Consider the following 44,078-nt stretch of genomic DNA (forward strand, 5'->3'; position numbering starts at 1 on the left):
GGCGCGATCACGATCCCGGGCTACAGCATGGAGGGCTGGTTCGGCCGTATTTTCCGGGGCTCCGGCCTCTTCGACCCGGACAAGCCGATCAAGAAGTTCACCAAGAAGCAGCTGAACGACCTGCTCTACAAGGAACCGACCAAGATCAAGGTCGAGGGCATCAACCTGACGTACGAAGGGCTGATCCCGAAGATCCAGAAGTCGATGCTGTCCAAGGACGTCGATGCCATGCAGCCGCATGTCCGCGCGTTCGTGGAACGGGCGGTGACGTTCACGACCTGTCCCGACTGCGACGGCACCCGGCTGAGCGCCGAGGCCCGGTCCTCGAAGATCGCCGGCCAGAACATCGCCGACGTCTGTGCCCTGCAGATCAGCGACCTGGCCGACTGGGTCCGCGACCTCGCCGAGCCGTCGGTCGCCCCGCTGCTGGCGTCGCTGCGCGACACGCTGGAGTCGTTCGTGGAGATCGGGCTCGGCTACCTCTCGCTCGATCGCGCGTCCGGGACGCTCTCCGGTGGTGAGGCGCAGCGCACCAAGATGATCCGGCACCTCGGCTCCTCGCTGACCGACATCACCTACGTGTTCGACGAGCCGACGGTCGGGCTGCACCCGCACGACATCCAGCGCATGAACCGGCTGCTGCTGCAGTTGCGCGACAAGGGCAACACCGTGCTGGTGGTCGAGCACAAGCCCGAGGCGATCGCGATCGCCGACCACGTGGTCGACCTCGGCCCGCACGCGGGAGCCGCGGGCGGCGAGGTCATGTACCAGGGCACCGTTGCGGGGCTGCGCGCCAGCGGCACGCTCACCGGCCGGCACCTGGACGACCGGGCGCGGCTCAAGGAGACCGTGCGCTCGGCGACGGGCGTACTTCCGGTGCGCGGCGCGAACGAGCACAACCTGGTGGATGTGGATGTCGACGTCCCGCTCGGCGTGCTGTGCGTTGTCACCGGCGTCGCCGGCTCCGGGAAGAGCTCGCTCATCCACGGCTCCGTGGCGGGCCGCGACGGCGTCGTCTCGGTCGATCAGGGCGCGATCAAGGGCTCACGGCGCAGCAACCCGGCGACGTACACCGGGATGCTGGAGCCGATCCGGAAGGCGTTCGCGAAGGCGAACGGTGTGAAGCCCGCCCTGTTCAGCGCGAACTCCGAGGGCGCCTGCCCGACGTGCAACGGCGCGGGCGTGATCTACACCGACCTCGGCGTGATGGCCGGCGTCTCCACCGTGTGCGAGGTGTGCGAGGGCAAGCGCTTCGACGCCTCGGTGCTCGGCTACCACCTGGGCGGCAAGGACATCAGCGAGGTCCTGGCGCTGCCCGTCGACGAGGCGGCGGAGTTCTTCGCCGCCGGCGAGGCGCGCCTCCCGGCCGCGCACGCCATCCTGGAGCGGCTCTCCGACGTCGGCCTCGGCTACCTGACCATCGGCCAGCCGCTGACGACGCTCTCCGGCGGCGAGCGGCAGCGGCTCAAGCTCGCGACGCACATGGCGGAGAAGGGCGGCGTCTACGTGCTCGACGAGCCCACGACCGGGCTCCACCTCGCGGACGTGCAGCAGCTGCTCGGCCTGCTGGACCGGCTCGTCGACTCCGGCAAGTCGGTCATCGTCATCGAGCACCACCAGGCCGTGATGGCGCACGCCGACTGGATCATCGACCTCGGCCCCGGCGCCGGTCACGACGGCGGCCGGGTCGTGTTCGAGGGCACGCCCGCCCAGCTCGTCGCCGCCCGCTCCACCCTCACCGGCGAGCACCTCGCCGCGTACGTCGGGGCCTGACGCCCCGACATGTGCGCCACATCGTGGTTCTGGATGTGTCCGAGCCACGATGTGGCGCAAATCTCCGGTGGCGACCGCCGGAGCTCGGGCTCAGTCGCGGCTCTCGATGAGGAACGGGCCGGCGTCCGGACGCTTCGGCAGCACGTGATCGCCGGAGGACTGGTGCCGGATGCGGCGGAGCACCCAGGGAACCAGGTACTCGCGCGCCCAGGAGATGTCCTCCGCGCGGGCCTGCCGCCAGGTGCGGGGCGGCAGCGGCTCCGGCTTCAGCGGCTGCAGGTCGTTCTCCACGTTCAGGGCGGCGAGCACCATCCTGGCCACGGTGTGGTGGCCGAGCGGCGCGAGGTGCAGCCGGTCGGGAGCCCACATCCGCTGGTCCTGGATCTCGGTGAGCGCCCACTGGTCGGCCACGATGCAGTCGTGCCTGGCGGCGATCGCGCGGACGTTCTCGTTGTAGATCGCGACCTTGCCGCGGATGCCGCGGAAGACGGGGGAGAAGCCGACGTCGACGCCGGTGAACACCACGATCGTCGCTCCGTCCGCGCTCAGCCGCGTGACCGCCTCGTCGAACAGCGCCGCGATCTGGTCGGGGTCGGTGCCCGGCCGGATGACGTCGTTGCCGCCGGCGGAGATCGTGATCAGGTCGGGGCGCAGCGCGAGCGCGGGCTCCACCTGCTCGTCCAGGATCTGCTTGATCAGCTTGCCGCGCACGGCCAGGTTCGCGTACGCGAAGTCGTCGGTCTGCGCGCTCAGCACCTCGGCGACGCGGTCGGCCCAGCCGCGGTGGCCGCCGGGGCTCGCCGGCTCGGGATCGCCGATGCCCTCCGTGAACGAGTCGCCGATGGCGACGTAGCGGGACCACGGGTGCTGAGCTTCGACCATGCCTCCCATTCTGCAACGGCTGTCGGCGGCACCCGGTAAATTGGATGCAAGTGGATACGACAGCAACGCCCGGGACAGCCATGCCGGAACCCGCAGGGGCCGGAGAACGGCCCGCACCCGACGAGACCGCCGAGCACGGTCCCGGCGCGCACGCCGGAAGCTTCGCCGCCGAGCACCTGTCGCCGTCCTTCCCGGAGCGCGCCGCGTGGGGAACGGCCGGGAAGCTCCGGGCCTGGCAGGCGGAGGCGCTGGACGCGTACTTCGCCACCGAGCCGCGCGACTTCCTCGCGGCCGCGACGCCCGGCGCAGGCAAGACGACGTTCGCGCTGCGGCTCGCGACCGAGCTGCTGTCGCGGCGCGTCGTCGAACGCGTGACGGTCGTCGCGCCGACCGAGCACCTCAAGCGGCAGTGGGCGGAAGCGGCGGCCAGGGTGGGTCTGAGCCTCGACCCCGACTTCCGGAACGCCGAGGGACGGTACGCCCGGCACTACAAGGGCGTCGCCGTCACCTACGCGCAGGTGGCGATGCGGCCGAGCCTGCACAAGGACATCACCGAGTCGTACCGCACCCTCGTCATCCTGGACGAGGTGCACCACGGCGGTGACGCGCTCAGCTGGGGCGACGGCATCCGGGACGCGTTCGAGCGGGCCACCCGCCGGCTCTCGCTCACCGGGACGCCGTTCCGCTCCGACACCGCGCCGATCCCGTTCGTCACCTACCTGCCGGACCGCCAGGGCATCCGCACCTCCGTCACGGACTACAACTACGGCTACGGGCGCGCGCTGGAGGACGGCGTCGTCCGCCCCGTCATCTTCATGGTCTACGCCGGCCACATGCGCTGGCGCACCAAGACCGGCGACGAGATGGAGGCGCGGCTCGGCGAGGGCAACACCAAGGACATCACCTCGCAGGCGTGGCGCACCGCGCTCGACCCGCGCGGCGAGTGGATCCCGGCCGTGCTGAGCGCGGCCGACCGCCGGCTCACCGAGGTGCGCAACTCCATCCCGGACGCGGGCGGGCTGGTGATCGCGACGGACCACTACGCGGCGCGCGCCTACGCCGACCTGCTGCAGCAGATCAGCGGGGAGCCGGTCACCGTCGTGCTCTCCGACGAGAAGGAGGCGAGCGACCGGATCGAGGAGTTCGCCAAGGGCGACTCGCGCTGGATGGTCGCGGTGCGCATGGTGTCCGAGGGCGTCGACGTTCCACGGCTCGCGGTCGGCGTCTATGCGACCAGTGCATCCACCCCGCTGTTCTTCGCGCAGGCGATCGGCCGCTTCGTGCGGGCCAGGCGCCGGGGCGAGACGGCGTCGGTGTTCCTGCCGAACGTGCCGAACCTGATGGCGCTCGCGAACGCGCTGGAGCTGGAGCGCGACCACGCGCTCGACCGGCCTGCGCAGGAGGGCGCGGAGGGCGACCTCTGGAACCCCGAGGACGCGATGGTCGCCGACGCGAACCGCGAGGAGCGGGCGTCGGAGGCGCTGACCGAGCAGTTCGCGTTCGAGGCGCTCGGATCGGAGGCGAACTTCGACAAGGTGGTCTACGACGGCCGTGAGTTCGGCAGCTTCGCCGTCCCCGGCACGGACGAGGAGCACGACTTCATCGGCCTGCCGGGCATCCTGGAGCCGGAGCAGGTGCACGAGCTGCTCATGCAGCGGCAGCAGCGCCAGGCGCGGCGGCACTCGTCGCGTCCGGCCGCGGCAGAAGGGCACCCGCCCGCGCCACTGCACCGCACGCTCAAGGAGCAGCGCCAACTGCTGAACAGCCTGGTCGGGCTCTACTCGAAGAACTCGGGGGAGCCGCACGGACTCATCCACGCCGAGCTGCGCCGCGTGTGCGGTGGCCCGGCGGTCGCCCAGGCCAGCGTCACGCAGCTGCAGGCCCGCATCGAGTTCCTGCGCAAGCGACTCGGCCGCGCCTAGCGGCGCCGGCGACTGTGCGCGTCCGGTACGTCCGCCCCTGCGCGAGCAGGGGCACGACGTACCGGACGGGGACCGTCGCGGAAGCGGGGTGAAGGGGGAGCGTTAGATGACGCCGAGGGCGAGCATTGCGTCGGCGACGCGCACGAAGCCGGCGATGTTCGCGCCCAGGACGTAGTCGCCGGGGGCGCCGTACTCCTCGGCGGTCGCCGCGCAGCTGTCGTGGATGCTGTTCATGATCTCCGCGAGGCGCTGCTCGGCGTACTCGAACGTCCACGCGTCGCGCGAGGCGTTCTGCTGCATCTCCAGCGCCGAGGTCGCGACGCCGCCCGCGTTCGCCGCCTTGCCCGGCGCGAACAGCACGCCCGCCTGCGCGAGCACCGCGACCGCCTCCGGCGTGCACGGCATGTTCGCGCCCTCGACCACCGCGCCGACACCGCCCGCCGCGAGGGTGCGCGCCGCCGTCGCATCCAGCTCGTTCTGCGTCGCGCACGGGAGGGCGACGTCGATCCTGGTCTCGGCCGCCAGGGCCCAGATGTCGCCGCCCGCGCGGTAGTCGGCGGACGGCCGGCGCTCGGCGTACGCGCTCAGGCGGCCGCGCTCGACCTCCTTGATCTGCCGCAGCAGCTCCAGGTCGATGCCCTCCGGGTCGTAGACGACGCCGGAGGAGTCCGAGCACGCGACCACGGTGCCGCCGAACTGGTGCACCTTCTCGATCGCGTAGATGGCGACGTTGCCGGAACCGGAGACGAGCACGCGGCTGCCGTCGAGGTCGCGGCCGCGGGTGGCGAGCATCCGCTGCGCGAAGAACACCGCACCGTAGCCGGTGGCCTCCGTGCGCACGAGCGAGCCGCCCCAGCCGACGCCCTTCCCGGTGAGCACGCCCGACTCGTAGCGGTTGGTGATGCGCTTGTACTGGCCGAACAGGTAGCCGATCTCCCGGCCGCCGACGCCGATGTCGCCGGCGGGGACGTCGGTGTGCTCGCCCAGGTGCCGGTACAGCTCGGTCATGAACGACTGGCAGAACCGCATCACCTCGGCGTCCGACTTGCCCTTCGGGTCGAAGTCGCTTCCGCCCTTCCCTCCGCCGATCGGCAGGCCGGTGAGCGCGTTCTTGAAGATCTGCTCGAAGCCGAGGAACTTGACGGTGCCGAGCGTGACGCTCGGGTGGAAGCGCAGGCCGCCCTTGTACGGTCCGAGCGCCGAGTTGAACTCGACGCGGAAGCCGCGGTTGACGCGCACGCGTCCGTTGTCGTCCGTCCACGGCACGCGGAAGATCAGCTGCCGCTCCGGCTCGGTCAGACGTTCGAGCACGGCGGCCTCCGCGTAGCGCGGATGGGCGGCGATCACCGGCTCCAGCGACCCGAACACCTCGCGCGCGGCCTGGTGGAACTCGGGTTCGCCGGCGTTGCGGCGGAGGACGTCGTCGAGCAGGGTGGAGAGCACGGAGGTCAAGCGCGGCCTTTCTGACGGATGCAAGATTTCTGAGTTTACTCTCACGATGGCGGTGCTCCTGTCACTGGTCGTGCGGCCGCGGCAGGGTTTGCATGGGGGGATGGCCAGGGTCGGGTTCCTCGAGCGCACGTTCCGCGTGAGCGTGGTGCTGAAGGGCATCGACGGCGTGCTGGAGCTCGTGGGCGGCATCCTGCTGCTCTTCCTGACGCCAGAGCGGATCGGCGCGGTCGTCCGGTTCCTCACCCAGCACGAGCTCGGGCAGGACCCGGACGACCCGGTCGCGAACGCGCTGGTGCGGGCCAGCCACCAGCTGACCGGATCGGCGACGCTGTTCGGCGCGATCTACCTGCTCCTGCACGGCGTCGTGAAGGTCGTGCTGGTCTGGGCGGTGCTGCGCAGGCGGTTCTGGGCGTACCCATGGATGATCGGATTCCTGGTGGTGTTCATCCTCTGGCAGTGCTGGGAGCTGTCCCGGCACGCCAGCTGGGGACTGGTCGCGCTCACGCTGTTCGACATCCTCGTCGTCGCGCTGACGGTGCGCGAGTGGCGGGTGCAGCGACGGCTGCGGGCGGAGCCGGCGGCCCAGCCCTCCGAGTGAGGTTTGCCTGCGCTTGCTGGCCCCGCGCCGCGCGGCTTCCTAGGCTGAGCGCATGACCGAAGAAGCAGTGAACGGACGGCATCCCGGAGAACCGCACCGGGAGGGACTCGCCCAGCGGCTGAACTGGCTGCGCGCAGGAGTGCTCGGGGCGAACGACGGCATCGTGTCCGTCGCCGCCGTCGTCGTCGGTGTCGCCGGCGCGACGGAGTCCATCCCCGCCATCCTGACCGCCGGTCTGGCCGCGCTCGTCGGCGGCGCGATCTCGATGGCGCTCGGCGAGTACGTCTCGGTGAGCAGCCAGCGGGACAGCGAGCACGCCCTGATCGCCAAGGAGCGGCGCGAGCTCGCCGAGATGCCGGAGGAGGAGCTCGCCGAGCTGGCCGGGCTGTACGAGGCGCGCGGGCTGACGCCGGCGACCGCCAAGCAGGTGGCGATCGAGCTGACCGAGCACGATGCGCTCCGCGCGCACCTCTCCGCCGAGCTCGGCATCGACCCCGACGACGTGGTGAGCCCGTGGCACGCGGCGCTCGCCTCGGCCGTCGCGTTCACGATCGGCGGCATCCTGCCGCTGCTGGTGATCCTGACCCCGGCGGCCGTGCGCATCCCGCTGACCTTCGGCGTCGTGCTCGTCGCGCTGGCCGTCACCGGGTACGTCGCCGCGTGGATCGGCGGCAGCTCGCGCGGACGTGCGATGCTGCGCGTGGTGATCGGCGGCGCGCTCGCGCTCGCGGCGACGTTCGCGATCGGCGCGGCGCTCGGGACGACGGTGTCGTAGGGGAGAGGGCTGTGAAGGAGAAGCAGGAGATCGTCCGCGACTGGCTGCCGCGCTACACCGGGACGCCGCTCGAGGAGTTCGGCGAGCACATCCTGCTCACCAACTTCGGCGACTACGTCAACCGGTTCGCCGACTGGTACGGCGCCGAGGTGCGCGGCGCCGACCGAGCCATGCCGAACGCGACGGCGGACGGCATCACCATGATCGACTTCGGGATGGGCAGCCCCAACGCGGCGACGGTCATGGACCTGCTCGGCGCGGTGAGCCCGAAGGCGGCGCTGTTCCTCGGCAAGTGCGGCGGGGTCAAGCGGAAGAACCAGCTGGGCGACCTCGTGCTGCCGATCGCGGCCATCCGGGGCGAGGGCACGTCCAACGACTACCTGCCTCCCGAGGTCCCGGCACTCCCGGCGTTCCAGCTGCAGCGCGGCGTGTCGACGACCATCAGGGACTTCGGCCACGACTACTGGACGGGCACCGTCTACACGACCAACCGCCGGGTGTGGGAGCACGACGACGCGTTCAAGGACTTCCTGCGCCGCACGCGCTGCATGGCGGTCGACATGGAGTCGGCGACGGTGTTCGCCGCGGGCTTCGCGAACCGCATCCCGAGCGGCGCGCTGCTGCTCGTCTCCGATCAGCCCATGATTCCCGAGGGCGTCAAGACCGAGCTGAGCGACCGCGGGGTGACGGCGCAGTTCGTGGAGCGGCACATCCGGATCGGCGTGGAGTCCCTGCGCCTGGTGCGCCGCAACGGCCGCAGCGTCCGCCACCTCCGCTTCGAGGACGAGTAGCCGCGCGGGCTGCGTCAGTGGCCGGTGAGCGGGGCCAGGGCGCGGGCGACGAGCGAGGGGCGGCCGGTGACGCGCTCCTCCAGGTCGGCGCCCTCCATCGCCACGAGCCCGGCGTTCGCGCCGACGAAGCGCAGCGGCTCCGGCTCCCACGTCGGCGAGCGGTGGCCCACCCACGGCAGCTCGGTGAGCGCGGTGCGGCGCTCGGCGATCAGGTCGGCGAGCGTGCGGCCGGCGAGGTTCGTCGTGCTCAGCCCGTCGCCGACGTAGCCGCCGGCCCACGCCTCCTTGGCGACCGGGTCGAAGCCGACGCCAGCGTGCCAGTCGCGCGGGACGCCGAGCGGGCCGCCCCAGTGGTGCGTGATGCGCACCCCGGCGACCGCGGGGAACAGCTCGGTGAGCGCGCGGACGAGGTGCTCGCGCACGCGCGGCGAGCGGTCGTAGCCGGTGCGGATGGTGCTGCCGAGGTGGTACCGGGCGCCGCGGCCGCCGAATGCGATCCGGTTGTCCGCGGTGCGCTGGCCGTAGATGATGAGGTGCCGGAAGTCGGCGAAGGTCTGGCCGTGCTCGATGCCGATCCGCTCCCACGTCGACTCCGGCAGCGGCTCGGTGGCGATCATCAGCGAGTACAGCGGCAGGATGCGCCGGCCGACCTGCGGCAGCTGCGACCCGTAGCCCTCGGTCGCGTTCACCACGGTGCCGGCCTTCACGACCCGGTCGACGCCGTCCGCGGTCACGCGCACGACGCCGTTGCGCCAGCCGCGCACCTCGGTGCCCTCGGCGATCGTCGCACCGCGGCGCTCGACGGCGCGGGCGAGGCCGCGGACCAGCTTGGCCGGGTGGATACGTGCGCACGCGGGCGTGTGGGTCGCCGCCACCGCGTCCGGGACCCCGTAGCGCGCGCGGACCGTCTCGGTGCCGAGCAGCGACACCCGGTCCACGCCGAACTCCTCGGACTCCGCGAACTCGGCGCGCGCCGCCTCCAGCTGCACCCGGCCGCGCGCGAAGGTCACCGTCCCGCCGCGCGCGTAGTCGCAGTCGATGCCCTCCGCCTCCGCCGCGCGGCCGACCTCGTCCACCGTCGCGACCATCGCCGAGCGCAGCGCGACCGCCGCCTCCCTGCCGTACCGGGCGGCGAGGGCCGACGCGGACCACGGGAAGAGCGCAGACGCCCAGCCGCCGTTGCGGCCGGACGCGCCGAAGCCCGCGACCTCCTTCTCCAGCAGCAGGATGCGCAGGGCCGGGTCGAGCTCCTGCAGGTAGTACGCCGTCCACAGCCCGGTGAGGCCGGCGCCGACGATCGCGACGTCGGCCGTGGCGTCCTCGGCGAGGGCGGGGCGGGGACGGAAGCCGTCCTCCGCCTCCGCGATGGAGTCGAACCAGAAGCCGACGTCGCGGTAGTCCATGTCTCTCCGTGCCTCTCTCGCCCCCGGATGCACGAAACCGCAAGCCGCTCGGGTGGACGGCTTGCGGATTCGCTCTTTGGGGGTCTCGCGGGTTCTACAGGTGGTTGGTCGCCTCGGTCAGCACCGACTCCAGGATCTGCCGGATCTCGACGAACTCGTCCGGGCCGATCGTGAGCGGCGGCGCGAGCTGGACGACGGGGTCGCCACGGTCGTCGGCGCGGCAGTAGAGCCCGGCGTCGAACAGGGCCTTGGAGAGGAACCCGCGCAGCAGGCGCTCCGACTCGTCGTCGTCGAACGTCTCCTTGGTGGCCTTGTCCTTGACCAGCTCGATGCCGAAGAAGTAGCCGTCTCCGCGCACGTCGCCGACGATCGGGAGGCTGAGCAGCTTCTCGAGCTCGGCGCGGAACAGCGGCGAGTTCTCGCGGACGCGCTCGTTGAGGCCCTCTTCCTCGTAGATGTCGAGGTTCTCGAGCGCCACCGCGGCCGAGACAGGGTGACCGCCGAAGGTGTAGCCGTGGTAGAACGACGTGTTGCCGTGCTTGAAGGGCTCGTAGATCCTGTCGCTGATGATCGTCGCGCCGATGGGGGAGTAGCCGGAGGTCATCGCCTTCGCGCAGGTGATCATGTCGGGCACGTAGCCGTACTGGTCGCACGCGAACATGTGGCCGATACGGCCGAAGGCGCAGATGACCTCGTCGCTGACCAGCAGCACGTCGTACTTGTCGCAGATCTCGCGCACGCGCTGGAAGTAGCCGGGAGGCGGCGGGAAGCAGCCGCCCGAGTTCTGCACCGGCTCGAGGAAGATCGCGGCGACGGTCTCCGGACCCTCGAACTGGATCATCTCCTCGATGCGGTTGGCGGCCCAGACGCCGAAGGCCTCGATGTCGTCGCTCGGGGCGCCCATCTCGTCGGCGCGGTAGAAGTTGGTGTTCGGGACGCGGAACCCGCCGGGGGTCAGCGGCTCGAACATCTCCTTCATCGCGGGGATGCCGGTGATCGCCAGCGCGCCCTGCGGGGTGCCGTGGTAGGCGACCGAGCGCGAGAGCACCTTGTGCTTGGTCGGGCGGCCCTGCAGCTTCCAGTAGTACTTGGCGAGCTTGAACGCGGTCTCGACGGCCTCGCCGCCGCCGGTGGAGAAGAACACGCGGTTCAGGTCGCCGGGCGCGTAGTTCGCCAGCCGGTCGGCGAGCTCGATGGCGTTCGGGTGCGCGTACGACCAGATCGGGAAGAACGCGAGCTCCTCCGCCTGCTTCGCCGCAGCCTCCGCGAGCCGTTTGCGGCCGTGGCCGGCGTTCACAACGAACAGGCCGGAGAGGCCGTCGATGTAGCGCTTGCCGTGCGAGTCCCAGATGTGGTGTCCCTCGCCCTTGGTGATGATGGGGACGCCGTGGCCCTCCTCCATCACCGACTGGCGCGCGAAGTGCATCCAGAGGTGGTCGCGGGCCTTGGCCTGCAGCGCCGCCTCACCAGCGGCGATCGGCTCGCCGAACGTTTCTACGGTTGTCGTCATGGTTTATCGCGTTCCCCAGTTGTAGAACTGTTTGTGGAGTTTGAGATAGACGAACGTCTCGGTCGACAGCACGCCGTCGAGCGTCCGGATCTCCGAATTGAGCATCGTGATGAGGTCGAGGTCGTTCTCGCACACCACCTCGGCGAGGATGTCGTACGTCCCGGCCGTCAGGACCACGTAGTCGACGGCCGGCATCGCGGCCAGCTTGTCGGCGACGGCCCTGGTGTCACCGGTGACGCGCACGCCGATCATCGCCTGGCGGTAGAAGCCCAGCTGCATCGGGTCCGTCACGGCCACGATCTGCATCACACCCGACTCGGTCAGCTTCTGGACGCGCTGGCGGACGGCGGCCTCGCTGAGACCGACGGCCTTGCCGATCTCCGCGTACGACTTGCGTCCGTCCACCTGAAGCTGCTCGATGATCGCCTTGGAGACGTCGTCGATGACAGCAGCCTTCGCGCCATTCGTTGCCCGAGGGGTACTCATGGAGCGATTCTGTCAGTGGGTGGGCACTCTGGCAAGCGAATCCGCACATTCTCGCCCGATTCGATGACGAAATCAGTAGACTCCCGGCATGAGTTCATTGACGAGCACCGCTGATCTGAGGAACTTCGTGAACGGCCGGCGCGTGGATGCGCGGGGCAGCGAGAGCATCGACCTCGTCGACCCGGCGACCGAGGAGGTCTACGCGACCGCGCCCGTCTCCACCGAGGAGGACGTGGCGGAGGCCTATCGCGCCGCGCAGTCGGCGTTCGAGGAGTGGGGCCAGACGACGCCCGCCGAGCGCTCGCTCGCGCTGTTCCGGATCGCCGACGCGATGGAGGCGCGCGCCGAGGAGTTCGCCGACGCCGAGTCCCAGGACACCGGCAAGCCGCGCGCGACCCTCGTTGACGACGAGATCCTGCTCTCGGTGGACCAGATCCGGTTCTTCGCTGGCGCCGCACGCAACCTCGAGGGCCGCTCGGCCGGCGAGTACATGAAGGACCACACCTCGTTCATCCGCCGCGAGCCGATCGGCGTCGTCGGCCAGGTGACGCCCTGGAACTACCCGCTGAACATGGCCGTCTGGAAGTTCGCGCCCGCGATCGCGGCGGGCAACACCACGGTGCTGAAGCCGTCAGACACCACGCCGCTCTCCACCCTGCTGCTGGCGGAGGTCGCGGCCGAGTTCCTGCCGGCCGGCGTGCTCAACGTCGTCCTCGGCGACCGGACGACCGGCGCGGCGATGACGGCGGACCCGATCCCGCAGCTGATCTCGATCACCGGGTCCGTGCGCGCGGGCATGGAGGTGGCGCGGGCCGCCTCGTACGACCTCAAGCGCGTGCACCTCGAGCTCGGCGGCAAGGCGCCGGTCATCGTCTTCGACGACGCGGACATCCAGAAGGCCGTCGAGGGCATCGTCGCCGCGGGCTACTTCAACGCGGGCCAGGACTGCACGGCGGCGACGCGGCTGCTCGTCCAGGAGGGCATCCACGACGAGTTCGTGGCGGCGCTGACCGCCTACGCGCGCCAGAACGCCCGCACCGGCGGACCGCGTGAGGACGGCGTGCTGTACGGCCCGCTGAACAACGCCAACCAGCTGGCCCAGGTGAGCGGCTTCGTCGAGAGGCTGCCAGAGCACGCGACCGTCGAACTGGGCGGCCGGCGCCAGGGCGAGAAGGGCTACTTCTGGGAGGCGACGGTCGTCTCCGGTCTGCGCCAGGACGACGACGCGGTGCAGAACGAGATCTTCGGGCCGGTGCAGACCGTCCAGAAGTTCACGGACGAGGCAGAGGCGATGCAGTGGGCGAACGGCGTGAAGTACGGTCTGGCGTCGTCGGTCTGGACGAAGGACCACGGTCGCGCGATGCGGTTCGCCAAGGGCCTCGACTTCGGCTGCGTGTGGATCAACACCCACATCCCGATCGTCGCCGAGATGCCGCACGGCGGCTTCAAGCACTCGGGATACGGCAAGGACCTCTCGATGTACGGCTTCGACGACTACACGCGCATCAAGCACGTCATGTCGTACATCGGTGAGTGACGACGCGCCGGACAATCAATCATCCTGTCCTATAGGTATCCGGCCTTCGCCTCCGCTACGCTGCCTCCACACACATCGTCGTGTGCAGCTGACCCGGAAGGCATTCGATGTCTGCAGATTCCTCGTCCTCGCACCTGGAGGACGGCGAGCACCTCGCCGTCCTCGGGTACGAGGACTCGTTCAACCGGTCCATGACCCTGTGGGCGAACTTCGCCCTCGGCTTCACCTATCTCTCGCCGCTCGTCGGCGTCTACTCGCTGTTCGCGGTCGCGATGGCCACCGGAGGGCCGCCCTCCATCTGGTGGATCGTGATCGTCGGCGCCGGCCAGTTCCTGGTCTCGCTGGTGTTCGGCGAGGTGGTCTCGCAGTACCCCATCCACGGCGGTATCTACCCGTGGGCGCGGCGGCTGTGGGGCAGGCGCTACGCGTGGATGGCGGCCTGGGTCTACATCTGGGCGATGATCGTGACGATCACCGCTGTCGCCTCCTACGGCAGCGGGTTCCTCGCCAGCCTGTTCGGGATCGCCGCCACGAAGGAGGTCACCCTCGGCCTGACCGTCCTCCTGCTGGTGGTGGCGCTCGTGCTGAACTTCACCGGAACGAAGACGCTCGCGACCGTCGCCAGGATCGGACTCGCTGCCGAGCTGGTCGGCGTGATCGCCGTCGGCCTCTACCTGCTGATCTTCCAGCGCAAGCACCCGTTCTCGGTCTTCTTCGACTCGATGGGGGTGGAGGGCAACGGGTCGTACCTGGTGGCGTTCCTGGGCGCGGCGCTGGCCGGCCTGTTCCTCTTCTACGGGTTCGAGGCGTGCGGGGATGTCGCGGAGGAGGTCGCGAACCCGGCGCGGCGCATCCCGAAGGCGATGATGATGACGATCCTCGTCGGCGGCGTGTCGGCGCTGTTCGCGTTCGGCGGCTACGTGCTCGCCGCTCCCGATCTGCAGCGCATCGTCTCCGGCGACGACGTCGACCCGATCCCGGAGATCCTGCAGTCCTCGCTCGGCACCGTCGGCGCGAAGATCTTCCTGGTGGTCGCGGTGACCGCGTTCCTGTCCTGCGTGCTCAGCCTGCAGGCGGCGGCGAGCCGGCTGCTGTTCTCGTTCGCGCGGGACGGGATGATCCCGGCGCACCGCTGGCTGGCGAAGGTCTCGCCGCGCACCAAGGTGCCGGTGAACGCGCTGATCGTGGCGTGCAGCATCCCGGTGATCATCAGCCTGATCGTCTACGTCGGGCCGGACGGGCTGATCACGCAGGTGACCGCGTTCGCGGTGCTCGGGATCTACGTCGCGTTCCAGTCGGTCGTGCTCGCCTCGCTGCGGCAGCGGCTGAAGGGCTGGCGGCCCGCCGGCCCGTTCAGCCTGGGCCGCGCCGGGATCGTGGTGAACGTGCTCGCGCTGGTCTACGGCGTGCTCGCGATGATCCTGCTGGCCTGGCCGACCGCGACGGGGAGCGTGTTCAACGACTGGATCGTGCTGATCGGGCTCGGGATCGTGGCGGCGGCCGGTCTGCTGTACCTGTTCGTCGCCCGGCCGGACCGCGCGTCCGACGCGCCGGAGGGCGACGCCATCCGGGTCGCCGAGCTGCTGCGCGCGCGACGTGGCGCGCCGTCCGCCGCGCCCGTCCGCGAGCCCTAGCCGCCCAGCCATCGTCTCCGGAGTTCTTCACGCCCGGCACCGGTGTGTCGCGTGAAGAACTCCGGAACGGATGGCGAGGGGTGGCTCAGGACTCGCGGCGCGGGATGCCGAGCGGGTTGCCGTCGCGCAGCTCGGCCGGCAGCACGTGCTGCGGGGCGTCCTGGTAGGCGATCGGCGTGAGCCAGCGCCGGATGGCGGTCGCGCCCACCGAGGTGTGCACGCTCGCGGTCGTGGCGGGCCAGGCGCCGCCGTGGTGCTGCGCCCAGCCGATCGCGACGCCGGTCGGCCAGCCGTCGAAGAGCAGCCGGCCGGCGACGGCGGCCAGCGCGGTCGCGAGCTCCGTGACGTCCTCGTCCGCTCCCCGGTGGATCGTCGCGGTGAGCGACGGCTCCAGGGCGTCCAGGAGCCGCGGGAGGTCGTCGTCGCCGGAGCGCACGAGCACCGTGACCGGTCCGAAGCACTCGGCGAGGAACGCCGCAGGGTCGGCGAAGAACGCGGCGGCCGGGACCAGGACGACCGCGGGCGCCGAGGCGCCCTCCGGCGCCGCGGCCCGCAGGACCTCGACGTCGGGGCGCGCGGCGAACGCGCCGACCCCGTGCTCGTACGCCTCCGACATCCCGGGGGTGAGCTGGGTGCTCGCCGGCGCGGTTCCGAGCGCGGAGCGCACCGCGTCCTCGACGCCGCCGCCCTCCGGGACGAAGACCAGGCCCGGCTTGGTGCAGTACTGGCCGGCGTCCCGCGTGAACGAGCCGACGAGGCCGGCGCCGATCGTCTCGGCCCGTTCCTCCGCCGCCGCGCGCGTGACGACGACGGGGTTGATGCTGCCGAGCTCGCCGTAGAACGGGATCGGATCGGGCCGCCCTGCGGCGAGGTCGAACAGGGCGCGGCCGCCGCGTTCGGAGCCGGTGAAGCCGGCAGCGCGGACCAGCGGATGCGTCACCAGCGCGACGCCGGCGTCCATCCCCTCGACCAGCGAGAACCAGCCGGCGGGCAGGACCGACTGCGCGAGCGCGGCCGTCCGGCGGGAGAGCTCCGGATGCCCCGGATGCGCCTTCACGATCACCGGGCAGCCGGCGGCCAGGGCGGACGCGGTGTCGTTGCCGAGCACGGAGAACGCGAACGGGAAGTTCGACGCGGTGTAGACCGCGACCGACCCGAGCGGGCGCAGCATCCTGCGCAGGTCGGGCCGCGGTGGGACGAGCGACGGGTCAGGCGACTCGACGACCGCCTCCAGGTAGCCGCCCTCGCGCGCGACGCCGGCGAAGAAGCGCAGCTGCGCGGCGGTCCTGGTCACCTCGCCGTCGAGGCGGGCGGGGGAGAGGTGGGTCTCGTCGGCGGCGAGGCGGACCAGTCCGTCGCGGTCCGCCTCCAGCGCGGCGGCCAGCGCCTCGAGCCAGCCGGCCCGTTCCTCGCGGGTCGTCGCGGCGCGCGCGGCGGCCGCCGCGGCCGCGGCAGCGTCGTCGACGCCGGTCACGCGAACGCCGCCAGACCGGTCAGCGCGCGGCCGAGGACGAGCGTGTGGATCTCGTCGGTGCCCTCGTAGGTGCGCACCGACTCCAGGTTCGCCATGTGCCGCATGACGGGGAACGCGTTGGTGATGCCGTCGCCGCCGAGGATGGTGCGCGCCTCGCGCGCGATCGCGAGCGCCTCGCGCACGCTGTTCAGCTTGCCGACGCTGATCTGCGTCGGGGTGAGCAGACCGGCCTCCTTGAGCCGGCCGAGGTGCAGCGCGAGCAGCATCCCCTTCTCGTACTCGACCAGCATGTTCGCGAGCTTCTCCTGGATGAGCTGGGTCGCGCCGATCGGGCGGCCGAAGACCTCGCGGCTGGTCGCTCGCCCGATCGAGACCTCCAGGCAGTCGCGCGCGGCGCCCATCGCGCCCCACACGATGCCGTAGCGGGCCTCGTTCAGGCACGAGAACGGCCCGGAGAGCCCGCGCGCTCCCGGCAGCATGGCGTCGCCGGGGACGCGGACCTCGTCCAGCACGATGTCGCACTGCACGGACGCGCGCATCGAGAGCTTGCCGTCGATCGCGGTCGCGGCGAAGCCCGGTGTCCCGGTGGGGACCAGGAAGCCGCGGACGCCGTCCTCGGTGGCGGCCCAGACGACCGCCACGTCGGCGAGGGCGGCGAGCCCGATCCAGCGCTTGGCGCCGGAGATCACCCAGTCGTCGCCGTCGCGCCGGGCCCTGGTGCGCATGGCGGCGGGGTCGCTGCCGCCGTCCGGCTCGGTCAGCGCGAAGCAGCCGATAGCCTCGCCGCGCGCCATCCGCGGGAGCCAGTCGGCCTTCTGTTCGTCGGAGCCGAACTTCGAGATCGCGCTCATCGCGAGCGAGCCCTGCACGGAGACGAAGGTGCGCCAGCCGCTGTCCGCCGCCTCCAGCTCGTGGCAGACCAGGCCGTAGCTGACCGCGCCGGCGCCGGCGCAGCCGTCATCCTTCAGGTGCATGCCGAGGACGCCGAGCGCGCCGAGCTCGGCGACGAACTCGGAGCGGAAGTGCTTGTCCTCGAAGTCCTGCTCGATCACCGGGCGGATGCGGTCGTTCGCGAACGCGCGCGCCCTGTCGCGCCAGGAGCGCTCCTCCGCGGAGAGCAGGTGGTCGATGCTGAACGCCTCGTCGAGTGTCGTCGTCACGGTTCGGTCCTTTCGCCACCGGGGTGGTCGTCGTGCTCCGCCCAGCGCGCGTCGTGCGCGCCGAGGAGCGGGGGCGGGGTGCGGTGCACGGCGGGCGCCGTGTCGAGACGGATGGGGGTGGCCGGCTGCCGGGAGCTGCGCCCGGTCTCCGGGTCGGTCGTCACGACCACCGGGTCGAGACCGAGCGCGGTCGCGAACGCGAAGGCCTCGGCGACGGAGTTGACGAGCCCGGCGGGGACCCGCGCCGCCGAGAGCGCGGCCACCCAGTCCGCCGCGGTGCGCGCGGCGAGTGCCGGGGCGATCGCGGCGCGCAGGGCGTCGCGGTTGCGCACGCGCTCCTGGTTGGTGGCGAACCGCTGGTCGGTGCCGAGGGCCGGCAGCCCGATCGTCTCGGCGAACGCGGAGAACTGGCGGTCGTTGCCGACGGCGACAACCAGCTCGCGGTCGGCGGCGGTGAACAGCTCGTACGGCGCGATGCTGGGGTGCGCGTTGCCCAGCCGGCCGGGCGCGTCCCCGGTCGCGAGCGTGCTCGAGGCCTGGTTCGTGAGCGCGGCGAGCAGCGACCCGAGCAGGTCGACGTCGACGCGCGAGCCGACGCCCGTCGCATCCCGCTGCCGGAGGGCGAGCAGGATTCCGGAAAAGGCGTTGAGTCCGGTCAGAACATCGACCAGCGCGACGCCGACCTTGCTCGGCTCGCCGTCCGGGGCGCCGGTGATGCTCATCAGGCCGCCGACGGCCTGCACGAGCAGGTCGTACCCGGGCAGCGCGGCTCCGGCGTCGCGGCCGAAGCCGGTGATCGAGCAGTAGACCAGCCGCGGGTTGACCGCGCGCAGGCTCGCCTCGTCGAGCCCGAAGCGCTCCATCACGCCGGGCCGGAAGTTCTCGACCACGACGTCCGCCGTCTCCGCGAGCCGGCGCGCCGCGGCAAGCCCGTCCTCGGTGCCGAGGTCGCACACGACCGACCGCTTGTTGCGGTTCACCGCGCCGAAATAGGTGGACTCGCCGGCCGCGTCGACGGGCGGCCGCCAGGCGCGGGTGTCGTCGCCCGCCGGGCTCTCGATCTTCACGACGTCCGCGCCGAAGTCGGCGAGCATCATGGTCGCGTACGGCCCCGCGAGCACCCGGGAGAAGTCGGCGACGCGAATCCCCGCCAGGACACCGTCCGCCATACCCGCTCCTTCGCTCAGTGCGATTCATCCTATACCGGATGATTCGGCCGGGATATCGTGGAGCGGTGACCACTGTGACCACGCGGGCGACGCCGGGAGCGCGGGACGCCGTGTTCGCGCAGCTCGCGGACGCCGGCCGCGCCGAGCAGGTGTCGCGCCGGCTCGCCGACGCGATCGTGCTCGGCGTGCTGACGCCGGGGGAGCGCCTGCCGAGCGAGGCGGAGCTCGCGCGCCGGTTCGGGGTCGCACTCGTGACCGCGCGCGAGGGCCTCGGGATGCTGCGCGAGGCGGGACTCGTCGAGACCAGGCGCGGGCGCGAGGGCGGCAGCTTCGTCGTCCACCCGGGAGACGCGGACGACGCGATGCTGACCGCGCGGCTCCGGGGCCTCTCGCAGGTGGAGCTCAGCGACCTCGCCGTCTACGTCACCGCGATCGCCGCCGGCTGCGCCGACCGCGCCGCCGAGCGCGCGACGCCGCCCGACGCCGAACGGCTGCACGCCTGGCTCGCCGCCGCCGACTTCGGGGCGCCGCCGCAGGCCAGGCGGAACGCGGGCGGTTTCCTGCTGGAGCTGGCCGTGCTCAGCCAGTCGACCCGGCTGGTCAGGGAGCAGATCCGGCTCCAGGCCGAGTTCGGCCCGCTGCTCTGGCTCGGGATGCGCGACGCCGCGCTGCGCGACACCGCAGCGGCGGCCACCGCCGCGATCGCGGACGCGGTCGCCGTGCGCGACGCTGCCACCGCCCGGACGGAGGTCAGCGCGCTGCTGTCCGCCGTTGCGCAGTGGCTGCTCGCCGCGAAGGGCCGGATCGAGACCGGAGGGACCATCGATGGCTGAGACCACGCTCGGCACCGGCGTCGAGACGGCAGCGGAGCGCGTCTCCGCCCTGTTCGCGCGCATCCATGACACCCTCGCGGGCTGGCGCGGAAGCATCCTTGCCGCCACGGGCGGGACCAGCGCGCCCGCCGAGCTGGACGACCGGGTCGGGGCTCTCGTCCTGCCGGAGCTGAAGGAGGAGGACCCGCTGCTGGTCGGCGCCGGCTTCATCGCCGCCCCCGAGTTCGCCGGCGGCAGCGAGCTGCACTTCTCCTGGTGGCTGGGCCCGCTGGAGGACAACCCGCTGCTCGGTGCAACGACGGAGCCGTCCCGGCTCGACCTGGCGGCCCGGTCGTACTCCGACTACCTGCGCGACTTCGGCTCGCTGGAGTGGTACCGCGTCCCGCAGTCGACGCACCGCACGCACATCACCGGCCCGTACGTGGACCACCTGTGCGCGTGCGACTACGCCGTCACCGTCACCTCGCCCGTCGAGCGCGACGGCGCCATGATCGGCGTGGTGGGCGTCGACGTGTACGTGAAGCGCCTGGAGCGCGAGCTGCTGCCCGCCATGCTCGGCGCGGGACGCCCGGTCGCCCTCGTGAACGAGTCCGGCCGCGTGATGGTCTCCACCGACCCGGTCGTCGTCGTCGGCAGCGTCCTGCCCCCGTCCGCGAGCGCCGTGCAGTGCCCGGGGACGCCGTTCCGGCTGGTCGAGACGCGGGTGGGTTCCTGATCGGACCGAGGAGCGCTCGGGGCGCACTATGCTCGGTGGGCGGGGAGCGTCCCCGCCCGAGACCGACCAGGAGGAACCAGCGGTGGCTCCCGGCTTCACCCGCTACGCGCCCACCGCGGGCCCGTCGCGCTGGCTCCTGATCGCCGGGCGCCGGTTCGTCGCGTGCGTCGAGAGCACGGTCCCGGACTCGGTGGTGGACGCGGTGTGGTGGCTCGCGGACTCGGACCTTGCGACCATCGAGTCGGTCGTCGGCGCGTTCCCGCTCGCCGGTCCGGACAGCGTGCGCTCGTTCGCGGTCGCCGAGCTGGGGGAGCCGAACGCGGCAGGCGAGGTGCTGGTCACCGCTGTCGTCCGCGGTTCGGCGGCGATCGACGTGTTCTCCGTCGGAGGGTCGCGGCGATTCGGCGCGGGCGGCGTCCAGCCGTGGGTGCTCGCCGAGTTCCGCACCGTCACCGGCCTCGTGCTCGGCGGCGACGACCTGCCGACCGGTCCGGTCGCGCGGCTCAGCGTCGGCTCGCTCCCGCTCGGTCTCGGCGTCGTCGACGGCGAGCTGCTCACCTGGACGCTCTCGCCCATCGAGCGGGTCGAGCGCAGCGCGCCGCGTCCGCCGCAGGCCGTCGCGTCGCCCGCCGTCGAATCCTCCGCGGTCGCGGAGGAGACCATCATCCGCGGCCGGTCGCACTCGTCGAGCCTGTTCGGGCACGGCGCCCCGGACGCGCAGGGGGAGGAGGCGCCGGCCCAGCCGGTTCGTCCCGTCGCGCACGAGCTCCCCGGCGCGGTCGACATCGAGCCGCCGCTGGCCTCCGACACGCCGGAGCCGGTCCGCGGCCGGGTGACGGCCGAACCGTTCCCCGCGACAGAGCCGGTGATCCTGCCGCCGCCTCCCGCGACGTTCGGTGTGCGCACGCCGCAGGGGGACATCCTGCCGCTGGACGTCCCCGTGCTGATCGGCCGCCGGCCGGCGCCGCCGCGCGTTGATGCCGGCGTCCTGCCGCGGCTGCTGACGGTGCCGTCGCCGACGCAGGAGGTGTCGGGGACGCACGTCAGGATCGAGCAGTCGGGGGACGCGGTCGTCGTCACCGACCTGCGCTCGACGAACGGGACGCGGCTGCTGCGACCGGGGGCCGGACCCGTCGGCCTGCGGCCCGGCGAGTCCGCCGTCGCGCTCCGCGGGACCGCCGTGGAGATCGGCGACGGTAATATCATCGAGATCACGGCCGTGCCCTCGGGCTCTCCGAGCGGCGCGGCACCGTCTTCGGGCGGGGATGACCGTCGAGGAGAAGGACTCGAGTGACCCAGATCGGTCGCAGCAACAGACGCCACACCGTGGCCGTCCCCGGTGCCGAGGACGCGCGGATCAGTCTGGCGTGGGCGGCGCTGAGCGACAAGGGATACCGCAGGAGCGTCAACGAGGACAGCCTGCTGGCCCGGTCGCCGATCTTCGCGGTCGCCGACGGGATGGGCGGACACACCGCGGGCGACTTCGCCAGCACGGCCGTCGTCACCCGGCTCGCCGAGCAGGTGAGCACCGACTTCGTGACGGAGTCCTCGCTCACCTCCGCGCTGCGCAGCGCGGTTGACGACATGGGCCGCGGGGTCGGCCACACCGATCTCGGCACCGGCACCACCGTCACCGGGCTCGCGCTCACGCTCGTGGACGGGTCGCCCTACTGGCTCGTCTTCAACATCGGCGACTCGCGCGTCTACAGCTACCGCGACGGAACGCTCGAGCAGCTGACGGTCGACCACTCGATCGTGCAGGAGCTGCTGGATGCCGGCGCCATCACCCCGGCCGAGGCCGAGGTGCACCCGCACAGCAACGTGATCACGCGCGCGGTCGGGTTCAACGAGGACCCGGTCCCCGACTACTTCCTGTTCCCGATCGTCGCCGGCTCCCGGCTGCTGGTGTGCTCCGACGGGCTGACGAAGGAGCTCACCGAGCACGGCATCCGCTACTTCCTCGGCGAGGGGTCCTCGCCCCTGGACGCCGCGCAGCAGCTCATGGACGCGGCGCTCGGCAACGGCGGCCGCGACAACGTGACCGTCGTGGTCGTCGACGTGCTCGCCACCCCGGAGAGCGGCTCGCACCGGGGCGACGCCTCCCCGCGCAGGGCGGCCCGTCGCCACTGAGCGGAGCGGCCCCGGGAAGCCGCCATCCGTTCCGGAGTTGTTGCACACCTCGTCCGGCGTGTCGCGTGAAGAACTCCGGAAGCGATGGCGAAGGCCGGTGTGCGCGATGATCATGGCCCCCGAGTTGGGGGTGAATGCGTTGTCCCCAGTGCGGGTCGAGGCCATCGGAGCGGTCCCGCCTCCTGCCTACAATTGGTGAACGCCGTCGCACCCGCGATGCGCTGACCGGACGAACGGGAGGAGCCATTTGGCCAGGCGTCTGCCTTCCCAGCCGCCGAACCTCCCTGGCTTCTCGTATGTGCGGGTGCTGGGCAGCGGAGGCTTCGCCGACGTGTTCCTGTACGAGCAGAACATGCCGCGGCGGCAGGTCGCGGTCAAGGTGATGCTGGCCGAGGTGGTCACCAGCCAGGTCAAGCAGATGTTCCAGGCCGAGGCCAACCTGATGGCCCAGCTGAGCACGCACCCGTCGATCCTCACGGTCTACCAGGCGAGCGTCTCCGCGGACGGCCGGCCCTACCTCGTGATGGAGCTCTGCTCCTCGGCGATCGGCCAGCGCTACCGCAGCGACCCGCTTCCCGTCGCCGAGGTGCTCGCCATCGGCGTCCGCATCGCGAGCGCGGTCGAGACCGCGCACCGGGCCGGCGTCCTGCACCGCGACATCAAGCCGTCCAACATCCTCACCACCGCATACGGGCACCCGGTGCTCAGCGACTTCGGCATCGCGGCGACGCTCAGCGAGGCGGACGTGACGGAGGCGATCGGCCTGTCGATCCCGTGGTCGGCGCCGGAGGTGCTGCTGGACGAGACGAGCGGCACGATCGCGAGCGAGGTGTGGTCGCTCGGTGCGACCATGTACTCGCTGCTGGCCGGCCGCTCGCCGTTCGAGATCCCCGGCAAGGAGAACACCTCCGCCGAGCTCATCCAGCGCATCACCAAGGGCCGCCCGCAGCCGATCGGCCGGGCGGACGTCCCTCCGCGGCTGGAGCAGGTGCTGCTGCGGGCGATGTCGCGCAAGCCGTCGCAGCGGCAGCGCAGCGCCCTCGAGTTCATCCGCGAACTGCAGGCCGTCGAGGCGGAGCTGGGACTGCCGCAGACACCGGTCGAGGTCGCGATGGACGACTGGGCGCTGGCGACGGCGGGCGACCCGGAGGACAGGACCAGGGTCAAGGGCGTCGTCGCCGTCGACCCCGCACCGGCGCGCAGGCGGCGCAAGCAGGCGGCCTCGGCGACCGTGCTGCGCGCGCCGACCCGCACGGTCGTGCGCGAGAGCGGAGCCGCCCCCGGCACCGCGCCTCCGCAGCAGGTCGCGCGCGTCTCCCGGGCGCTCATCGCGTCGCTCGTCGCGTGCGCGGTGCTCGTCGTCGTGCTCGGCGTGACCGCGACGATCGTCCTGGTCCGCGCGGGAGCGGCCGGCGACATCCCGACCGTCCGCGACCTGAGCGGCCGCGTCTCCGGCAGCACGATCGTGTTCAGCTGGACCGACCCGGGCATCGAGGCCGACGACACCTACCAGGTGGCCGTCGACGACCAGCCGCCGAGCAGCCAGCGCGCGACGGAGTTCCGGGTGGACGCGAAGCCCGGCCAGACGGTGTGCGTCACGGTGACCGTGAACCGCGACGGCCGCACCGGCGACCCGAGCGGCCAGAAGTGCGTGCAGAGGGCGGGAACCTAGGTGTTCCGCTCCTGGCTCCTGGCGCACAAGTCCCTCGCGGCCACGTTCGTGAGCGGGACCGCCGTCGCCGCCCTCGTGACGACGCTGGCGGTGGTGTCCGGCGGCTACAGCGCGCAGCACCTGCAGCTGAACGACTCGTCCGTGTGGGTGGCGAGCGACGCCAAGAAGTCGCTGGGACGCGCGAACACCGAGATCGCCAAGCTGAACTCGGTGGTCGCGGGCACCGGGGAGGCGCTCGATGTCGTGCAGGACGGCGAGAACGTCCTGCTCATCGACAAGGAGGCGAACACCGTCGCCGTCGTCGACCCCGCCACCGCGGAGGCCGGCAAGTCGGTCGCGCTCCCGCCGCGGTCGCCGCAGGTGTTCGTCGCCGGGAACCAGGTGGCGATGCTCTCCCGGACAACCGGGCAGCTCTGGCTGACGACCGTCGACCAGCTCGATCAGTTCAACTCGGGATCCGCGCCGACGATCGACCTCGGCGGCCGCGCCGTCGCCGCGATGGATCCCTCCGGCGTCCTCTTCGCCTACCAGCCGGGCACGCGGTCGCTCGTCCGCGTCGACCTCACGGGGGAGCAGCCGGCGAGCACGACCGAGAAGGTGCCGACGCGCGGGGACGGCGCGAACGTCCAGCTGACCTCGATCGGCGGCCACTGGGCGCTGTTCGATCCGGACGAGCGGACCCTGTGGTCGGCCTCCGGGTCCACTGCGCTCGGCAGCTTCCTGCCGCAGGGCAGCGCCGGGGTGCTGCAGGAGTCGTCCGCGGGCGGGTCGGCAGCCTGGGTCGCCTCCGCGACCGGCCTCGTGCGCGTCCCGCTCGACGGCTCGGCCGCCAGCCGTCCGTTCTCCGGCGGCTCGGGGACGCCGGCGGCGCCGGTCGAGGCGGACGGCTGCGTGTACGCCGCCTGGAACGGCGGCGCGGCGTGGCGCTCGTGCGCGGAGGACGGCAGGGGAGCCCGCAGTGCGCTCGCGGAGGTGCCGGCAGGCGCCGTGCTGGCGTTCCGCGTGAACGGCGAGCGCGCCGTGCTCAACGACACCAGGTCCGGCGTCTCGTGGGCCGTTCAGGACGGCAACGCGCGCATCGACAACTGGGACGAGCTGGAGTCGAAGAAGACCACCCAGCAGCTGGTCGACCAGTCCAAGCAGGACAACACGCCGCAGTACGAGAAGCAGGAGCAGCCGCCCGTCGCCGTCGACGACCGGTTCGGCGCGCGACCCGGCCGCGTCACCCCGCTGCCGGTCCTGCTCAACGACTACGACCCGAACGGCGACGTCCTGACGATCGACTCGTTCACGGCGATCCCCGAGACCCAGGGCACCCTCCAGCTCACCAACGCCGACCAGCAGCTGCAGCTCTCGCTGCCGGACAACGCGAGCGGCGTCATCGCGTTCGACTACACGATCTCCGACGGCCGCGGCGGCACCGCCACCGCGCACGTGACCGTGGCCGTCCGCGGTCCCGCCGAGAACGCGCCTCCGGTCTGCGTCCGCACGGCCAAGGCCGTCGTGCAGGCGGGCGGACGGGTGAACACGTCCGTGCTCGGCGACTGCTACGACCCGGACGGCGACCCGTTCTTCCTCGCGTCGGCCACCGCCGCGGCGCCGGACACCACGACGTACACCCCGCAGGGCCAGGTCGCCTTCTCGGACCACGGCGCGGGCGGCGACCTCAAGGACATCGCGCTCGTGCTCTCGGACGGCCGCACGGAGGGCACCGGGCAGCTCGCGGTGACCGTGCGCCCGCCGGGACAGGTGCCGATCATCGCCGACCCGTTCGCCGTCGTGACCTACCAGGGTCAGGAGGTCACGGTGAATCCGCTCGACCACGTGCGCGGCGGCAACGGCACGGTCCGGCTCTCCACCGTGCCGTCGAAGGCGGATGCGACGCTCACGCCCGACTACCAGGGCGGCACGTTCCGGTTCGAGTCCGACCAGCCGGGCACCCACAACATCGAGTACTCGGTCACCGACGGCGTCGTCACCTCCACCGGCCTGGTCCGCATCGAGGTGAAGGCGCCTCCCGGGGCGAAGACGGCCCCGATCGCGGTCCCGCACACCGCGTTCATCCGCGAGCAGTCGACGCAGGACGTGGATGTGCTCTCCACCGACATCGACCCGTCCGGCGGCGTCCTGCTGGTCACCGGCGTCACCGACCCTGGACCCGGCACCGGTGTTCGGGTGCAGGTGCTGCAGCAGCGCACGCTCCGGGTGACGCTGACCAGGCCGCTCACCGAGCCGGTGGACTTCCACTACCGGCTGAGCAACGGGCTCGCGGACACCGAGGGCACCGTCACGGTCATCCAGCTGCCGCCGCTCACCGTCCACCAGCCGCCGATCGCCGTGCCGGACTCCGCCGCGGTGCGCGTCGGCGACGTCGTCGACATCCCGGTGCTCGCCAACGACGTCCAGCCGGACGGCGACAAGCTGACGCTCGACCCGAAGCTGGCGACACCGCTCCCGGCCGGAGCCGGCCTGCTGTGCGCGAGCGGCGACCACCTGCGCTACCTGGCGCCGGCGAAGCCGGGCAACTACACGGCGGCCTACCGCGTCTTCGGAGCCGACGGCCAGTGGGCGACGGCGGAGGTCAGCATCGCGGTGCGCGAGCGCGACGCCGCCACCAACAACCCGCCGGTGCCGAAGACCGTGACCGGCCGCGTGATCGCCGGCGACACCGTGCGGATCACCGTCCCGCTCTCCGGGATCGACCCGGACGGCGACTCGGTGCAGTTCATCGGCCAGGAGACCAACCCGCAGAAGGGCGCTGTCGTCGCCTCCGGCACCGACTGGATGGACTACCAGCCCGGCGACTACGCCGCGGGCACCGACACCTTCACCTACGCCGTCGTCGACGCGCTCGGCGCCAGGGCGACCGGCACCGTCCGCATCGGCATCGCGCCGCGCGTGGACGGCGCGCGCAACCCGGTCGCCGTCGAGGACGACGTGACGACGCGGCCGGGCAATACGCTGTACGTGCAGGTCCTCGCAAACGACAGCGACCCGGACGGCAGCCCGCTGAGCGTGACGTCGGTCTCGTCGCTCGACGGCAAGGCCCGCGCGAAGATCCAGGGCGACATCGTGATGGTGACCGCCCCGCAGGCCGAGGGTTTCTACGGCTTCCTCTACACGATCCAGAACGAGCACGGCGGGACCAGCCAGGCGTTCCTGCGCGTGACCGTCGACAAGAAGGCGCCACCGGCCCGGCCGGTGGTCAGCGACACCACGCTCGGGCTGTCCGACATCCTGGGCAAGACCAGCGTTTCGGTGAACGTGCTCGCGAACACCTTCTTCGCCGACGGCCCGGTGTCCAGCCTGAAGCTGTCCGTCGTCCCCGGCTACGGGAACACCGCCCAGGTGACGGCGAACAAGCGGATCCGGATCACGGTGGGCGCGAAGAGCCAGATCATCCCGTTCAAGGTCGCCAACCCCGAAGACGAGTCGTACTCGTCGTACGGCTTCGTGCGGGTGCCCGGCTACGACGACGCCCTCCCGCAGCTCAAGCGCGGCGCCCCGAAGCTCACGGTGGTCAGCGAGAAGACGCTGACGATCCACCTGAACGACTACATCGTCGCCGTCGGCGGCCGGTCGGTACGGCTCACCGACGCCGCCACCGTGCGTGCGACGCACGCGAACGGCGACGACCTGGTGGTCGACAACGACACCCTGCAGTACACGTCGACGGCCCGCTACTTCGGCCCCGCCTCGATCTCGTTCCAGGTGACGGACGGGACGAGCGCGAAGGATCCGGACGGGAACGTCGCGACCATCGTGCTGCCCATCCAGGTGACGCCCCGCGAGAACCAGCCCCCGGTCTTCACGGGCGCGCTCATCGACTTCGAGCCGGGGCAGACGAAGACCGTCGACCTGACCAAGCTGACCAGCTACCCCTACGCCAAGGACCAAGGGGAGCTGCAGTACAGCATCCAGAACCCGCGCCCGGACGGGGTCGACCTGTCGCTCTCCGGCACCAAGCTGACCATCGGTGTCGGCGCCGGGGTGAAGAAGGGCAGCACCCCGTCCATCCAGATCGGCGTCAAGGACGCGGTCAACGCGGGCGAGGCGGGCAGGATCGACCTCAGCATCGTGCCGTCGACACGCCCGCTCGCGAGCCCGCAGCCGGACCGTGTGATCGCGCCGCGCGGGCAGACGACCACGGTGGACGTGCTCGCAAACGACCAGGCGACGAACCCGTTCCCGAACAAGCCGCTGCGGGTGCTCGCGGTCCGCGGCCTCGGCGGCGCCCTGCCGGCCGGGGTGTCGATCACGCCCAGCGCGGACAACGCGGAGCTCAGCATCACGGTCTCGGAGAACGCGGCGCCCGCGGACACCACCCTGCAGTACGAGGTGGCGGACGCGACGGGCGACCCGGACCGGTACACCTGGGGGACCGTCGTCGTCTCGGTCCAGGATCGGCCGGCTCCCGTCTCGAACGTGCAGATCACGACCATCGCCGACCGCAGCCTCACCCTGAGCTGGACGCCGGGCGCCTTCAACAACTCGCCGATCACCGGCTTCCAGGTGACCGCGACGATCGCGGCGACGGGTGCGACGTACTCGACGACCACCTGCACGACGACGGTGTGCGCGATCCAGACGCCCGGCAACGGTCCGGACCATGCCGTGCAGCTGACCGTCCGGGCGCAGAACGCGCTCGGGCTGTCCGATCCCACCTCGTACGTCGAGCAGGCCTGGTCCGACGTGGTCCCGAACGCCCCCTCCGGGGTCTCGGCGCTGCCCCTCGACCACGGTCTGCGCGTGGTCTGGACCAAGCCGGCGAACGCACCGGGAGCGAGCCCGATCACCTCCTACCTGGTGACGCTCGGCGGCCTCACCAACGCGGTGCAGGTCAACGGCTCCGACGCACCGGGCACCGCGTACGCACTGAACGTCACCGACGCCGGCATCGCGAATGGCGCCTCCATCGGCTTCACCATCGCCAGCAGGAACCAGTTCTACCAGTCCAGGGCGACCTGGAACCAGACGTCCGGCAGCGGGGTGCCGGCGGGTGCGCCGGTGCTCACCGGCATCGCCCCGGTCGCGACGCCGGACCAGACGGACGGCACGAGCGCGACGCTCAGCTGGTCGAGCGTGTTCGGCTCCAACGGCAAGGCGATCACCGAGTACTACGCCGGGGTGTTCCAGGGCGGCGCTCAGCCGCGCTGCACCGTCACCGGGGTCGACTCCGGCAACCCGGTGCTGAGCACCGACCCCGAGTCGTCGACGTTCAAGAAGACGGAGGGCGGCAGCGTCACCTTCACGGGGCTCCAGCCGAACCAGCGCTACACCTTCGTCGTCTACGCCTACAACGGCCAGGGCTGCACGGCGAGCTCGCTCATCTCCGCGACGCAGCGGCAGAAGCCGGGGAGCGTGCGCGACGTGGCGATCACCGGTCCGGTGCAGAACCTGGGGCGGTACTGGGACTTCCAGGCGTCGGTCGACTATCAGGCCGGGAGCGGCTCCAGCCCGGTCGTCAACTACCAGCTGGTCGGCGACAACGGCGTGGTCGAGAACGGCCAGCTCGGCGGCACGAGCGGCCTCGTCGCCGCCGGCAACGGAGCGCACTACGGCACCGGCCTGACTCTGCGGATCACGAGCATCTGCGAGACCTACCCGGACGGCGCCCAGCTCTGCACGGACCAGACGTTCAGCAAGCGGATGGGCGTCGCCGTCGACACCGCGATCGACGGTCAGCGCTACGACGCCGCCACCCGCACCTTCACCTGGACGAGCTGGCCGACCGGCGACGGCTACACGCGCGTGACCTTCGACTGCGGCGCCGGCGAGGTGGACATGCCGCCCGCCGGCTCCACCGCGGCCTGCATCGCACCGCCCGGCGCGGAGCCGCCGATCCTCCGGGTGCGCGTCTACGCCAACGGCGACACGTACACCGCCCCCTATCCGGCTTCGGGGATGGGATGAGCGCGAAACGGCATACTGAGGACGGCGCGCCCGCGCCCACCACCCTTCCCACTCCCGCACCGAGAGAGGCAGCACAATGACGATGACCCCCGAGCAGGCCGAATGGTTCTCCGGCGTGTTCGAGCGGCTCGTGCAGAACATCGACCGCGTCCTGCTCGGGAAGACCCACGTCATCCGGCTCGCCCTGACCGCCCTGTTCAGCGAGGGGCACCTGCTGCTCGAGGACTACCCGGGGACGGGCAAGACCTCGCTCGCCCGCGCGATGGCGGAGAGCGTGCGGGGCACCACCAACCGCGTGCAGTTCACGCCCGACCTGCTTCCCGGTGACATCACCGGCGTCAACATCTACGACCAGCGCACCAACACCTTCGAGTTCCACCGCGGCCCGGTGTTCGCGAACATCGTGCTCGCGGACGAGATCAACCGGGCGTCCCCGAAGACCCAGTCGGCGCTCCTGGAGGTCATGGAGGAGCAGCAGGTGACCGTGGACGGCGTCCGGCACTCCGTCGGCACCCCGTTCATGGTCATCGCGACCCAGAACCCCATCGAGCAGGCGGGGACCTACCGGCTCCCGGAGGCGCAGCTGGACCGGTTCCTGATGAAGGCGTCGATCGGCTACCCGGACCACGAGGCGACCCTGCGCATCCTGGAGGGCTCGGAGCGCCGGGCGCACGAGGTCATCGTGCCGGAGGTGATCTCCGCCGCGACCGTCGTGGAGATGGCGAGCATGGCGCGCGGCGTCCACGTGGACCCGACGATCAACGACTACGTCTCGCGGCTGGTGGACGCCAGCCGCACGGCGGACGAGATCCGGCTCGGCGTGAGCGTGCGCGGCGCCCTCGCCCTCGTGCGCGCCGCGAAGACGCTCGCCGCCTCGTCCGGCCGCTACTACGTGACACCGGACGACGTGAAGGCGCTGGCCGAGCCGGTGCTGGCCCACCGGCTCGTGCTCGACCCGGAGGCCGAGTTCGAGGGCGTGACCACCTCCAGCGTGATCGGCCAGTTGCTGATCGAGGTCCCGCCGCCCAGCGATCGGGCCGCCGTGTGAGCACCACGATCGGCCGCACCCAGACCGAGCTCACCAACGCGCGGGCGCGGATCGTCGGCGAGCGGGAGGGGATGCTCGCGGACGCGATCGTCTGGATCGTCCGCACCGCATCCAGCTTCGGCCGCGCCGTCGCGGGCGTTGCGACGCGCGTCGGCGGCGTGATCACGCCGCTCGGCTGGTCGGTCGCGCTGTTCGCCGTCCTCGCGCTGGCCGCCGGGTACGGCTTCGGCTGGACGGAGGCGGTCGTCGCCGGCTGGACCGCGGTCGCGCTGCTGCTCATCGCATCGCTCTACCTGGCCGGGCGGATCGGCTTCGACGTCGGGCTGTCGCTGCCCACCAACCGCGTCGTCGTCGGCGACCGCGCACCGGGCGAGGTGACCGTGCGGAACCCCGGCAGGCGACGGCTCGCCGGCGCGCGCGTCGAGGTGCCGGTCGGAGCGGGTCTCGCCTCGTTCGCCTCGCCGTCGCTCGCCGGCGGCGAGGAGCACTCCGACGTCTTCGTCGTGCCGACCAGCAGGCGCGGCATCGTCCCGATCGGCCCGGTTCGCACCGTGCGCGCCGACCCGGTGGGGCTGCTGCGCCGCGAGCTGGTCTGGGCGGACTCGCTCGACCTGTTCGTGCACCCGCGCACCATCGCCATCCCGAGCATGAGCACCGGCTTCGTCCGCGACCTGGAGGGCGCCCCGACGCGCGACCTCACCGCGAGCGACGTCGCCTTCCACGCGCTGCGCGAGTACATGCCGGGCGACGAGCGCCGCAACATCCACTGGAAGAGCACCGCGAAGACCGGCAGCTACATGGTGCGCCAGTTCGAGGAGACCCGGCGCAGCCACCTGCTGGTCGCGCTCAGCCTGGCCGCGGCGGACTACGCGACCGAGGAGGAGTTCGAGCTCGCGGTGAGCGCGACCGGCTCGCTCGGCGTCCGGGCGATGCTGGACTCGCGCACGGTCTCGGTGGTCGCGAGTGCGGCGACGCCCGAGTTCGCCAAGCGCATGGTGCTCGGCGTCCGCCGGCTGAGCACGGTCGGCCGCGGGCGGCTGCTCGACGACCTGGCCGGAGTGGAGGTCGCGGACTCGATGCTGCGGCTGCCCGAGCTGGCGCAGGTGGCCGCGGAGGACGCGGCCGGCATCTCCATCGCCTTCCTGATCTGCGGTTCGACGACGACGGCGGCGCAGCTGCGGGCCGCCGCCGCGCACTTCCCGCTCGGCGTCGACGTCGTCGCGATCGTGTGCGACGAGGGCGCCGTCCCGTCGATGCGCAGGGTCTCCGACCTGAGCGTGCTCACGATCGGCTACCTGGAGGACCTCCAGCGCAGCCTGGCGAAGCGGCTCGCGACATGATCGGGCGGCTTCCCTGGCGCAGCGCCGCGATCGACGTGGCGTTCGCGATCGTGGCGACCGCCCTGGCGGCGTGGTCGTTCTGGCCCGTGTACCAATCGGGGGAGTTCGTCACGATGCTCGTCGTGACGCTCCTGCTCGGCACCGCGGTCGCGGTCGTCGCCGCGCTGTTCCGCTGGCCGAGCATCGTCGTCGCCGGGCTGATCGCCCTCGTCTACCTCGTCGCGGGCGTACAGCTCGCGGTGCCGAGCCAGGCGACGGCGGGCGGGATGCTGCCGACCGGCCCTGGCTTCGTCCAGCTGGTGCAGGCGACCTGGCTGAGCTGGAAGCAGCTCGTCACGATCTCCGTGCCCGTCGGCGGCTACCAGGCGCTGCTGGTGCCTCCGTACATCCTGGTGCTGCTGGCGGTCGTGGTCACCGTCTCGATCGCGCTGCGCTCCCGCGTGCCGGAGTTCGCCGCGCTTCCGCCGGTCCTGCTCCTGGTGGCCGGGATCCTGCTCGGCTCGTCGGTGGCGGCGGTGCCGCTCTGGCAGGTGCTCGGCCTCCTCGCGCTGCTGCTGGCCTGGCAGATCCGGCTGCGGCTGCGCAGGCGCGCCGCGGCGGTGCGCACCTTGCGCGAGCAGAGCGGCCTCACGGTGGAGACGCGCCGGGAGCGGCGCTCGACCGCCGCGCTGACCGGCGTCGGCGCGGCCGTGATGCTCGCGGGCGCCGCCGTCGTCGGCATCGGCGCGTCCGTGCTTGTGCCGCCCGCGAGCGACAGGCAGGTGGTGCGGACCGCGGTCGAGCAGCCCTTCGACCCGCGCGCCTACCCGAGCCCGCTCAGCGGCTTCCGCGCCTACCTGCAACCCCAGAAGGCGGACCGGCCGATGCTCAGCGTCGCCGGGCTCCCCGCCGACCGGCGACTGCGCATCGCGACGCTCGACACCTACGACGGCGTCGCGTACACGGTCGGCAGCGCCGCCGTGAACAGCGCGTCCGGCGCGTTCACGCGCGTGCCGTACCGGCTCGACCAGTCCGGCGTGCTCGGTTCGCCCGCGACGGTCACCGTCACCGTCCGCGACTACCGCGGGCCGTGGATCCCCGGCACCGGGCAGCTGGAGCAGCTCACCTTCATCGGCAAGGACGCCGCGCGGCTGACCGGCGCCTTCTTCTACAACGACGTCACCGGGACAGCCGCGGTCACCGCGTCGCTGCGCTCCGGTGACAGCTACACCGCCGATTCGGTCGAGAAGCCGCTGCTCACCGCCGATCAGCTGCGGAAGGTCCAGCCGGGGTCGGACTCGGTGCCGCGGCCCACCGTCGTCCCCGACGAGCTGCAGTCCACCCTGCAGCGCTACACCGCCGGCGTGAACGGCGCCGGCGCCAAGCTCGCCGCGGCGCTGAAGGGCATCGCGGCCGACGGCTACATCAGCCACGGCGTCGGGCCGGACGAGCCGGCGAGCCGCTCCGGCCACGGCGCCGACCGGATCACGGAACTGCTCACCGACATCCCGATGCTCGGCGACCAGGAGCAGTACGCGGTGACGGCGGCGCTGATGGCCAGGCAGCTCGGGTTCCCCGCGCGGGTCGTCGTCGGCTTCGAGGCGCCCCAGGACGCCGCGGGAGTGGTCACGTTCACCGGGTCGGACATCTCCGCGTGGATCGAGGTGCAGACGACGACGGGCTGGGTGAGCGTCGACCCGACGCCCCCGGTCCGTCCGGTGCCGCCCAAGCAGCCGAACCAGCCGACCGAGATCTCGCGCCCGCAGACCAACGTGCAGCCGCCGGTGGACGACACGCCGCAGCAGAACCAGGAGCCGCCGCAGGCCCAGGTCGACTCGACCAACCCGAAGCCGCCGAACCCCGTCCTGGAGACGCTGCTCGGCATCCTGGTCGCGGTGGGCTGGACGCTGCTGATCCTCGCGATCCTGGCGTCGCCGTTCCTGGCCGTCATCGCGGCGAAGTGGCGACGGCGGGCGCTGCGCAGGTCCGCGGGGACCTCGATCGACCGGATCGTGGGTGGCTGGCGCGAGTTCGCCGACGCCGCCGTCGATCACGGCTTCGATCCTCCGCCCTCCGCGACCCGGCTCGAGTTCGCCGCGACCATCGGCGGCAACCGCGCGGCGGCGCTCGCGCGCGTCGCCGACCGCGCCGTGTTCAGCCCGCTCCCGCCGACGCCGGAGGAGGCCGACTCGGTCTGGAGGGCCGTCGACGAGCTGCGCGGGCAGCTCGACAAGCGCGACACGCGCTGGAAGCGGCTGCGAGCGGCGGTCTCGCTGCGTTCCCTCGGATACCGTGGAGGGAGCGGAGAAAGGAAGAGCAAGCGATGACGTGCCGGGTGTGCGGGGCCGAGCTGGCCGAGGGGACGCTGTTCTGCGGCAAGTGCGGGAGTTCGGTGACGGCCTCCCGGGTGCGACCGCCCGAGGTCGCGGATCCGCGGCCCTCCGACACCTCCATCGTCGAACGGCTCCCGAAGCCCGCGATCGCCGGGCGGTTCCCCGCCGCGGACGAACTGGACGAGGACGGCCTTCCCGCGACGCAGGCGATGCCGGTCGTGCCGATCGAGACAGCGGCCCCGCTGCCGCGCCGCAGCTACACCCTCAGTTTCTCGACGGGCGAGACCGTCGAGGTCCTCGGCAGCGGACTGGTCGGCCGTCGCCCGATCACGCAGCCCGGCGAGCACGTCGACCAGCTCGTCGTCGTCTCCGACCCGGCCCGCAGCGTCTCCAAGACGCACCTCGAGTTCGGGCTGGAGGGCGACGACCTGTGGATCTGCGACCGCTACTCCGGCAACGGGACGGTCGCGCGCCCGCTCGGCGACGTCGCCCGGCAGTGCGAGGCGGGGCGCCGCTACCGCGTGACCCGCGGAACGCGCGTCGAGATCGGCGACCAGTGGTTCGACGTCAGCTGACGTCCACGTGCTCGCCGTCGGCAGCGCTGAAGGGAGGATTCCGGGTCGGTTCTTGCCCCAGAGTCCTCCTGTCGTGTCAATCCGGGCCTGCGAGCGCATCTTTTCCTCCCTTTCGTGCGCCGTCGCAAAGTGAGGTGTTTCGCGCCCGGCCGGCCCGAGACGAGCGAAAGGGAGGAGTTCAGGGCTGATTCAGCCCTGAACTCCTCCCTTTCGGAGCGCGGGTCAGGCCAGCGCGTCGGCGACCGCGACGGCGTCCAGGCCGTGCGCCTCGGCCACGCCGGCGTTGGTGACGGCGCCCGCGTGCACGTTCAGGCCGAGGGCCAGCGACGCGTCGGCGCGCAGCGCCTCCTGCCAGCCGCGGTTCGCGATCGAGCGCGCGTAGGGGAGCGTCGCGTTGGTGAGGGCGTACGTGGAGGTGTGCGGCACGGCGCCCGGCATGTTCGCCACGCAGTAGAACAGCGACTGGTGGACCGTGAAGGTCGGGTCGGCGTGCGTGGTCGGGTGCGAGTCGGCGAAGCAGCCGCCCTGGTCCACCGCGATGTCGACGAGCACGCTGCCCGCCTTCATGCGCGACACCAGCTCGTTGCTGACGAGCTTCGGCGCCTTCGCGCCGGGGACCAGCACCGAGCCGATGACGAGATCGGAGGCGATGACCGCCTTCTCGATCTCGAAGCTGTTCGAGGCGATGGTCTTGATCCGCCCGGCGTACAGCGCGTCGAGCTCGCGCAGCCGCTGGATGTTCGTGTCCAGCACGGTGACTTCCGCGCCGAGTCCGACTGCGACCGAGATCGCGTTGGTGCCGGCGACGCCGCCGCCGAGGACGGTGACGACGGCGGGGTGGGTGCCCGGCACACCGGGGACGAGCAGCCCAGGCCCGCCGTTCGGCTTGAGCATGGTGTTGGCGCCGACGATCGGCGCGAGCCGTCCGGCGACCTCGCTCATCGGGGCCAGCAGCGGCAGCGCGCGCGTCGGCAGCTGGACGGTCTCGTACGCGATCGCGGTGACGCCCGCGTCGATGAGCGCGCGCGTGAGCGCCTCGTCCGCGGCCAGGTGCAGGTAGGTGAAGAGCACCAGCCCCTCGCGGAAGTACCCGTACTCGCTCTCGATCGGCTCCTTGACCTTCAGGATCAGGTCGCCCGCTGCCCACGTGGCTGCGGCGTCCGGCAGGATGGTGGCTCCGGCGTTCGCGTAGAACTCGTCGGGGATGGAGGAGCCGACGCCGGCTCCCGTCTCCACGAAGACCTCGTGTCCTGCGCCGACCAGGTCGTGCACTCCAGCCGGGGTGATCGCCACCCGGAACTCGTTGTTCTTGATCTCGCGGGGGATCGCGACCTTCATGAGGCTCCTCACACTTCGACGTGATGTTCGATCTCACCTTAGCGGGCGCGACGGACGATTTCGATAGGAATCCGCAGAAGATCGTGCTGATTCCGTAAATTCTGTGTCGAACCAGCGTGGATATCGTCAGTTCGTCTTGCCGCGCCACCGCGCCACCGCCGGCGGCTGCGGTTTCCCCTGTCAAAGCGGGGGAGCGGCACTGATTCCGTTTCGATTGTGTTTCAGAATCGCCGTTTTGCGCTTTCATGCGTGCGTATGGCCACGGGAGTGTGCCAGTATCGACCCACCGCAGAGCACACTGGAGTGCCCGGCGGGACGTCGATTCGCAGACGCGTTCCATCCCGAAGGAGAACCGCAGTGAAGTCCAGGCCCCTCCCGCACGACCCGATGATCCGCCAGCTGGTGCAGTCCGCCCGAGCGTCTCAGCTCACGCGGCGCGGCCTGCTCGCCGGCGCAGGAGCGGGAGCCGCCGCTCTCGCCCTCGCCGCCTGTTCCACCGGAGGGGCGTCGAGCAAGCCCACCGCCGCCAAGGATCAGTCGGCGTCCGACAAGACCATGACGTGGGCCAACTGGCAGGCCTACCTCGACCAGGACGACAAGGGCAACTACCCGACGCTCCAGGCGTTCGAGAAGCAGACCGGCATCAAGGTGAAGTACGACGTCGCCGTCGACGACAACAACACCTACTACGCCAAGGTGAAGGACCAGCTCGCGCTCGGCAAGGACATCGGCGCCGACACCGTCTGCCTCACGGACTGGATGATCGCCCGCTGGATCCGGCTCGGCTACGTGCAGCCGTTCGACGAGTCGGCCATCCCGAACAAGAAGAACCTCGTCGCCAGCCTGGTCGACGTGGACTTCGACAAGGGCAGGAAGAAGTCGCTGCCCTGGCAGAGCGGCTTCGCCGGCATCTGCTGGAACAAGGAGAAGCTGCCGAACGGCCTGAAGTCGATCGACGACCTCTGGAAGCCCGACCTCAAGGGCAAGGTCGGCGTCCTCAGCGAGATGCGCGACACGATGGGTCTACTGATGCTGCAGCAGGGCGTCGACATCTCCAAGGACTTCAGCGACGCCGACTACGAGAAGGCGATCGAGACGCTCACCAAGCAGGTGAACGACGGCCAGATCCGCAACATCAAGGGCAACTCCTACCTGAATGACCTCAAGTCGGGCGACACCCTCGCCGCGATCTGCTGGTCGGGCGACATCACCCAGCTGAACGCTGAGGCCGGCGACAACTGGCAGTTCGCCATCCCGGAGGCCGGCGGCACGCTGTGGAGCGACAACTTCGTCATCCCGATCGGCTCGCCGCGGAAGGCGAACGCCGAGAAGCTGATCGACTACTACTACCAGCCGGAGGTCGCGGCCGAGGTCGCCGCGTGGGTGAACTACATCACCCCGGTGCAGGGCGCCAAGGAGGCTGCGGTCAAGATCGACCCGGCGCTCGCGGACAACCAGCTGATCTTCCCGGACCAGGACACGCTCTCCCAGGTGCACATCTTCCGCACGCTCACGCCGGCGGAGGAGCAGAAGTACCAGGCCTCGTTCCAGAAGGTCATCCTGGGGGCCTGATGCCGAAGGGAGTCTTCGCCGAGTCCGGCGCCGATCTGCAGCTGGTCGGCATCACCAAGCGCTTCCCCGGGTTCACCGCCATCGAGCGGCTGGACCTGACCATCCCCGCCGGCTCGTTCTTCGCCCTCCTCGGGCCGAGCGGCTGCGGCAAGACCACGACGCTGCGCCTGGTCGCCGGGCTCGAGGAGCCGACGGAGGGGTCCATCCTCATCGGCGGCCAGGACGTCACCAAGACCAAGCCGTTCCAGCGGCCGGTCAACACCGTCTTCCAGAGCTACGCGCTGTTCCCGCACATGACGATCCTCGAGAACGTCGCGTTCGGCCTGCGCAGGCGCAGGATCGGCGATCCGATCGCGAAGGCGCACGAGGCGCTGCGCCTGGTGGAGCTGGACCACCTGGCCGCCCGCCGGCCCGCCCAGCTCTCCGGCGGTCAGCAGCAGCGCGTCGCCCTCGCCAGGGCCGTGGTCAACCGCCCGGCGCTGCTGCTGCTGGACGAGCCGCTCGGAGCGCTCGACCTCAAGCTGCGCCGGCAGATGCAGCTGGAGCTGAAGTCCATCCAGACCGAGGTCGGCCTCACCTTCGTGCACGTCACGCACGACCAGGAGGAGGCCATGACGATGGCGGACACCGTCGCCGTCATGAACCACGGCCGCATCGAGCAGATGGGCGCCCCCGAGGTGCTCTACGAGCTGCCGTCGACCGTGTTCGTCGCCAACTTCCTCGGCCAGTCGAACCTGTTCGCCGGTCCGGTAGTCGACTCCGGCGAGACCATCGGCGTCGAGGTCGGGGGACACCGGGTGCGGGTGCCGCACTCGCGCGCGCAGCGCGAGTCCGGGCGGGTGACCGTCGGCGTGCGTCCGGAGAAGCTGAGCCTGCACGCCGCGGAGTCCGCGGTGCCGGCCGGAGCGAACGCGCTCGGACCGGGACGCGTGACCGACGTGTCGTTCAGCGGCGTGAGCACGCAGTACCTCGTCGACATCCCCGGCGTCGGGACGGTGATCGTGTTCGCGCAGAACATGAGCAGCGGTCCCGTCGCGGCCCTCGGCGCCCAGGTGTGGGTGTCCTGGGACGCCGACCACACCTTCGTGCTCGCGGACGAGCCGCCAGCGGACGGCCGTTTCGTCGACGACACCGACACCCGGGCGGTCGCGGCGCAGGCGAAGGAGCGGATGCTCTCCGAGCTGGAGGAGGCGTAATGGCGATCGCCGCCTTCACGGGCGCGCCGCCGACGCAGGATCAGGAACCCGCGGTCCGCCGCAAGAGCGGGATCGCGCTGGTCCTGCTGCTGCCCGGCGTGCTGTACCTGGTGCTGTTCTTCCTGACGCCCCTGATCTCGCTCATCATCACGTCGTTCCAGGCCCCGGTGCCGGACGGCGACATCGGCCAGTACCAGGCCGCGTTCCAGTGGAGCAACTACACCGACTCCATCGCCGAGTACTGGCCGCAGATCATCCGCTCGTTCGTCTACGCGCTCATCGCGACGGCGGCCGCGCTGGTGATCAGCTACCCGCTCGCGTACTTCATCGGCGTGAAGATGCGCGGCCGGGCGGTGCTGCAGAACCTGCTGATGACCCTGGTGATCGCGCCGTTCTTCATCAGCTTCCTGCTGCGGACCCTCGCCTGGAAGTCCATCCTGAGCGACGACGCCTGGGTCGCCAGCACCCTGAAGGCGCTGTCGATCCTGCCGCCGGACGCGCACATCACGGGCACGCCGTTCTCGGTCATCTTCGGTCTCACCTACAACTTCATCCCGTTCATGACCCTCCCGCTCTACTCGACGCTGGAGCGGCTGGATGTGCGGCTGCTGGAGGCGGGCCAGGACCTGTATGCGAACGCGTGGACGACCTTCCGCAAGGTGACCGTTCCGCTGTCGATGCCCGGCATCGTCTCCGGGACACTGCTGACGTTCATCCCGGCGGCCGGCGACTACATCAACGCCTCCCAGGACTTCCTGGGCGCCGCGGACACCTCGATGATGGGCAACGTCATCGAGTCGAACTTCCTGGTGCTGCAGAACTACCCGGCCGCGGCGTCGATGTCGGTCATTCTGATGGCCGTCATCCTCGTCATCGTCGGCGTGTACGTGCGGCGGAGCGGGACGGAGGACCTGCTGTGAGACGGTTCCGCTTCCAGGGCCTCGGCCTCAAGGTCTACGCGTTCCTCGCGCTCGCGTTCCTGCTCATCCCGATCGTCTACACGTTCGTGTTCTCGTTCAACGCGGCGATCAAGAACAACATCGCCTGGCGCGGGTTCACGCTGCACAACTGGACGAACGTGTGCGACGCGGTCGGCATCTGCGACGCGTTCATGGCGAGCATCATCATCGGCATCATCTCGACCGTGATCGCCACCGTGCTCGGCACGATGATCGCGATCGCGCTGATGCGCTACCGGTTCCGGTTCCGCTCGCAGACCAGCCTGCTGCTGTTCCTGCCGATGGCGAGCCCGGAGGTCGTGCTCGGCGCGGGCCTGGCGGCGCAGTTCCTCAGCCTGGGGGTGAACAAGGGCTTCGGGACGATCATCATCGCGCACGTGATGTTCTGCATCAGCTTCGTCGTGGTGACGGTGAAGGCGCGCGTCGCCTCGCTCGATCCGGCGCTGGAGGAGGCGGGGCGCGACCTGTACGGGTCGCCGAACGCGGTGTTCTGGCGGATCACGTTCCCGCTGCTGCTGCCGGGCATCCTGTCGGCCGCCCTGCTGTCGTTCTCGCTGAGCTTCGACGACTTCATCATCACGAACTTCAACGCAGGAGCCGTGACCACGTTCCCGATGTACATCTACATCGCGGCGTCGCGCGGCATCCCCGCGCAGGCGAACGTCATCGCCTCCGCGGTGTTCATCCTGACGATCCTCGTGGTGCTGATCTCGCAGCTGACCGCCGCGGCCCGCGCCAAGCGCCTCGCCCGCGCGACGCAGTGACGCCCCTCGCCGTCCGTCCCGGAGTCCTTCACGCAACACGCCGTGCGGCGCGGGCAGCGACTCCGGGACGGTGGGCGGGGAAGGCGCGAAGAGGCTAGACGGTCGCGCGGATCTCGCCGACCGGCTCGCCGCGGCCGAGGACGGCGAGATCGAGCTTCGGGGCGACCTCGGCGACCGCCGAGCGGTCGATCGCGCCGGCATCCGCGAGCAGGGAGAGCGCGACGATCGTCGCGGCGCGCAGGCTGCCGTCGAGCATCTTGAGCGTGACGGTCGTCCCGTTGGGCGCGGCCATCACCATGACGCCCTCGGCGCCGCCCTTGGCGAAGACCCCCAGCTCGTCGATGACGACCGTGTTCGCTCGGCCGGGGCCGTCGATCGCCCAGCCGTCGGCCAGCACCGCGTTCTTGAGGATGGCCGCGTTGCGGAACAGCGCGAACGGGGACGCGTCGGACGCCGTGGCGATGCGCTGGATGCCGCGTGCGAGTGCGAGCAGCGACATCGCGTGCACCGGGGCGCCGCAGCCGTCGACGCCGGTCGCGACGACCTTCTCGCCGGTGAGGCGTTCGACCGTGTCCCGGATGTGGTGCTGCAGCGGATGCTGCGGGTCCAGGTAGCTCTCCAGCGGCCAGCCGTTCACGCGGCAGGCCAGCAGCATCGCTGCGTGCTTGCCGGAGCAGTTCATGAAGACGGGAGCCTTCTGCGAACCCTCCCGGATGGCCTCGTCGCGCGCGGCGGAGTCGAGCGGCCAGTCCGCGGGGCAGCGCAGCGCGTCCTCGCCGAGCTGGGCCTGCGCGAGCAGCTTCCTGACCACGGAGAGGTGCGCGGGCGTCCCGGCGTGGCTCGCGGTGGCCAGCACGGCGCTCGCGCCCTCCAGCGGGACCCCGGCGCCCATGATCGCGACCGCCTGGAACGGTTTCATGGTCGAGCGCGGGAAGATCGGCGCCTCGGGCGCGCCGAGCGAGCGGACGACGTCGCCGTCCGGCCCGAGCACGACGGCGGAGCCCACGTGCCGCGACTCGACGAAACCGCTGCGCTCGACGACGGCGAGCTCGACCGCCTCGGCTCCCGTGAAGACCTGGGGCATCGCGTCCCCGCTCACAGGGCGGCGAAGGCGTCGTCGAGCACCGAGATGGCGTCGGCGATCAGTGCGTCGGAGACGGCGAGGCTCGGCAGGAAGCGGAGCACGTTGCCGTAGGTCCCGGCGTTCAGGAACAGGATGCCTTGCTGCGCGGCGTAGGCGACGATCGCGTTGACCGCCTCCGGGTTCGGCTCCTTGGTGGTGGACCCGGTGCCCGGCTTGACGAGCTCGATGGCGACCATCGCGCCGATCCCGCGCACGTCGCCGATCACGTCGTACTTCTCCTGCAGCTTCACGAGCGCGGGCTTGAGCGCGTTCTCGATGCGGGCGCCCTCGGCGAGCAGGTCGTTCGCCTCGATCTCCTCGAAGACCGCGACGGCCGCCGCGGCCGCGACCGGGTTGCCGCCGAAGGTGCCGCCGAGGCCGCCCGGCTGGGCGGAGTCCATGATCTCGGCGCGCCCGGTGACCGCGGCCAGCGGCAGGCCGCCCGCGATGCCCTTCGCGCTGAGAACCATGTCCGGAACGACGCCGAAGTGCTCGCTCGCGTAGTACGCGCCGGTGCGCGCCATGCCCGACTGGATCTCGTCGGCGATGAAGACGACGCCGTTGGCGGTGCACCACTCCTGCAGCGCGGCGAGGTAGCCGTCGGCAGGCACGATGAAGCCGCCCTCGCCCTGGATGGGCTCGGCGACGAGGCAGGCGAGGTCGGAGGCGCCGATGACCTTCTCCAGGTAGGCGATCGTACGCGCCGCCGCCTCCTGGCCGGTCAGGCCGTCCCGGTACGGGTAGGAGTTCGGGGCGTGGTAGACATCGCCGGCGAACGGGCCGAAGCCGGTGGCGTACGGCATGGCCTTGTAGTTCATGGCCATCGTGAGGTTGGTGCGGCCGTGGTAGGCGTGGTCGAGCACGGCGACCGCGCGGCGGCCGGTGTGCTTGCGGGCGATCTTGACGCCGTTCTCCACGGCCTCCGCGCCCGAGTTGACGAGCACGGTCTTCTTCGCGTGGTCGCCGGGCGTGTGCTCGGCGAGCAGCTCGGCGACGCGGACGTACTCCTCGTACGGCGTGATGGTGAAAAGCGTGTGGATGACGTCCTGCAGCTGGTCGGCGGCGGCCGCGACGACGGCGGTCTCGGTGTGGCCGATGGTGGTCACGCCGATGCCGGCGCCGAAGTCCACGAACTGGTTGCCGTCGACGTCCACCAGGATGGCGCCGTTGGCGCGGGCGATGTAGACGGGCAGCGCGGAGGAGACACCCGTCGGGACGACGGCGAGGCGGCGCTGGTGCAGCTCCTGGGACTTGGGCCCGGGGACGGCGGTGACGATGCGGCGTTCTTGCGCCACGGTGAAGACGGGCGCGCTCAGGGTCTCAGTCATGATGAGTCGAGCTTAGCCCGGGTGGCAGAATCGGACCATGAAGCTCGAGCACCGATACGCCGTCGACCTGGAGTGGACGGGCAACCGCGGCACCGGCACCAGCGGCTACAAGGACTACGGCCGCGACCACACCGTGAGCGCCGAGGGCAAGCACCCGGTGGAGGGATCCGCCGACCGGACGTTCTTCGGCGACCGCGACCGCTGGAACCCCGAGGAGCTCCTGCTCGCCGCGCTCGCGCAGTGCCACATGCTCAGCTACCTGGCCGAGGCCGCGCGCGCGGGCGTCGTGGTCGTCGGCTACACGGACGCCGCCACCGGTGTGATGGAGCAGACGGCCGACGGCGGCGGCCACTTCACCTCCGCGACCCTCCGGCCCCGGGTGACCATCGCCGACCCCGCGCAGGCGGAGCTGGCGATGTCCCTGCACCACCCGGCGGCGGAGAAGTGCTTCATCGCGGCGAGCGTGAACTTCCCGGTTGGTCACGAGCCGGAGCTGCTCACGCTCGTCTGAGTCGCAAGTGGCTGAGTCTCAGGCGGCGAGGCTCAGGCGCAGCCGAGCCGCGGAGCGGTCGAGGGAGGCGGGGTGGGCGCGGACGCGGCGGCCTGGGCCGGCTCCGCGCTGGCCCAGCGGTGGATCGCGGCCACCCAGCGCTCGTCGCGCGTGAGCGGGCGCGGCTGGACGGTGCCGGAGTCG

33 protein-coding genes are annotated in these 44,078 nt (G+C 71.4%); 22 read left to right on the forward strand and 11 right to left on the reverse strand.

Annotation, left to right across the window (positions count from 1 at the left end):
* On the forward strand, positions 1-1,773 hold a 1,773-nt coding region (locus tag ACTHMF_RS15900; protein ID WP_440318932.1), incomplete at its 5' end, for an ATP-binding cassette domain-containing protein.
* Positions 1,774-1,863: 90 nt separating this feature from the next.
* Here ACTHMF_RS15900 and ACTHMF_RS15905 read toward each other — a convergent pair.
* Positions 1,864-2,655: an SGNH/GDSL hydrolase family protein gene (locus ACTHMF_RS15905; protein WP_440318934.1), complete on the reverse strand. Its 792-nt coding sequence runs from the start codon at positions 2,653-2,655 to the stop codon at positions 1,864-1,866.
* A gap of 80 nt (positions 2,656-2,735) precedes the next feature.
* Between ACTHMF_RS15905 and ACTHMF_RS15910 the strand changes: the two genes are divergently transcribed.
* Positions 2,736-4,577: a DEAD/DEAH box helicase gene (locus tag ACTHMF_RS15910; RefSeq protein ID WP_440318936.1), complete on the forward strand. Its 1,842-nt coding sequence runs from the start codon at positions 2,736-2,738 to the stop codon at positions 4,575-4,577.
* A 102-nt stretch (positions 4,578-4,679) separates the two neighbouring features.
* Here ACTHMF_RS15910 and gdhA read toward each other — a convergent pair whose 3' ends face one another.
* On the reverse strand, positions 4,680-6,029 hold the full coding sequence (gene gdhA, locus ACTHMF_RS15915) for an NADP-specific glutamate dehydrogenase (RefSeq protein WP_440318938.1): 1,350 nt from the start codon (positions 6,027-6,029) through the stop codon (positions 4,680-4,682).
* Between the two features lie 100 nt (positions 6,030-6,129).
* On the opposite strand from gdhA, the gene ACTHMF_RS15920 reads away from it, so the two are divergent.
* From ACTHMF_RS15920 to ACTHMF_RS15930, 3 genes are read left to right on the forward strand one after another with little or no spacing between them, the layout of a single operon-like run.
* Complete coding sequence (locus ACTHMF_RS15920) at positions 6,130-6,627, forward strand: DUF2127 domain-containing protein (protein WP_440318940.1); 498 nt, start codon at positions 6,130-6,132, stop codon at positions 6,625-6,627.
* Positions 6,628-6,679: 52 nt separating this feature from the next.
* Positions 6,680-7,402, forward strand: coding sequence for a VIT1/CCC1 transporter family protein (locus tag ACTHMF_RS15925; protein ID WP_314146996.1), 723 nt, complete (start codon positions 6,680-6,682; stop codon positions 7,400-7,402).
* A gap of 11 nt (positions 7,403-7,413) precedes the next feature.
* Positions 7,414-8,193 (forward strand): AMP nucleosidase, encoded by a 780-nt coding sequence (locus ACTHMF_RS15930; RefSeq protein ID WP_440318943.1) that lies wholly within the window; start codon positions 7,414-7,416, stop codon positions 8,191-8,193.
* A 14-nt stretch (positions 8,194-8,207) separates the two neighbouring features.
* Here the strand turns inward: ACTHMF_RS15930 and ACTHMF_RS15935 are convergent, their stop codons facing one another.
* The 3 genes from ACTHMF_RS15935 to ACTHMF_RS15945 form a co-directional block, all read right to left on the reverse strand.
* Positions 8,208-9,596 (reverse strand): NAD(P)/FAD-dependent oxidoreductase, encoded by a 1,389-nt coding sequence (locus ACTHMF_RS15935; RefSeq protein ID WP_440318944.1) that lies wholly within the window; start codon positions 9,594-9,596, stop codon positions 8,208-8,210.
* 94 nt (positions 9,597-9,690) lie between these two features.
* Entirely contained in the window at positions 9,691-11,106 is a 1,416-nt protein-coding gene (locus ACTHMF_RS15940) for an aspartate aminotransferase family protein (RefSeq protein ID WP_314146999.1), read from the reverse strand.
* A 3-nt stretch (positions 11,107-11,109) separates the two neighbouring features.
* Complete coding sequence (locus tag ACTHMF_RS15945; RefSeq protein WP_314147000.1) at positions 11,110-11,592, reverse strand: Lrp/AsnC family transcriptional regulator; 483 nt, start codon at positions 11,590-11,592, stop codon at positions 11,110-11,112.
* Positions 11,593-11,680: 88 nt separating this feature from the next.
* Here ACTHMF_RS15945 and ACTHMF_RS15950 point away from each other — a divergent pair, with 88 nt between their 5' ends.
* Together ACTHMF_RS15950 and ACTHMF_RS15955 are read left to right on the forward strand one after the other, a co-directional pair.
* Entirely contained in the window at positions 11,681-13,129 is a 1,449-nt protein-coding gene (locus ACTHMF_RS15950; protein ID WP_440318947.1) for a gamma-aminobutyraldehyde dehydrogenase, read from the forward strand.
* Positions 13,130-13,236: 107 nt separating this feature from the next.
* Positions 13,237-14,763: an APC family permease gene (locus ACTHMF_RS15955; protein WP_440318948.1), complete on the forward strand. Its 1,527-nt coding sequence runs from the start codon at positions 13,237-13,239 to the stop codon at positions 14,761-14,763.
* Positions 14,764-14,848: 85 nt separating this feature from the next.
* Here ACTHMF_RS15955 and ACTHMF_RS15960 read toward each other — a convergent pair whose 3' ends face one another.
* From ACTHMF_RS15960 to ACTHMF_RS15970, 3 genes are read right to left on the reverse strand one after another with little or no spacing between them, the layout of a single operon-like run.
* A complete protein-coding gene (locus tag ACTHMF_RS15960; RefSeq protein ID WP_440318950.1) occupies positions 14,849-16,237 on the reverse strand; it encodes an aldehyde dehydrogenase family protein in 1,389 nt (462 codons plus the stop codon).
* A complete protein-coding gene (locus ACTHMF_RS15965) occupies positions 16,234-17,397 on the reverse strand; it encodes an acyl-CoA dehydrogenase family protein (protein ID WP_440318951.1) in 1,164 nt (387 codons plus the stop codon). The genes ACTHMF_RS15960 and ACTHMF_RS15965 overlap by 4 nt, the downstream gene beginning before the upstream one ends.
* Complete coding sequence (locus tag ACTHMF_RS15970; protein WP_440318953.1) at positions 17,394-18,566, reverse strand: CaiB/BaiF CoA transferase family protein; 1,173 nt, start codon at positions 18,564-18,566, stop codon at positions 17,394-17,396. The genes ACTHMF_RS15965 and ACTHMF_RS15970 overlap by 4 nt, the downstream gene beginning before the upstream one ends.
* 65 nt (positions 18,567-18,631) lie before the next feature.
* On the opposite strand from ACTHMF_RS15970, the gene ACTHMF_RS15975 reads away from it, so the two are divergent.
* The 10 genes from ACTHMF_RS15975 to ACTHMF_RS16020 all read left to right on the forward strand — a co-directional run bounded on the left by ACTHMF_RS15975 (position 18,632) and on the right by ACTHMF_RS16020 (position 35,104).
* Positions 18,632-19,399, forward strand: a complete 768-nt coding sequence (locus ACTHMF_RS15975; RefSeq protein WP_440318955.1) for a FadR/GntR family transcriptional regulator — start codon at positions 18,632-18,634, stop codon at positions 19,397-19,399.
* The gene (locus ACTHMF_RS15980; protein ID WP_440318956.1) at positions 19,392-20,114 is read left to right on the forward strand and encodes a cache domain-containing protein; all 723 of its coding nucleotides are present in this window, start codon (positions 19,392-19,394) and stop codon (positions 20,112-20,114) included. The genes ACTHMF_RS15975 and ACTHMF_RS15980 overlap by 8 nt, the downstream gene beginning before the upstream one ends.
* An 82-nt stretch (positions 20,115-20,196) precedes the next feature.
* Entirely contained in the window at positions 20,197-21,408 is a 1,212-nt protein-coding gene (locus tag ACTHMF_RS15985) for an FHA domain-containing protein (RefSeq protein WP_440318958.1), read from the forward strand.
* Positions 21,405-22,244: a PP2C family protein-serine/threonine phosphatase gene (locus ACTHMF_RS15990; RefSeq protein WP_314147937.1), complete on the forward strand. Its 840-nt coding sequence runs from the start codon at positions 21,405-21,407 to the stop codon at positions 22,242-22,244. Before ACTHMF_RS15985 ends, ACTHMF_RS15990 begins: the two co-directional genes overlap by 4 nt.
* A gap of 304 nt (positions 22,245-22,548) precedes the next feature.
* Entirely contained in the window at positions 22,549-23,916 is a 1,368-nt protein-coding gene (locus tag ACTHMF_RS15995; RefSeq protein ID WP_440318961.1) for a serine/threonine-protein kinase, read from the forward strand.
* Positions 23,917-29,829, forward strand: a complete 5,913-nt coding sequence (locus ACTHMF_RS16000; RefSeq protein ID WP_440318962.1) for an Ig-like domain-containing protein — start codon at positions 23,917-23,919, stop codon at positions 29,827-29,829.
* 76 nt (positions 29,830-29,905) lie between these two features.
* The gene (locus ACTHMF_RS16005; protein ID WP_314147940.1) at positions 29,906-30,877 is read left to right on the forward strand and encodes an AAA family ATPase; all 972 of its coding nucleotides are present in this window, start codon (positions 29,906-29,908) and stop codon (positions 30,875-30,877) included.
* Positions 30,874-32,217 (forward strand): DUF58 domain-containing protein, encoded by a 1,344-nt coding sequence (locus ACTHMF_RS16010; RefSeq protein ID WP_440318964.1) that lies wholly within the window; start codon positions 30,874-30,876, stop codon positions 32,215-32,217. The genes ACTHMF_RS16005 and ACTHMF_RS16010 overlap by 4 nt, the downstream gene beginning before the upstream one ends.
* Positions 32,214-34,523 (forward strand): transglutaminaseTgpA domain-containing protein, encoded by a 2,310-nt coding sequence (locus tag ACTHMF_RS16015; RefSeq protein ID WP_440318966.1) that lies wholly within the window; start codon positions 32,214-32,216, stop codon positions 34,521-34,523. The genes ACTHMF_RS16010 and ACTHMF_RS16015 overlap by 4 nt, the downstream gene beginning before the upstream one ends.
* On the forward strand, positions 34,520-35,104 hold the full coding sequence (locus ACTHMF_RS16020; protein WP_440318968.1) for a zinc-ribbon domain-containing protein: 585 nt from the start codon (positions 34,520-34,522) through the stop codon (positions 35,102-35,104). The genes ACTHMF_RS16015 and ACTHMF_RS16020 overlap by 4 nt, the downstream gene beginning before the upstream one ends.
* A 222-nt stretch (positions 35,105-35,326) precedes the next feature.
* Here ACTHMF_RS16020 and ald read toward each other — a convergent pair whose 3' ends face one another.
* Entirely contained in the window at positions 35,327-36,442 is a 1,116-nt protein-coding gene (gene ald, locus ACTHMF_RS16025) for an alanine dehydrogenase (protein WP_314147944.1), read from the reverse strand.
* A 357-nt stretch (positions 36,443-36,799) separates the two neighbouring features.
* Here ald and ACTHMF_RS16030 point away from each other — a divergent pair, with 357 nt between their 5' ends.
* The 4 genes from ACTHMF_RS16030 to ACTHMF_RS16045 are packed head-to-tail and all read left to right on the forward strand — an operon-like array spanning position 36,800 to position 40,933.
* Complete coding sequence (locus tag ACTHMF_RS16030) at positions 36,800-38,014, forward strand: ABC transporter substrate-binding protein (protein ID WP_440318970.1); 1,215 nt, start codon at positions 36,800-36,802, stop codon at positions 38,012-38,014.
* Positions 38,014-39,210: an ABC transporter ATP-binding protein gene (locus ACTHMF_RS16035; protein WP_440318972.1), complete on the forward strand. Its 1,197-nt coding sequence runs from the start codon at positions 38,014-38,016 to the stop codon at positions 39,208-39,210. Before ACTHMF_RS16030 ends, ACTHMF_RS16035 begins: the two co-directional genes overlap by 1 nt.
* Positions 39,210-40,130 carry an ABC transporter permease gene (locus ACTHMF_RS16040; protein WP_314147948.1) on the forward strand — a complete coding sequence of 307 codons (921 nt, stop codon included), beginning with the start codon at positions 39,210-39,212 and terminating at the stop codon, positions 40,128-40,130. Before ACTHMF_RS16035 ends, ACTHMF_RS16040 begins: the two co-directional genes overlap by 1 nt.
* Positions 40,127-40,933 (forward strand): ABC transporter permease, encoded by an 807-nt coding sequence (locus ACTHMF_RS16045; protein ID WP_314147949.1) that lies wholly within the window; start codon positions 40,127-40,129, stop codon positions 40,931-40,933. Before ACTHMF_RS16040 ends, ACTHMF_RS16045 begins: the two co-directional genes overlap by 4 nt.
* A 94-nt stretch (positions 40,934-41,027) precedes the next feature.
* Here the strand turns inward: ACTHMF_RS16045 and ACTHMF_RS16050 are convergent, their stop codons facing one another.
* Both ACTHMF_RS16050 and gabT read right to left on the reverse strand, forming a co-directional pair.
* Positions 41,028-42,017, reverse strand: a complete 990-nt coding sequence (locus ACTHMF_RS16050) for an asparaginase (RefSeq protein WP_440318974.1) — start codon at positions 42,015-42,017, stop codon at positions 41,028-41,030.
* A gap of 11 nt (positions 42,018-42,028) precedes the next feature.
* On the reverse strand, positions 42,029-43,384 hold the full coding sequence (gene gabT, locus ACTHMF_RS16055; protein ID WP_440318975.1) for a 4-aminobutyrate--2-oxoglutarate transaminase: 1,356 nt from the start codon (positions 43,382-43,384) through the stop codon (positions 42,029-42,031).
* 37 nt (positions 43,385-43,421) lie between these two features.
* Here gabT and ACTHMF_RS16060 point away from each other — a divergent pair, with 37 nt between their 5' ends.
* Positions 43,422-43,895, forward strand: a complete 474-nt coding sequence (locus tag ACTHMF_RS16060; protein ID WP_440318977.1) for an OsmC family protein — start codon at positions 43,422-43,424, stop codon at positions 43,893-43,895.
* Positions 43,896-44,078: the final 183 nt, after the last annotated feature.

The organism is Leifsonia sp., assembly GCF_051955155.1.
Classification (GTDB): Bacteria; Actinomycetota; Actinomycetes; order Actinomycetales; family Microbacteriaceae; genus Leifsonia.

Bases quoted from the DNA above. Each gene is read 5' to 3' on its own strand.
- ACTHMF_RS16035 (WP_440318972.1), top strand. From the start codon at position 38,014: ATGCCGAAGGGAGTCTTCGCCGAGTCCGGCGCCGATCTGCAGCTGGTC.
- ACTHMF_RS15935 (WP_440318944.1), bottom strand. From the start codon at position 9,596: ATGGACTACCGCGACGTCGGCTTCTGGTTCGACTCCATCGCGGAGGCG.
- ACTHMF_RS15910 (WP_440318936.1), top strand. From the start codon at position 2,736: ATGCCGGAACCCGCAGGGGCCGGAGAACGGCCCGCACCCGACGAGACC.
- ACTHMF_RS15955 (WP_440318948.1), top strand. From the start codon at position 13,237: ATGTCTGCAGATTCCTCGTCCTCGCACCTGGAGGACGGCGAGCACCTC.
- ACTHMF_RS15925 (WP_314146996.1), top strand. From the start codon at position 6,680: ATGACCGAAGAAGCAGTGAACGGACGGCATCCCGGAGAACCGCACCGG.
- ACTHMF_RS15940 (WP_314146999.1), bottom strand. From the start codon at position 11,106: ATGACGACAACCGTAGAAACGTTCGGCGAGCCGATCGCCGCTGGTGAG.
- ACTHMF_RS16050 (WP_440318974.1), bottom strand. From the start codon at position 42,017: ATGCCCCAGGTCTTCACGGGAGCCGAGGCGGTCGAGCTCGCCGTCGTC.
- ACTHMF_RS15970 (WP_440318953.1), bottom strand. From the start codon at position 18,566: ATGGCGGACGGTGTCCTGGCGGGGATTCGCGTCGCCGACTTCTCCCGG.
- ACTHMF_RS16060 (WP_440318977.1), top strand. From the start codon at position 43,422: ATGAAGCTCGAGCACCGATACGCCGTCGACCTGGAGTGGACGGGCAAC.
- ACTHMF_RS15980 (WP_440318956.1), top strand. From the start codon at position 19,392: ATGGCTGAGACCACGCTCGGCACCGGCGTCGAGACGGCAGCGGAGCGC.
- gabT (WP_440318975.1), bottom strand. From the start codon at position 43,384: ATGACTGAGACCCTGAGCGCGCCCGTCTTCACCGTGGCGCAAGAACGC.
- ACTHMF_RS15920 (WP_440318940.1), top strand. From the start codon at position 6,130: ATGGCCAGGGTCGGGTTCCTCGAGCGCACGTTCCGCGTGAGCGTGGTG.
- ACTHMF_RS15950 (WP_440318947.1), top strand. From the start codon at position 11,681: ATGAGTTCATTGACGAGCACCGCTGATCTGAGGAACTTCGTGAACGGC.
- ACTHMF_RS16020 (WP_440318968.1), top strand. From the start codon at position 34,520: ATGACGTGCCGGGTGTGCGGGGCCGAGCTGGCCGAGGGGACGCTGTTC.
- ACTHMF_RS16015 (WP_440318966.1), top strand. From the start codon at position 32,214: ATGATCGGGCGGCTTCCCTGGCGCAGCGCCGCGATCGACGTGGCGTTC.
- ald (WP_314147944.1), bottom strand. From the start codon at position 36,442: ATGAAGGTCGCGATCCCCCGCGAGATCAAGAACAACGAGTTCCGGGTG.
- ACTHMF_RS16040 (WP_314147948.1), top strand. From the start codon at position 39,210: ATGGCGATCGCCGCCTTCACGGGCGCGCCGCCGACGCAGGATCAGGAA.
- ACTHMF_RS15905 (WP_440318934.1), bottom strand. From the start codon at position 2,655: ATGGTCGAAGCTCAGCACCCGTGGTCCCGCTACGTCGCCATCGGCGAC.
- ACTHMF_RS16005 (WP_314147940.1), top strand. From the start codon at position 29,906: ATGACGATGACCCCCGAGCAGGCCGAATGGTTCTCCGGCGTGTTCGAG.
- ACTHMF_RS15945 (WP_314147000.1), bottom strand. From the start codon at position 11,592: ATGAGTACCCCTCGGGCAACGAATGGCGCGAAGGCTGCTGTCATCGAC.